At 46.0% G+C, this 57,671-nt stretch carries 50 protein-coding genes and 2 pseudogenes (1 of these 52 only partly in view); 44 read left to right on the forward strand and 8 right to left on the reverse strand.

Features of this window, described 5'->3' with window-relative positions:
• Together FHS17_RS07115 and FHS17_RS07120 are read left to right on the forward strand one after the other, a co-directional pair.
• Positions 1 to 315, forward strand: partial view of an ankyrin repeat domain-containing protein gene (locus FHS17_RS07115; RefSeq protein WP_167277326.1) — the final stretch only. The gene continues 987 nt to the left of window position 1, outside the view; 315 of the gene's 1,302 nt are visible here — the last part of the coding sequence; the start codon falls outside the window, past its left edge; it ends in the stop codon at positions 313 to 315.
• Between the two features lie 279 nt (positions 316 to 594).
• Positions 595 to 1,179: pseudogene (locus FHS17_RS07120) on the forward strand (LysE family translocator).
• 189 nt (positions 1,180 to 1,368) lie between these two features.
• Here the strand turns inward: FHS17_RS07120 and FHS17_RS07125 are convergent.
• Positions 1,369 to 2,172: a class I SAM-dependent methyltransferase gene (locus FHS17_RS07125; RefSeq protein WP_167277328.1), complete on the reverse strand. Its 804-nt coding sequence runs from the start codon at positions 2,170 to 2,172 to the stop codon at positions 1,369 to 1,371.
• A gap of 399 nt (positions 2,173 to 2,571) precedes the next feature.
• Between FHS17_RS07125 and FHS17_RS07130 the strand changes: the two genes are divergently transcribed.
• From FHS17_RS07130 to FHS17_RS07145, 4 genes are all read left to right on the forward strand, one after another.
• Positions 2,572 to 3,162 carry a DUF1349 domain-containing protein gene (locus FHS17_RS07130; RefSeq protein WP_167277330.1) on the forward strand — a complete coding sequence of 197 codons (591 nt, stop codon included), beginning with the start codon at positions 2,572 to 2,574 and terminating at the stop codon, positions 3,160 to 3,162.
• Between the two features lie 914 nt (positions 3,163 to 4,076).
• The gene (locus FHS17_RS07135; RefSeq protein ID WP_167277332.1) at positions 4,077 to 4,502 is read left to right on the forward strand and encodes a hypothetical protein; all 426 of its coding nucleotides are present in this window, start codon (positions 4,077 to 4,079) and stop codon (positions 4,500 to 4,502) included.
• 229 nt (positions 4,503 to 4,731) lie between these two features.
• Positions 4,732 to 5,160 (forward strand): hypothetical protein, encoded by a 429-nt coding sequence (locus tag FHS17_RS07140; RefSeq protein WP_167277334.1) that lies wholly within the window; start codon positions 4,732 to 4,734, stop codon positions 5,158 to 5,160.
• 421 nt (positions 5,161 to 5,581) lie between these two features.
• Positions 5,582 to 5,791 (forward strand): hypothetical protein, encoded by a 210-nt coding sequence (locus tag FHS17_RS07145; RefSeq protein ID WP_167277336.1) that lies wholly within the window; start codon positions 5,582 to 5,584, stop codon positions 5,789 to 5,791.
• A 337-nt stretch (positions 5,792 to 6,128) separates the two neighbouring features.
• On the opposite strand, the gene FHS17_RS07150 is transcribed toward FHS17_RS07145, so the two are convergent.
• Positions 6,129 to 6,284: a hypothetical protein gene (locus FHS17_RS07150; protein ID WP_015844449.1), complete on the reverse strand. Its 156-nt coding sequence runs from the start codon at positions 6,282 to 6,284 to the stop codon at positions 6,129 to 6,131.
• Positions 6,285 to 6,715: 431 nt separating this feature from the next.
• On the opposite strand from FHS17_RS07150, the gene FHS17_RS07155 reads away from it, so the two are divergent.
• On the forward strand, positions 6,716 to 7,567 hold the full coding sequence (locus tag FHS17_RS07155; RefSeq protein WP_167277338.1) for a hypothetical protein: 852 nt from the start codon (positions 6,716 to 6,718) through the stop codon (positions 7,565 to 7,567).
• Between the two features lie 342 nt (positions 7,568 to 7,909).
• Positions 7,910 to 8,257, forward strand: coding sequence for a DUF4181 domain-containing protein (locus FHS17_RS07160; RefSeq protein WP_167277340.1), 348 nt, complete (start codon positions 7,910 to 7,912; stop codon positions 8,255 to 8,257).
• 211 nt (positions 8,258 to 8,468) lie between these two features.
• Here the strand turns inward: FHS17_RS07160 and FHS17_RS07165 are convergent, their stop codons facing one another.
• Complete coding sequence (locus FHS17_RS07165) at positions 8,469 to 9,299, reverse strand: helix-turn-helix transcriptional regulator (protein ID WP_167277342.1); 831 nt, start codon at positions 9,297 to 9,299, stop codon at positions 8,469 to 8,471.
• A 139-nt stretch (positions 9,300 to 9,438) separates the two neighbouring features.
• Here FHS17_RS07165 and FHS17_RS07170 point away from each other — a divergent pair, with 139 nt between their 5' ends.
• The 10 genes from FHS17_RS07170 (at position 9,439) to FHS17_RS07215 (ending at position 29,860) form a co-directional block, all read left to right on the forward strand.
• Positions 9,439 to 10,797 carry an MFS transporter gene (locus FHS17_RS07170; RefSeq protein ID WP_243865231.1) on the forward strand — a complete coding sequence of 453 codons (1,359 nt, stop codon included), beginning with the start codon at positions 9,439 to 9,441 and terminating at the stop codon, positions 10,795 to 10,797.
• Between the two features lie 138 nt (positions 10,798 to 10,935).
• On the forward strand, positions 10,936 to 17,544 hold the full coding sequence (locus FHS17_RS07175; protein WP_167277344.1) for an S-layer homology domain-containing protein: 6,609 nt from the start codon (positions 10,936 to 10,938) through the stop codon (positions 17,542 to 17,544).
• A gap of 640 nt (positions 17,545 to 18,184) precedes the next feature.
• The gene (locus FHS17_RS07180; protein WP_167278175.1) at positions 18,185 to 19,117 is read left to right on the forward strand and encodes a carbohydrate ABC transporter permease; all 933 of its coding nucleotides are present in this window, start codon (positions 18,185 to 18,187) and stop codon (positions 19,115 to 19,117) included.
• 21 nt (positions 19,118 to 19,138) lie between these two features.
• Positions 19,139 to 19,981: a carbohydrate ABC transporter permease gene (locus FHS17_RS07185; RefSeq protein ID WP_167277345.1), complete on the forward strand. Its 843-nt coding sequence runs from the start codon at positions 19,139 to 19,141 to the stop codon at positions 19,979 to 19,981.
• 129 nt (positions 19,982 to 20,110) lie between these two features.
• Positions 20,111 to 21,532 carry an ABC transporter substrate-binding protein gene (locus FHS17_RS07190; RefSeq protein WP_167277347.1) on the forward strand — a complete coding sequence of 474 codons (1,422 nt, stop codon included), beginning with the start codon at positions 20,111 to 20,113 and terminating at the stop codon, positions 21,530 to 21,532.
• Between the two features lie 72 nt (positions 21,533 to 21,604).
• Positions 21,605 to 23,419 carry a sensor histidine kinase gene (locus tag FHS17_RS07195; RefSeq protein ID WP_167277349.1) on the forward strand — a complete coding sequence of 605 codons (1,815 nt, stop codon included), beginning with the start codon at positions 21,605 to 21,607 and terminating at the stop codon, positions 23,417 to 23,419.
• Positions 23,412 to 25,013, forward strand: coding sequence for a response regulator transcription factor (locus FHS17_RS07200; protein WP_167277351.1), 1,602 nt, complete (start codon positions 23,412 to 23,414; stop codon positions 25,011 to 25,013). Before FHS17_RS07195 ends, FHS17_RS07200 begins: the two co-directional genes overlap by 8 nt.
• An 11-nt stretch (positions 25,014 to 25,024) precedes the next feature.
• Positions 25,025 to 26,854, forward strand: a complete 1,830-nt coding sequence (locus FHS17_RS07205; protein WP_167277353.1) for a hypothetical protein — start codon at positions 25,025 to 25,027, stop codon at positions 26,852 to 26,854.
• 13 nt (positions 26,855 to 26,867) lie between these two features.
• Positions 26,868 to 28,025 carry a glycoside hydrolase family protein gene (locus FHS17_RS07210; RefSeq protein WP_167277355.1) on the forward strand — a complete coding sequence of 386 codons (1,158 nt, stop codon included), beginning with the start codon at positions 26,868 to 26,870 and terminating at the stop codon, positions 28,023 to 28,025.
• Positions 28,016 to 29,860, forward strand: coding sequence for a DUF2264 domain-containing protein (locus FHS17_RS07215; RefSeq protein ID WP_167277357.1), 1,845 nt, complete (start codon positions 28,016 to 28,018; stop codon positions 29,858 to 29,860). The genes FHS17_RS07210 and FHS17_RS07215 overlap by 10 nt, the downstream gene beginning before the upstream one ends.
• Before the next feature lie 228 nt (positions 29,861 to 30,088).
• Here the strand turns inward: FHS17_RS07215 and FHS17_RS07220 are convergent, their stop codons facing one another.
• A complete protein-coding gene (locus FHS17_RS07220) occupies positions 30,089 to 30,295 on the reverse strand; it encodes a DUF1657 domain-containing protein (RefSeq protein ID WP_167277359.1) in 207 nt (68 codons plus the stop codon).
• A 185-nt stretch (positions 30,296 to 30,480) separates the two neighbouring features.
• Here FHS17_RS07220 and FHS17_RS07225 point away from each other — a divergent pair, with 185 nt between their 5' ends.
• From FHS17_RS07225 to spoVAE (FHS17_RS07255), 7 genes are all read left to right on the forward strand, one after another.
• Positions 30,481 to 31,341: a YetF domain-containing protein gene (locus FHS17_RS07225; protein WP_167277361.1), complete on the forward strand. Its 861-nt coding sequence runs from the start codon at positions 30,481 to 30,483 to the stop codon at positions 31,339 to 31,341.
• Positions 31,342 to 31,357: 16 nt separating this feature from the next.
• Positions 31,358 to 31,843 (forward strand): stage V sporulation protein AC, encoded by a 486-nt coding sequence (gene spoVAC / locus FHS17_RS07230; protein WP_167277363.1) that lies wholly within the window; start codon positions 31,358 to 31,360, stop codon positions 31,841 to 31,843.
• Positions 31,843 to 32,862 carry a stage V sporulation protein AD gene (gene spoVAD, locus FHS17_RS07235; RefSeq protein ID WP_167277365.1) on the forward strand — a complete coding sequence of 340 codons (1,020 nt, stop codon included), beginning with the start codon at positions 31,843 to 31,845 and terminating at the stop codon, positions 32,860 to 32,862. The genes spoVAC (FHS17_RS07230) and spoVAD (FHS17_RS07235) overlap by 1 nt, the downstream gene beginning before the upstream one ends.
• A complete protein-coding gene (gene spoVAE, locus FHS17_RS07240) occupies positions 32,859 to 33,209 on the forward strand; it encodes a stage V sporulation protein AE (protein WP_167277367.1) in 351 nt (116 codons plus the stop codon). Before spoVAD (FHS17_RS07235) ends, spoVAE (FHS17_RS07240) begins: the two co-directional genes overlap by 4 nt.
• Before the next feature lie 266 nt (positions 33,210 to 33,475).
• The gene (spoVAC, locus tag FHS17_RS07245; protein ID WP_167277369.1) at positions 33,476 to 33,970 is read left to right on the forward strand and encodes a stage V sporulation protein AC; all 495 of its coding nucleotides are present in this window, start codon (positions 33,476 to 33,478) and stop codon (positions 33,968 to 33,970) included.
• A 1-nt stretch (position 33,971) separates the two neighbouring features.
• Entirely contained in the window at positions 33,972 to 34,985 is a 1,014-nt protein-coding gene (gene spoVAD, locus FHS17_RS07250) for a stage V sporulation protein AD (RefSeq protein WP_167277371.1), read from the forward strand.
• A 5-nt stretch (positions 34,986 to 34,990) separates the two neighbouring features.
• Complete coding sequence (gene spoVAE, locus FHS17_RS07255; RefSeq protein ID WP_167277373.1) at positions 34,991 to 35,341, forward strand: stage V sporulation protein AE; 351 nt, start codon at positions 34,991 to 34,993, stop codon at positions 35,339 to 35,341.
• Positions 35,342 to 35,409: 68 nt separating this feature from the next.
• Here the strand turns inward: spoVAE (FHS17_RS07255) and mprF are convergent, their stop codons facing one another.
• A complete protein-coding gene (mprF, locus tag FHS17_RS07260) occupies positions 35,410 to 38,037 on the reverse strand; it encodes a bifunctional lysylphosphatidylglycerol flippase/synthetase MprF (protein ID WP_167277375.1) in 2,628 nt (875 codons plus the stop codon).
• A 233-nt stretch (positions 38,038 to 38,270) separates the two neighbouring features.
• Here mprF and FHS17_RS07265 point away from each other — a divergent pair, with 233 nt between their 5' ends.
• From FHS17_RS07265 to FHS17_RS07320, 12 genes are all read left to right on the forward strand, one after another.
• Entirely contained in the window at positions 38,271 to 39,227 is a 957-nt protein-coding gene (locus FHS17_RS07265; RefSeq protein ID WP_167277377.1) for an AAA family ATPase, read from the forward strand.
• Positions 39,228 to 39,231: 4 nt separating this feature from the next.
• Positions 39,232 to 40,470: a DUF58 domain-containing protein gene (locus FHS17_RS07270; protein ID WP_167277379.1), complete on the forward strand. Its 1,239-nt coding sequence runs from the start codon at positions 39,232 to 39,234 to the stop codon at positions 40,468 to 40,470.
• Entirely contained in the window at positions 40,467 to 42,728 is a 2,262-nt protein-coding gene (locus FHS17_RS07275; RefSeq protein ID WP_167277381.1) for a transglutaminase TgpA family protein, read from the forward strand. Before FHS17_RS07270 ends, FHS17_RS07275 begins: the two co-directional genes overlap by 4 nt.
• Before the next feature lie 132 nt (positions 42,729 to 42,860).
• Positions 42,861 to 43,385 carry a YqeG family HAD IIIA-type phosphatase gene (locus FHS17_RS07280; RefSeq protein ID WP_167277383.1) on the forward strand — a complete coding sequence of 175 codons (525 nt, stop codon included), beginning with the start codon at positions 42,861 to 42,863 and terminating at the stop codon, positions 43,383 to 43,385.
• A complete protein-coding gene (gene yqeH, locus FHS17_RS07285; protein WP_167277385.1) occupies positions 43,382 to 44,506 on the forward strand; it encodes a ribosome biogenesis GTPase YqeH in 1,125 nt (374 codons plus the stop codon). The genes FHS17_RS07280 and yqeH overlap by 4 nt, the downstream gene beginning before the upstream one ends.
• Before the next feature lie 18 nt (positions 44,507 to 44,524).
• Positions 44,525 to 45,409, forward strand: coding sequence for a shikimate dehydrogenase (gene aroE / locus FHS17_RS07290; protein WP_167277387.1), 885 nt, complete (start codon positions 44,525 to 44,527; stop codon positions 45,407 to 45,409).
• Between the two features lie 52 nt (positions 45,410 to 45,461).
• On the forward strand, positions 45,462 to 45,770 hold the full coding sequence (yhbY, locus tag FHS17_RS07295; RefSeq protein WP_167277389.1) for a ribosome assembly RNA-binding protein YhbY: 309 nt from the start codon (positions 45,462 to 45,464) through the stop codon (positions 45,768 to 45,770).
• 33 nt (positions 45,771 to 45,803) lie between these two features.
• Positions 45,804 to 46,394: a nicotinate-nucleotide adenylyltransferase gene (gene nadD, locus FHS17_RS07300; protein WP_167277392.1), complete on the forward strand. Its 591-nt coding sequence runs from the start codon at positions 45,804 to 45,806 to the stop codon at positions 46,392 to 46,394.
• The gene (gene yqeK / locus FHS17_RS07305) at positions 46,384 to 46,947 is read left to right on the forward strand and encodes a bis(5'-nucleosyl)-tetraphosphatase (symmetrical) YqeK (RefSeq protein ID WP_167277394.1); all 564 of its coding nucleotides are present in this window, start codon (positions 46,384 to 46,386) and stop codon (positions 46,945 to 46,947) included. The genes nadD and yqeK overlap by 11 nt, the downstream gene beginning before the upstream one ends.
• Positions 46,948 to 46,958: 11 nt before the next feature.
• Complete coding sequence (gene rsfS / locus FHS17_RS07310) at positions 46,959 to 47,306, forward strand: ribosome silencing factor (RefSeq protein WP_167277396.1); 348 nt, start codon at positions 46,959 to 46,961, stop codon at positions 47,304 to 47,306.
• On the forward strand, positions 47,303 to 48,241 hold the full coding sequence (locus tag FHS17_RS07315) for a CvfB family protein (RefSeq protein WP_167277398.1): 939 nt from the start codon (positions 47,303 to 47,305) through the stop codon (positions 48,239 to 48,241). Before rsfS ends, FHS17_RS07315 begins: the two co-directional genes overlap by 4 nt.
• Before the next feature lie 3 nt (positions 48,242 to 48,244).
• A complete protein-coding gene (locus FHS17_RS07320) occupies positions 48,245 to 49,006 on the forward strand; it encodes a class I SAM-dependent DNA methyltransferase (RefSeq protein ID WP_167277400.1) in 762 nt (253 codons plus the stop codon).
• A gap of 69 nt (positions 49,007 to 49,075) precedes the next feature.
• On the opposite strand, the gene FHS17_RS07325 is transcribed toward FHS17_RS07320, so the two are convergent.
• Positions 49,076 to 49,696, reverse strand: a complete 621-nt coding sequence (locus FHS17_RS07325) for a thymidine kinase (protein WP_167277402.1) — start codon at positions 49,694 to 49,696, stop codon at positions 49,076 to 49,078.
• A gap of 149 nt (positions 49,697 to 49,845) precedes the next feature.
• Positions 49,846 to 50,067, reverse strand: a complete 222-nt coding sequence (locus FHS17_RS07330) for a hypothetical protein (protein ID WP_167277404.1) — start codon at positions 50,065 to 50,067, stop codon at positions 49,846 to 49,848.
• 349 nt (positions 50,068 to 50,416) lie between these two features.
• Between FHS17_RS07330 and nrdI the strand changes: the two genes are divergently transcribed.
• The 7 genes and pseudogenes from nrdI (at position 50,417) to FHS17_RS07365 (ending at position 57,000) form a co-directional block, all read left to right on the forward strand.
• Positions 50,417 to 50,830 (forward strand): class Ib ribonucleoside-diphosphate reductase assembly flavoprotein NrdI, encoded by a 414-nt coding sequence (nrdI, locus tag FHS17_RS07335; RefSeq protein WP_167277405.1) that lies wholly within the window; start codon positions 50,417 to 50,419, stop codon positions 50,828 to 50,830.
• Complete coding sequence (gene nrdE / locus FHS17_RS07340; RefSeq protein WP_167277407.1) at positions 50,763 to 52,847, forward strand: class 1b ribonucleoside-diphosphate reductase subunit alpha; 2,085 nt, start codon at positions 50,763 to 50,765, stop codon at positions 52,845 to 52,847. The genes nrdI and nrdE overlap by 68 nt, the downstream gene beginning before the upstream one ends.
• Positions 52,848 to 52,918: 71 nt before the next feature.
• On the forward strand, positions 52,919 to 53,875 hold the full coding sequence (gene nrdF, locus FHS17_RS07345; RefSeq protein WP_167277409.1) for a class 1b ribonucleoside-diphosphate reductase subunit beta: 957 nt from the start codon (positions 52,919 to 52,921) through the stop codon (positions 53,873 to 53,875).
• A 366-nt stretch (positions 53,876 to 54,241) separates the two neighbouring features.
• The gene (locus FHS17_RS07350; RefSeq protein WP_167277411.1) at positions 54,242 to 54,697 is read left to right on the forward strand and encodes a GyrI-like domain-containing protein; all 456 of its coding nucleotides are present in this window, start codon (positions 54,242 to 54,244) and stop codon (positions 54,695 to 54,697) included.
• A gap of 125 nt (positions 54,698 to 54,822) precedes the next feature.
• On the forward strand, positions 54,823 to 55,620 hold the full coding sequence (locus FHS17_RS07355) for a PhzF family phenazine biosynthesis protein (RefSeq protein WP_167277413.1): 798 nt from the start codon (positions 54,823 to 54,825) through the stop codon (positions 55,618 to 55,620).
• 30 nt (positions 55,621 to 55,650) lie between these two features.
• Positions 55,651 to 56,335, forward strand: a pseudogene (locus FHS17_RS31205) (YjjG family noncanonical pyrimidine nucleotidase).
• Complete coding sequence (locus FHS17_RS07365; protein ID WP_167277414.1) at positions 56,332 to 57,000, forward strand: HAD family hydrolase; 669 nt, start codon at positions 56,332 to 56,334, stop codon at positions 56,998 to 57,000. Before FHS17_RS31205 ends, FHS17_RS07365 begins: the two are co-directional and overlap by 4 nt.
• Positions 57,001 to 57,331: 331 nt before the next feature.
• On the opposite strand, the gene FHS17_RS07370 is transcribed toward FHS17_RS07365, so the two are convergent.
• Complete coding sequence (locus tag FHS17_RS07370; RefSeq protein WP_167277416.1) at positions 57,332 to 57,610, reverse strand: DUF2277 domain-containing protein; 279 nt, start codon at positions 57,608 to 57,610, stop codon at positions 57,332 to 57,334.
• Positions 57,611 to 57,671: the final 61 nt, after the last annotated feature.

Consider the following 57,671-nt stretch of genomic DNA (forward strand, 5'->3'; position numbering starts at 1 on the left):
CTCGAAGTTGGTTTTCATGTCGATGCTCGCCGAAAAGAACATTCTGCGACCGCCCTTCATCATGCCGCGGGACAAGGTAATGTTAAGATCGTCCAGCTGCTCATAGACCATGGTGCCTCACTGGATGTCCTAAATGAATTCGGGGGGACTCCATTGAACAGTTGTATCTGGGGATCGCTTCATATTCTAAATCCTGACGGGAATTATGCCGAGGTAGCGGAAAGCCTCGTTCAAGCAGGGGCTAAACTTCCAACTCAAGCTGCAGGTAGCGAGCATGTGAAACAGGTTCTTTGTCGGCATGGAGCATCGTATTAAAACAAAGTAGTAAATATAGAATTGAAAAACAACCTTGGCTCGGCGGTTCGCCGGACTAAGGTTGTTTTGATTTATTGAAGATATAGAGGGTTGTACAGCATGCTCTGCATAATTTGAAGCTCCGTTACGAGCATCACTGTATCTTGTGCGTACAGATTGTGGTATACATTAATATTTTATCATGATAATATACTTTAGATTTAAATAGCTTCTATTGGGGGTGGAACGACTTTGCTTAATTTAGGAACATTAATTGCTTTTGGAATTGTATCGCTTGGAATGGTTTGTTCTCCCGGACCCAATATGATCTATCTGATCTCGCGTTCGATTTCTCAAGGGCGTAAGGCGGGCATTATATCTTTAATGGGAGTTGTGCTTGGCTTTGTTGTATATCTTACTGCCTCTATGCTTGGTCTGATAACAATATTCAATACCGTACCGGTTATTTATACAGCGATGAAGTGGGCTGGTGCTGCATATTTGCTTTGGCTCGCATGGAAGTCTCTCAAGTCTGGTTCTGCCTCTATACTGACACCAGTCGCTCTCCCCCCGATTGAAAAGCCACGCAAATTGTTCATGATGGGTTTTATAACCAATTTGCTTAATCCAAAGATCGCCGTTTTGTATATCTCGCTTTTACCATAGTTTCAGAATCCTGATAAAGGCTCTTTGCTGGCACAAAGTGTGATTTTGGGGCTGACACAAATTTTAATCAGCTTTACGGTGAATCTCCTTATTGTTCTTACTGCAAGTCAGATTTCCAGTTGGTTAGGTAAACGTCCGACATGGCTTAAGGCACAGCGTTGGATCATGTCTGGCGTATTGACAGGACTGGCTGTTAAGCTGGCTGTCCAACGTAGGTAAATGAAATGATTTACGTTAACGAAAAACGACAGTTCAATATGCAACAACAAAGGCAGCGATCAATTAAATCAGCCTGCCTTTTCTTATCTAAGGGGTTAGTTTCTGTTATCAAGGTCTTGGATCAAGGTCCTTTCATTCAGACGATTTTTATTGGGTAAGGGGCTGATTACATAGTTACATATTAAAACATTAACGCTTCGTGGCTTTGATGGAGAATAGCAGTGGCAAATGGTTGTTTTCTTTCAAGTGCCATTTTCCTTGATCGTCCTGAACCATGAAGCCCGGAAACATATTGTATACGGTGTACGGAAATTCATGCAAAAAATCTAATGTCAGTCCAGCACCGACAAGCGCGCTTATGATTTCGCCAAGCGTATGTTGCCATTGATAGGTGACGGGATGTTCCATCTTATCTTCATCACCGGTATACGTTGTAGCGGAATCGTAGATCCGAACTTCGTTATCGAAATAGGGATAACTGAATTTCAGATGGTTGTCTACTGCTTCATAAATAAAGGTAATAGGATGAAGTTCGGCCATATAAAATATGCCTCCCTGCTTTAAGGATGAGCTGATCAACTCTGCCCATCGTGTCAAATCAGGAAGCCAGCAAAGAACGCCATACGACGTATATACGATGTCGAACAGCTCTCCCTGAAGCAATTCCTTGGCGTCATAAATGTCCGAGCGTAGGAAACGTGCGTCAAGCCCCAGTTTTTCGTTCAACGATTGGGCTAAAGCAATCGCTTCCTCCGAAATATCTACTCCTGTCACATGAGCACCTGCTCTCGCCCAGGAAAGTGAATCTTTTCCAAAATGGCATTGCAAATGAAGCATCGTGCGCCCGGCTACATCGCCGAGCTCAGCCTGATCCAGTTCGGACAGAGAACTCTTCCCAGCCAAAAAAGCATCGATATTATAAAATTTTGACTTAGCATGAACTGCGGTTCGATCGTTCCAATTCAATCGGTTCATGTCGCGATAATTGGTCAATGTTATACCTTCTTTCCAATTGATATTTCGCCAACTGCAAACCATAGTCACTTCAACTTAATGTGGGCACAAGGGACAGTCTGTATTACGAAAATAATACTTCTTGCTCTTAAACAATTAAAGAGACTTTATTACTTAATGTGTTTTTTCCTGTTTATAGAAAATGGTAAGTCTGTTAAGCTCTAACGAGGAATGGTCGTTGAATAGCCAAACTGAATGAAGCTGCCGGTATACGATCGGAAGCTTCATATTTTTTAACAGGATATTGGACATTCGGAAGAGTTCGCAATACAGGTTATTTATGGTAAAATAAGTAATAATTGAAGACATGCTTACCATGCTTGATGGCATTGTTGAAAGAGCAATTAGCAAATGAAATTATTTCAAGGAGGTAGAACAATGGATTTTAGATGGATTAATGAAAGCGCAATTACTGAAACAGATGGTAGAATAGAAATATATGCTACAGAGAAAAGTGACTTTTTCTGTAACCACGGAGCAGATTCAGAAGAAGGAATTACACCGAAAACACTGTGTAATGCACCTTTTTACTATACCCAAGTATCCGGGGATTTCGTTATGCGAGTGAAAGTATCGCATGATTTTAAAGATACTTACGATTCTGCTTCTATCATGGTAATGAAGGATATGACCAATTGGGCAAAGGCCTGTTTTGAACTAACTGATTTTGATACTCATGCAGTAGTTAGTGTTGTTACGAAGGAAGAATCAGATGATGCAAACGGCTGCAATATTGATAATAATACGGTATGGCTCCAAATGTGCAGAAGTGGAGAATCATTTGCTTTCCACTATTCTACGGATGGAGAAAACTTTTATATGATGAGATATTTCACCTTACCTGTGGATGAGAATACTGTCAAAGTGGGGTTATTGGCACAGGCACCGCTAGGAAACGGCGGCAATAGAATTTATGAAAATCTGATTATAGAAAGAAAAACAGTCAAGAATATTCGTATGGGTAAATAATGATATCCTGTCGTACTGAGCTTGCATAAGAGAGATAAGTATAGTAGAAGATTTTAATCAGCTATTCGAGAAATCATCCTTATTAAGTAATCTATTTAAAAAAACATACTAAGAATGTTCAGACTGTCGAGAATGTCTCGGCAGTCTTTGTTTTTGTCCAGTTTGTTTACCAGGTGGGCTTTTTAATTGAACTATCGAAGAACGATAGTAGGTTAGTCCCAATTAAAGGAAAATGAATATTAATAACGAATAGTACTGTAAATCAATAGAAGGTGCTTATTAAGTGTGGGAAAATTCCTATGTGACTGTGGCAATCTACTCTTATCTGTGCATAGAAACTAAAATGTTAAACTGAAAAATAAAGATGTTAGACTGAGGACTAGGAAAACAAAATTATACACTGAGAAATTAAAGTATTAGACTGTTCATGCGCCATAACTAACGCTAATCTAACGGTACACATTAAATCAGCAGGGAAGTGATTTTGTTGAAATCTGTAATTATAAAAGGATTGAAGAGATCCTGTTGCAGAAGGTGGATTCAGAAACAGTGGCCGCAGTGATGAAATATCTTAGTGCAAAGACAAGGGCTGAGGACGTGCTTCCCTCTAAGGAATTTAAAGATGCTAACTATAAAATTATTGTTTCGTCAAGAATGATAGATGCCAATATAAACATTTTTGTTTTTAAGAATTAATTCTATAAGAGCTGTTCCTCAACGAAACGACGAAATCTCCATTTTTTGAAATCGAATTTGTTTAAATATAGGCCTCATCTAACGGAGAACATTAGCTCTATAAAGACACTACGGCAGCTCACACATGATGAGCTGCCGTTTTCTCAACTGAGGGTAGGTTAACGCAACTTCTGTTATTCATTAAGCGTCTTACTATGAAGAAAAGGGGTGGATAAAATTTGCAGCGCACTTTATATCTATTTGTATTAGTTATTATGATTACGTCCGTTACAATTATTGCGGGCTGCCAAGGAGAAAGCAATAAGGATACTTTTCCTGAAGTCGGACAAAGATTGTCTGAAAGTATAAAACAAATTGATAAACAACCTGGTATAGTTTTGACTGGGTTCGCTGCCGACCCCAAAGAGAAATTATATAAAGTTGGAATTGAATATAACCAGAGTCAAATAAGCAGTGAACAATTGAAACAAATTGTTACTGATTATCTCAGCTATGCTGCTTCAAACTCGTCGACTTCTAACAATTGGGAAGATATGCTTAAACCATATCAATTGCGCATTGAAAAGTTAGGCGATGCTAAAAAAACACCAGTGATAGCTGAAAAAGACATCGGCTCAACAGAGATAAATTGGCTATTTGAATAAAATAGCGCCGCAAGTGGATTAAACTACCATGAAAATTCATTGAAGTAACATTAAAAAAGAAAAGAAGGGCGCCGCACTTTAGTTTTTTTAAAGGTGAGCACCTGTCATACACCTAGATCTACATACATTTCTTTGCGGGTTAGTAAGTAATAAGCGATTCTTAGTATGGCATGAGCGACTACAATGGCTGCACGTTTGTAGTATATTTGAAAGGAAATGGAGGGGATTTATGAAATTTATAAGATTAGGTTTAAGTCTTTTGTTATTAGTCACTTTTATTACCTCTATTTCGGGATGTACAGGTGATAAACAAAATAAATCAGAAGTTATTTTCTATGCGGAAGATGAGAATTGGATCGCTCAATATAAAACAAATTCTTCTCAAACAGCGAAAGAAAAAGTGGTATTTAACTTTTTTTACAAAGGCAGTTTTTCTGAACTAATAGCAACCAAAGAAATTGTATTCTCATATGGTACGAGAAAGGGGAACATTCCGAAAACAATACATTATGATGAAATAGATAAAGCTCAGTTTTTAATTGAGTTTGATGGTGATTTTATACAAGATATTGTCGGAAATCATGAGGAAAAAATCCTGGTTATTATTAAATGGAATAATAAAAGTGAGACGTTACAATTAACACAATATAATAATTAATTATTCAACTAACTGGGAACTTTAGTTGAATCAATAAAGCTGCAGCAGATCGTAGGATCAGCTGCAGCTTTATTTGAAGTAAAGGGCAGGATAATTCCAATATATGTTAGTGTGTTATTGCTATCTATATATCAAAAATGATGAGGGAGGGAAATTATTGAAAGGTTTGTTGCTGACTTTTTATTGTTTGTTTAATTGTAGTCTACATATTAGCTAGTCTTAGTAATGTAGGTATATTAATTGGATGCGCTATAATATTAGCTTTCATAGTGAGGATTTATGCAATTTTGCTTAAATTGAGTAAAGAAAAATAGAATTAGTGTTATCTCCGGGCGTTTGTACTCTCTGTACACGGTAATACACGGTAACTCCATTCAACAAGATGGCGACTAGAATTGATGAGAATAAGAAGGTGGATATTATGGATAAGAGTTCAATATTAACAACATTATTTGCTTGTTGGATTATTGCTTTGTTTGTTGAAATTCTTATGTTTAATAATACAATTCATGAGGTGCATACACCTGATGACACTTTATTTGATATCGTTCTTATTGCGATCACATTAATCGTAGGTGCTGTGAGTATTATTGTTGCTGCATTTGTAGCACAGAAAAAATCATTAAGCTAGCTGGGAACAATAGCTTAAGTAAAAAACACACCACCGTTAACTTTGAATCCGGTATTTTCTCATTTAGGCAGGGTAGCTTTAGAAACTCTCCCGTATATTATATGTCCTGCATCCAGTAGTAAATGTGAAGTAACAGGAGCAGGCGGCTGAAGGCATGAAAAAGGGTTGGGTAACAGTAACACCAACCCTTTTGTATCGCTTCTTTGTCTTGAGAAAAATATCGCAGGGATAATATTGGAAAGAGCAAGCTAAAAAGACCTCCGACAAAGAGGTCTTTTGTTTTATATTTAGAGAAATATCGTTAGTCAACTGTCATGGAGGCAGAAGCTTGTAACGATTAGTAGTACCCTTTACCTGTGCCTACACCACCAACTTGTGGGCCGTAACCGCCGCCCCAGCCGCCAACAAAGCCACATCCGCAGACGATAATCACCAGCAAGATGAACAGTACAAGAATTCCGCCAACTTGATTTCCATGGCCAAACCCTGACATAATTCACAACACCTCCTCACGTCTGGAGTATTCTTTATAATATGTATGGGGAAGTATGATGCTTGGGTATTTGCCTCAAAGGTATTTATCTAATTCCCATTTACCTCTCCGTTATGAAGGTCATGGAAGGTTGAATGTCCGGGGGAATGCAACCCTATGCCCCTGAGGAGTAAACTAACTGGAAACAATAGTTTGAAAACAGGGAGCAGTTTGCCGCTGGCATCTGCTCCTTTCTTTATTATAAAAGGACTGTTAAGTGCAACATATGGAATTTTACAGCGTATAAACAACGATTCCATATTAAGGAGGGATTTATAATTAATGTTGGTTTCCAGCGTAGGGCTGCTTTTCATGTTTTTTGCTGTCACTATTGCTGGAAGTATCTTATAGCATGGACAAATCCTTAGAAGTAAACAGAACAAGGGGGCTTTATGAGAAGAATTTACGTTATGGTTATATGTCTAACTGTTACATTTCTATCTGGTTTAGTGGGTTGCGGTAATTCTGCAAAGGAAGATTCAATTAATAAGACTTTGGGGTTAACTATCGAAGAAAAACTGAACAGTATAACTAAACCAAAGGATTTTAAGGTATCACTATCCTCTAATCCATATGAATATATTCAGGGAGCAGATAGTAACAAGGATTACAACTTCATTGTTTCACAAGGTGAACCTGCTTTAAAATATATGCTCAGTAAATTTGCTAATAGTGACAATGATGGATTGAAGGAATATATTATGGCACTCGCCTGTTCTGAAATTCTAAAAGAGAATCCAGCCTCTAAAAACTGGGCTTCTGGTAGGGAATGGTATAGACAATGGCAGGAAAACAAGACAGCAGGGCTAAATACAGAAGTGTTCATGAATAACTCGGTTGGTCAAGACAAAGATGCTGAAATAACTATGGAAAATGCAATTCCAACACGTTTGGCTCCAGGAGCTATCTTAAAGTATGATGATCATACAAAGCCAGCCATTACATATGATATCAAAGCTATAATAACATCACCTGATGCTGAACCAGTACCATACGCTTCAGACGATAAACAGGAGAAACCTACACCATCAGAAACTACCAAAGAAGATGATGAAGATAGAGCCAAAGAAGATGCATTTTTTGATTCTGTTAAAGAAGAAGCTAAGAGCTTACCCGTATTTAATCTAGGTTATGACCTTCCAGACCCAGAGCCAGGGCTAGTGGTGATATATGGATCTGATGGATACATAAACAGATACTATAATGAAAATGATTATAAAGAAAATAGCTCTTCTTCAGAATAAAACTGCGGATAAATTGTTAGTAGAGGTTTAAAAGTTTTTATAATGGTTAGACTATAAGAATAACTATCGATTGTGTTTAACTGATATTCATGACTAAACTGTGTAAGTCGGACCGTCTGAAGGTGCTGACAAAAGGATATACATTAGATCAACGATAAATTAACCGCCAGGGCATTGTGCCCTGGCGGTTTTTCTTATTTAGCGGATCCTCTCCAAGAGATCCGCCACCATTAAAGTAAAAGGCGGTTTAACGCAACATATCCGTTATTATGACGTATAGGATATGATTGGAAAATAGGGAGTGAGCCATTACCGGCAAACATAAATGTAAGGGGGGAGTTCATGCCATTTGCATTTTCATTATTATTGATACTATTAGTTTTAATAAACATAATTTTAAGAAAATATATCCTTGCAGAGGGATCAGAAAAGATCTCAGATACTAACGGAAAGAACGTGAATAGATGGGTAAAAGGATTGCTTGTACTCATTGCTATCTGTATTTATTTCTTTGTTTTGGATACAACGGATTACAGCACAATTAAATGGTTTTGGTTAATATTTTTTTCAGTTGCCATTGGATTTCAGGCGTTTATGGAATGGAAGTATTTGAAAGACTCAAAAGAATATATTATTTCACTTATTATATTAGCCGTCGGATTAATATATATTTGTCTTTTTATATTCTAACTGACAATATCACTTAAAATAAGTAGATTCTAATCCCTCTTAGTTTTTTCTAATTGGCATAACGCGCTTGAATTGTCTACCATAGGTATATAACCTTTTCTTCTGCTCCTCTAAAGCTGCCGGGTAACCGCTCTTGAGGAGCTTTTTTTGTATATGCACCCGTGTCGGACGACGACTAACCTAATCATTCAACTATCGGTGAACGTTTGACTTACTCCAGCAGAAGCTGTTCCATCCTGGAAGCCGTTTGTGCATCAGCCGGCATATTAACCGTGACGGTATAGTGGGGAGCATCTGATACCAGAAAAGTAAGCTGGTTAAAAATTAGCAGCCCGGCTGTTGGATGGTAGTTAATCTTCATCCCTTCGGGTCCGTTCAGCACATCGTGCTGAGGCCACCATTCCCTAAATTCATCACTAGCCAGATTAAGCTCACTGATCATATCCATCCACCAAGGATCTCCGGGGAATTTACCGTAACCCGCACGGAATTGAGCAAGGCGGTGGCGGGCATGCTTTTCCCAATTCTGTTGAAGTACTTCACGGACGTACGGCGACATGAAGGTACGCCATACCGAATTGAGCTCTCGATCCGACATTTCTTCATATTTGCCATAGACACAGCTAGCGGCTTTGTTCCAGGCAATGATATCTAATCGATCATTCGTTATAAAAGCAGGACTTGTTCCTTGCCCATTAAGGAAGCTCTGCAAATCATCGCTGATTACATTCTCTTCCTGATTTAACTCTGCCGGCAGCTGCTGGAGTGCCAGCAAGTACAGATGCTTCCGTTCAGTAGCATCCAATTGGAGAGCATGCCCGATGTTATCCAGCACCTGTGACGATACTTGTATATTACGACCTTGCTCCAGCCACGTATACCAGTCGACGCTGACGCCTGACAGCTGTGCGACTTCTCCTCGTCTAAGGCCAGGTGTCCGGCGGCGTCCGCTGCTTGGCAATCCAGCCTGTTCGGGAGAAAGGCGTGCCCTTCGCGTCCGCAGAAACTGCGCAAGCTCACTTAATCTTACGGAATCATCCATGATCTGGTACCTTCCTCTCCTTGTCTAATTCCTATCGTAGGAGAACGACTCCTAGGATAAACCCTCATCTTAATCTTGTATAGGGATCATTATACACTTTAAGAGAATTCGACAGGAATAGAATGAGAGGGGAATTACATTGAATAAACAAAGCTTCTCCAGCCGCAGCTTGTTGCTGCTGGGATTATCGCTTGGCTATTTTATGGTGCTGCTTGATATGACGGTTGTTAGTGTCGCACTTCCAGCCATCCATGCAGATCTAGGTGGAGGAATATCCGATCTTCAATGGGTCGTTAATGCCTATACGATTGTGTTTGCTGGATTACTGTTATCGATGGGCGTATTTGCTGACAAGCTGGGAGCAAAACGTTTATATATTTGGGGGCTGGTCCTGTTCCTTATAGCCTCGGCTGCATCGGCAGTTGTCTCATCGATCAGCTTATTAATCGTGCTGCGCGCCGTCCTTGGAATAGGAGGAGCAGCTTTACTGCCAGCCTCCCTGACACTTATGGTTCATATGTATCCCGAACCTGCTGAACGTGCCAAAGCGCTGGGGATATGGACCGCGATTACCGGTGTGGCTATGGCAGCCGGGCCGGTAATCGGTGGAGTATTGGCTGATTCAACAGGATGGCGAAGTATATTCCTTCTTCAAGTACCTGTTGCTGTGCTTAGCCTGCTGCTGACAGGTTTGCTTGTCAGAGAAACCCCTCGGTCGCAGCAGAAAAGCTTTGATATAGGGGGACAGGTGACCGCTATAGGGGCCATCGCCGCCTTATCTTTTAGTCTGATGGAAGGACAAAGATATGGCTGGCAGTCTTTTCAGATAGTAGGATCGTTTGTTCTAGCATTGCTCTGTATCTTCTTGTTTGTCTATATTGAGGCAAAAGGAAAAGCACCACTTTTTCCGCTGCAGCTATTCAGAAACAGAACCGTATCGGCAGGCCTGCTTGGCGGATTGTCTATTAACTTAGGGTTGTCAGGGATTTTATTTGTCTTTCCTTTGTTTTTTCAGCAAGTTCAAGGTCTGTCAGCTCATTCAGCTGGGCTTTCACTTCTTCCGCTTATGCTTCCGCTAGCCTTTAATCCGATACTGACCGGACGACTCGTCGGCAGGGTAGGCGCACGTATTCCAATGACAGCTGGGTTCTGTCTCGGAGCGGCCGGGTCATTACTGCAAGTATGGACGAATGAGAATACGAGTTATGTTTGGACGTTTATTGGATTGTTATTAATCGGTTTTGGGGTTTCTTTAACGATTCCTTCGCTTATGTCAGCAGTTATGTCCTCTGTTCTAAAAGAACAATCCGGCGCTGTTTCCGGTGCCTTGAATTCCAGCCGCCAGCTCGGATCGGTATTAGGGGTCGCGCTCATTGGCTCCATTCTCAGCGGCAGCCAATCATTTATGACTGGCATGCATGCCGCTTTTATTCTAATCACAATCATTTTATTTATAGGCATATTTCTCTCTAGTTCCATGCCCGGCAGGAAGAATTGATCCAGCAATCTTTTTGTATGTATGTAAGGAACTTAATATAACACCTAATATTCCCAATAATACACCTCGTCCTGTACCCCCTCACACTCTAAGATGAGAGATGCAACTATCCTTGAACAAGACCGAGGGGGAGTACGGATGGCACGAAGTAAGGTAATGCTGTCTGCTTTGATGGCGCTGCTGCTGTTATTTACAGCGTTTCCGGTATATGCAGCAGATGATGAAGCGGGTACGGTTAGCAGCGAATCGGACAGCTATGTAAGGATTAAGAACAAATGGAAGAGCAATTATTTGTATGAAGGCTCTGATGGCGTAGTACGCTACGGATTTACTGCAATAGACAACGAGAATTCACATTGGCAAATAGAAGAGAGCAATGGCATAACTAGAATTAAAAACCGTGCAACCGGCCATTACATCGCAATGGAGGACACGAATCAGCGCCGTGATCCTTTGCTCAGTCGCAGCATTACGGAGAGCACGACGGATGATCAGTGGATAATAGCCGACTCGAGCCGGGCTGGTTATGTCATCATTAAGAATGCCATCGATCCTTCAGCGAATCTGGTCATCCACCAAGAGGATCAGCTCGGATTTGCAGAGGTAAGCGGAGATATTAATATTACTTTCGAAAGCCCGCAATGGGCACTTGAGCCGGTAGATCCTGCGGGTATTCCTGTTCGTATCGTCAACCAATACAAGGCAGGGCAATATCTGTATGAAGATCAGGAAGGCTTCGTCAAATTTGGCGTTGCCGGCGGGATTACCGATCAGACTACTCATTGGTATATCGAGACGGTGGTAAAGAAGGAAGACGGATCATCTGTCATCCGTTTGAAAAACCGTGCAACCGGCCATTACATCACCCAAGGTGCAGAAGGCTGGATGCAGCTTAAGGCAACAGCTCAGAATGGGACAAAAAGCGAATGGACGATGGGGCCAGCGGCTAGTGCGGGCTTCCTAACTTTTACAAGCGTATTTGCAGCTGAAGGTGAAACACCTCTCAACTATGTGTTAAATACCCAGTTCCCGGATGATACCAATGTGCGGGCCAATGACTGGGCGCAGCCTTCTTGGGGAAGTGCCCAGTGGCGTATTGATAGGGCAACGGATGTTCAGCCAATTCGAATTGCAAGTTATTCCGATGACCCTGCGGGAGTTGCGTACTTATATGAAGACAACGGTGTTGTAAAATATGGGGCGCTCGACAATTCAAATGCAGGCGTGTATCAGTGGATTTTAGAAGATTATGATGGTAAGACGCTAATCCGCAATCTGGGAACCGGTCATTATATTCATAACGGTGTTTCAGAGCCAACCGATCCATTAACGGCCGATGCGGCTTCCACGATTGACACTTCCTATCAATGGACCATCGCATCTTCGAATATTTATGATGATTACAAGACGATTAAGAATGGCAGCGGAACGAATGTTTATCTGCATAACGCAGGTGCAATCGGAGCTGCACAAGCAGGAACCATTGATCCTGATACAAACCCGGCACAATGGCTTTTCGCCGACCCATCAGTATCGACAGATGGTTCCCCGCAGTTTGTACGCATTATGAATGAATGGCAGTCTATGTATTTATATGAAGATATGCAGGGCAATTTGAAATACGGCAATATAAGAACCGATGATGAGCGGGATCAATGGGTGGTTGAACGCTTCCAAGGCCGCAAACGGATTAAAAACCGTGAAACGAATCATTATATAAATCTGCAAAATGTAACGGACGGCCATATTAAAGTAACTGACGTCGAGGACGATTGGCGAAGTGCAGTATGGGTAATTGAGGATATGGGCGGCGGCTCCCGGCTGATTCATAGCGTACTTGATGCGAATGATGAGGAAGGTGCCCAAAAGTATATAAACTTGCAAAACCTGACCAAATACGCTGAATACGGCATTATTAATCCGAACTGGGGAAGTCCGCGCTGGCGTTTTGTTAATGTTCCTGCAGAAGCGCCAAGCAACATCCGGATCAAGAGCAAGCTGACAGGCGGTTACTTGTATGAAGTAACAGATGCAAGCTCGGAAGATCTAGGTAAGGTTAAGTTTGAAGACCTTGCGGAATCGGATACCTCGTCCGTCTGGTTCCCTGAAGATACGGGGGATGGTGTAGGGTCTGTCCGACTGAAAAACCTTTCAACCGGCCATTATTTATCTATGGAAGGGGTAGGTGGTGCAGTAGAGCAGGATGCACCTGATTTCAAGCTGGCATCTGAACAAATCTATCCGCAATGGGGCAGCGCCAAATGGTATTTGCAAGATAGTGCAAGTACGGGCTATATCAACATCAAGAGCGCTTGGGCTGGCCACTATGTCTATGAGCCAAGCGGTGATGTTGCAGGTTATGCACTCGTAAGCAAGCTTGTCGCGGGCAATGATGAAGGACAATTCGCGGTGGAAGAAGTTGAAGTACCTGAAGCGCCTCTGCCAGCTGTTCCAGTCCGAATCAAAAATGCGGCAACCGGCCAATTCCTATATGAGAACCATGGAGGAGTCGTGCTGTATGGCAATGTGGATTTAGAGAACGGATATTCACATTGGCTGCTTAGCGGTGACAACGGATCTTATCGCATTACGAACCGTGTAACGGGACATTACATCGCCGTAGATGACAACTATCGGTATATTATTAGCGGAGAAGCGGGAGCAGTTACCCCAAGAGCAGACTGGTCTATTGAGTCGCAAGGCTCAAGCTATCTGATCCGCAGCTTATATGGAAGCTTTGACGATGAATATATCAATGTGCAAAATGGTGCTGGTTACGCGGAACGCGGCTTATTCCCATCCTCTTTCGGAACATTGCAATGGAGCTTTGAGAACGCACCAGAGAGCTTCACAACTCCCGTGATGGGCGAAGAGCGTAACGAAGTGACGAGCACACCAATATTCGATGACACAAACAATATCATGTTTACATTAGACGGCAAGTCACTTGCAGAATCTAGTGGTGCTGCGATTGTTACGGCAAGCTCTGGTACGGGTAATCCAAGTGCCGAATGGCTGCTGCAGGATTACAATGGGCGCAAGCTAATTAAGAACCGGGCAACAGGGAAGCTTTTATCGCTCGATCTTTCACTCGTAGACAGCAGTGCATTAACGGATACTGAGCAGTGGGTCGTGGAAGAACATCTTGGACGCTTCGTGATTACGAATGCGGCTGAGAAGACCGGAGCGCTCTATCTGGAAGACGATCAGCTTCAATATGGTGAAGAAGGCCTTACATCATCTGCTGCATGGAATTTGATTCCGGTCAGCGGCAAGGTGATCTATGAAGCAGAGAATGCTTTCCATAGTCAAAGTATGACGACAGCTTCTTTATCCAATGGTTATACAGGCACTGGCTATTTGGAAGGAATGACGAAGGAAGCTGATCTCATTCGTTTTGTTGTTAATGCGAAGGACGCAGGCTCTTATGAGGCTTCGATACGCTATCTTACAGGCCAGTCTGGCAAGCTTAAGCTGACTGTAAACGGCAGTCCAATGGATTCAATTACAGTCCAAGCAGCTGCAAGCTGGAGAAATGCAGCTGTAACGCTTGACCTCCGGTCAGGCATTAATACCGTAACGGTACAGAAGGATTCGGCGGTAAGCGGAAGTCTTTCCATCGACTCTTTCACGGTAGATAATGATGTTAACCTTGACTATCGCGGTGCGACAGTACCATATGTTACTTATGAAGCTGAGCATGCTACCACGAATGGTTCATTCATAGGGCCTTCGAGAGTGTATCGCGAGATGGCATCCGAGGCTTCCGGCAGACAGGCGGTTGAACTGGATGAGACAGGCGATTATGTTGAGTTTACTTTAGCGGAAGCGGCAAACTCCATTGTGTTACGTTACGCCATCCTTGACAGCGCCGATGGCAGCGGACTGCAAGAAACCTTAGGCTTGTATATCAATGGTGAGTTCAAACAGAAATTACACTTAACTTCCAAATATGCATGGGAATACGGCAGCTACCCTTGGTCGAATGATCCAACGCAAGGCAGTGCGCACCGCTTCTTTGATGAAATTCATGCGCTGATTGGCGATGTTCCTGCTGGTGCGACAATCAGGCTGGAGAAGGATGCAGACAGCTCGGCTGATTATTATGTCATCGATCTGGCCGACATGGAGCAGGTTGCAGGTTCGTTTGTGATGCCAGACGGTTTCCTCTCGGTGGCGGACTATGGCGCGGCGGCTAATGATGGTGAGGACGATACAGCTGCTTTTAATGCCGCAATGACAGCAGCAAAGGCATCTGGCAAAGGTGTCTGGTTCCCAGCAGGAACGTTCGAGCTTCGTGACAGCTTGCTGCATGTAACTGATGTGACAATCCGTGGTGCTGGCATGTGGTATACAACTCTGCTTGGTGCACGGTTTATCGGAGATGGCGGCAACATTCAAGTATTTGATCTTCTTGTCGATGGCGATTTGAACATCCGGGATGACGAAGCAAGCACACATGGCTTTGAAGGTGAGTTTGGTCCAGGCTCCGTTATTCAAAATGTATGGATCGAGCATTCCAAGACAGGCCTCTGGCTGACGCGCCTCAAAGGCAGTACAGGATTTACCGACAGCCTTCATATGATTGGCCTGCGGATGCGTAATTTGATGGCGGATGGCATTAACTTCTGTGTAGGAACGAGCAACAGTATGCTGGAGCAAAGCGATATCCGTTACCCAGGTGATGACGGTATTGCCATGTGGTCTGCAGAAGGTGTAGCCAGCGTCAACAATACGGCTCGCTTTAATACGGTATCTCTTCCTTGGCTGGCGGATAACATGGTTATTTTCGGCGGCAAGGACAACAAGATGACGGATAATATTGCAAAAGACACGATTACAAATGGTGCAGGCTTAGCGGTATCGACTCGGTTTAATCCGGTTCCGTTCAGCGGTACAACTGTGGTGGAACGTAATACGCTGATCCGCACTGGCAGCTTTGATTCCGGTTATGGAATCAATCTAGGTGCGATCTGGGTATTTGCTAGCGAAAAAGATTTGAACGGTACGGTCAACATCCGCAATAATACAGCCATTGACAGCACATATGCCGGATTGATTGTTCATGGCGAGTTCCAAGTAAATGGTGTAACGATCGAGAATACCGTGATTGACGGAGCGGGAACAAATGGTGTGGATGTCACGCCAAATGTAAAAGGCTCAGTCGCAATTGATAATGTGATTGTCCGTGGAGAACGGATTTCCGTAGTTAATGATACGAATCCGAATTTTGCCTTCCAGGAGCTGAACGAAGGATTTGCTAATCTTCAACCATTCCAGTTCAGCTTAGGTGAACTGAGCAGGGGACCATTCGTTCATGAGAAAGGCGATGCTGAGAATGTACATGTATATAACCGCAACGGTGAAGAGGTTACGAATGATGCGGTGATTACAGTAGACAACACAAATATCGCTAATCTGGAAAGCGGTGTATTAAAAGCAGTCCGTCCAGGTAATGTGAAAATAACGGTTGTCTACAATGGCAAGACTCGAGTATTTACCCTGCAAATTAATGGGAAGGAAGACGGCAGCACAGGGACGAATCCAGGTTCGAGCAGCTCAGGCACTGAAGGATCGAAGGCAGTTGCTGCTTCAGCGAAGCCGGAAGATAACGACAAGGCTTTAAAGGATGAAGTGAAATCTGGCCAGCATGTCATTACATTTGATGTCAGTGGGGCTGCAGTCTCCGGAAAAGCGGCATTTACTGTAAAAACGCTGTTGGAGCTAGCTGCATCTAATCCGGATTTGACTGTGTTGATTCAGAATCAACAGGCAAGCTATACGTTCCCGCTAAAACTGCTAGCACATGTTCTTCAAGCGAACGGCATATCGGATACGGCGAACGCGGTTTGGACTTTCTCTATTCAATCGCCGGCTGTTGATCTTACATCGAAGCTGAACAATGATGCAGTCCTCCAAGGCATCAAGCCTGTTGGCAACGCAATTGATTTTAGCATATCGGTTCAATACGGCAGCCAGACGATTGTCATTACAAACTCCGGCGGTTCGTACATCGAGCGGACAATAACGGTTGATGGAGCTCAAGATACCGGAAAATTAACTGTACTCGTGTATGATCCGGTCACAGGAACATTCAGCTCCGTACCTGCCGTCATTTCGGTGAGGGATGGCAAAACCGTAATTACGATTAAAAGTATGGGCAACAGCATCTACACAGCTGCCGAGATCACTCGCACTTTCTCGGATACAGCCATCCACTGGGCAAAAGCAGATATTGCACTGCTTGCAGGTAAGGGAATCCTTAATGGTACATCTGCTGGTAAGTTCGAGCCGGAACGCGCCGTAACACGTGCGGAATTTGCCGCCATGCTGGTTCGTGCGCTTGGTATTCGTGAAATGGGTGAACCACGTACCTTCAAAGATATCACAAGTGGCAGTTGGTATGCGGATGCTGTAAAACTTGCTTCTGGTGCAGGTATCATTAACGGCTACGGCGACGGTTCCTTCCGGCCAAATAATCAAGTAACCCGTGAAGAGATGGCCATCATGTCCGTGAAAGCTCTTGAACTTGCAACAGGCAACAAGCTGGTTGCAGCGGCTCTGAGCTATAAGGATTCGGGCAGTATCTCAAATTGGGCATCAGATGCCGTTGGCAAAGCAACAGGCGCAGGTATATTAAAAGGCAAACCAGACGGCTCCTTTGCACCTTCAGGCAGTGTAACTCGTGCCGAAGCAGCAACCCTATTAAAAAGGCTTCTTGTTTCCTCTGAATTGATCAGCGAGTAAACGCCAAACAAAAGAGGTTGTCCCAAGCTATTGGGGCAGCCTCTTTTTCATAACCTAGCCTTTGTAAACAAAACTCTTAACGAACCCTCATCACGCTATTCGCTCGAAATAAATGGTTTTAAAAATGTAACGAATCCTCCTATCACTATTCCTCGCTCAAGTGCTCTATTTCCCTTCTAACTAACCAAATAGCGTTACCAGGATTCGTTAGAATCCCGGTAACGCTATTTTTTGAAGAGTAAGCATCTGACGATTCGTTAGACGAATTATTCTTTCTGTTAACTGAAGGCACTCACTCCATATATGGAGTGCCTATTTTTTAAAAAAAGATAGGTTAAATGCAAACGGAGCATTTTGAATGTTTCTGTAGAAGCAAGGATTATGCTTACGAAGTAGCTTTCTTTCAGAAAGCTTTTAAGCGTTCGCTTTTGTGAGGGGATTCCAATCCTATTGGAATAGTTCAAGGAATCCCCGAGCAATGGCGATCGGAAGAACATTTGAATGCGCAGTTTGCCATTTAGCCTATTCAAAGTAGTCAATTCTAACAAGAAAAAAGTAAAAATAACGGCATAGGTGGTCGGGTTTGATTTTTTATAATAAACACAACCACTACTATTCTAAGAAATTCGAGGTGCTTAATATGGAGACTTCACCACAAGTAATGGGAAAGCTGGAGAAGCCGAAAAAAGTACGCTCGCTGCAAAGCGGAGAAACTCTTGCCGGTTTGCTGTTCGTGAGCCCGATGCTCATAGGCGTATTTGTTCTCGTCCTGCTCCCCATCATAGCAACAATTGTACTTAGCTTTGCGGATTGGAATTTCGTTCAAGGCTGGAAAGGGATTGACTGGGTTGGCTTTGGCAACTTCAAAAAGCTATTCCAAGACGATCAATTCTTGCGCTCCGTACGCAATAACTTTGCCTTCCTGCTGGCTGTACCGGTGTATATGTTAATCTCCATGGTGCTCGCCGTTCTTATCGACCGCCATGTCTATTTGAAAAGCTACTTCAAGGTTGCTTACTTCATGCCTTATATTTCGAGTATCGTTGCTGTTGCTGTCGTATGGCAAGTCTTGTTCCAACCATCCTATGGACCAATTAACCAGGTGCTGCACACCTTAGGCTTCAGCAACCCGCCGAAATGGATTGCCGATCCTCATTTCGCACTCATTTCCATCATGATGATCGTGGTTTGGACTTCCATCGGCTTCAATATGATTATCTACACGGCTGGGCTGCAGTCGATTCCAAAAGATCTGTATGAAGCGGCTGATATTGACGGTGCAAACGGCTGGGTCAAATTTGCAAGAATTACATTCCCGCTGCTGTCGCCAACATCGTTCTTCCTTCTTGTAACCGGTGTCATCGCAACCTTTAAAGTGTTTGATATTATTGCCGTTATGACGCAAGGTGGCCCGATTGGCTCTACCTCGCTGATGGTCTGGTATTTGTACGATACAGCATTCGTTAATCTTAAAGTAGGTTACGCCTCGTCTATTGCAGTCATGCTGTTCGTGTTCGTTCTTCTTATTACATTTGGACAATGGATTGCACAGAAGAAATGGGTTAATTATTAATCGCGGAAGGAGCGGTACTTCATGCCAACAACAAACACAGGCTTCAACTGGCGCAAAGGCGTTATTACAGTCATTATGTTCGCTATAAGCATCATTTTCCTGATGCCATTTATATGGATGCTGATTACCTCTTTTAAATTGGAAAAGGATGTATTCGTTTATCCCATTGAGTGGATTCCGAAACATTGGCATGCCATAGAGAACTATAAGGAAGTATGGGTGGGAGATTATCCCTTCTGGAAATACTATCTTAATTCGATTAAAGTAGGCGTTACGACTACGTTTATCTCGGCTCTGCTTTCATCGTTTGCTGCTTACGGCTTCTCCAAGATTAAGTTTAAAGGAAGCAACTTCTTGTTTCTGATTGTACTCGCGACGTACATGGTGCCAAGCCAAGCAATTCTGATCCCGCAATTTATTTTGTACCGTCAGATCGGCTTGTTCGACAGCTTGTGGGGTCTTATTCTTCTTAGCAGCTTCAGCGTATTGGGGACCTTTATGCTTCGCCAATTCTTTATGGGCGTCCATCAGGAATTTATTGAGTCAGCTAAAATTGATGGGGCGAACCATTTCCGGACTTTCTGGAGTATTGGCCTTCCGCTTGTGAAGCCTGCCGTTGCAACCTATGCGATTTTGCGCTTTATCTGGACATGGAATGACTATCAGAACCCGCTTATTTTCCTCCGAAGCGACAATCTGTTTACGATTCCACTGGCCATGCAAAAGTTCACTTCGCTCAGCGGCGAATTCTACTCACTAATTATGGCGGCTGCGGTATCTGCGATCCTGCCGCTCCTGATTGTATTCATCATTGGTCAGAAGAGTGTTATCGAAGGTATTGCACTTGGTGGAGTGAAAGGGTAATGAAAGCGTTAGCAGAAAGTCGAATTTGTTGCATTTTAGGTAAAGATAGTTTCATCCTTACCTGACATCTGCTCACTATAATGAAAACTATCAACATCCTATTTAGCATTTCAGAGAGGGGCAAAAGAAATGAAAAAGAGATGGGTTTCAGGATTGGCGATCAGTTTAATGCTTACAGGAGTACTTGCAGGATGCGGAAATTCTAACAATGACACAAACAACAAGAATGCCAATGCATCGGCTAATGCGAATGCTACGGCAAGTGCAGACGCTGGATTGAACAACACAGCAAGCGGAGATCCAGTAAAACTGCGCTTGTACACTTACGGCACTGAGCAAGCTTATAACTGGAAAGCAACACTTGATGCTTACCATGAGAAAAATCCGAATATAACGGTAGAGCTTGTACAGCTGAGTGAAAAAGGCGATACACAGGAAGCGATGAAAAAGCTCGACCTCGGAGTTGCATCCGGTGAGCAAATTGACGTCCTGATGTTCAGTGATGCTGCCGGCTATGCTCAGCGTGTAGCACTTGGCATGGCTGCTCCACTTGATGACTTCCTAGCTAAAGACGGCTATAAGGTGGAAGAGGATTATAAAGTAGATACGCATTTGAATGGCAAAGTATATGCGCTGCCAGGCAAATTCAACCCTTGGTATGTTCTTCTGAACAAGGACAATCTGGACGAAGCAGGACTTGCGGTTCCGACGGATTGGACCTGGGATGAGTACGCAGACTACGCGAAAAAGCTGACAAAAGGTGAAGGCGCGACCAAACGTTATGGCACTTACTTCCATGGCCCGCAAAATGGCGGCTGGATGGAATACTTGAAGCTGATGATGGAGAACCAGCCAACAGGTTCGGAGTTCCTGAAAGCAGACGGCACATCTAACTTGGATGATCCTAACTTCAAGAAAACACTTGAGCTTCGTGTGAAAATGGAAAAAGAGGACAAATCCTCCGTTCCGTACTCAGATATGATCTCGCAAAAGCTGGCTTACCGTAACCAATTCTTTAACCAATCCGCAAGCATGTTGACAATTGGTTCTTGGATGAACACGGAAATTGGCGGTACAGATACACTTCCGCTGACCTTCCATGTAGCAGTTGCTCCATTCCCGAAAAACGCGGCTGGTGACCAATCCGGCATCACACCTGTAACAACAGACTATGTAGCTGTATCGGAAAGCTCCAAAAACAAAGATGAAGCTTATAAATTCGTTCGCTGGTACACAACCGAAGGTCAAGTTGTTCAAGGCAAAAACATTCCAGCATGGAATGGCGTAAGCAACGACCAAGTGGCTGGTATTATCGATACAATCCTAAGCGGTACTAAAAATCCTGAGCTTGTTGACAAACAAAGCTTGGTAAATACACTTGTTAATTCGAAAGCAACTGAAATTATCGCACCAGCATCTTATCAAGCAGAAGTGTACAAAGCAATCAACGAAGAGTATGAAAAACTGATTCTTGGCAACCAGGATATCGACACAACCGTTGCGAACTCCAAGAAACGCGTTGACGAAATTATTGCAGCCAACAAAAAATAATAATCAGGTATAATAAGTTTCAAAGGGGACGGGTATGACGTCCCCCTTTTCTATCTAAGGGGGACACCATGGATGTACCGCATCAGATCCTACTTTCATTCCGTACGAGGGAAGCTTTCATTAGTCGCTGTGCTTTGTATTCTAATACCAGCCGTATTAACGATGCTCATTTATAACTCCCTAACGAGAGAGGCTGTTGAACAGCAAGCGAAAGAAAATGCAACCGATTCCATGCAGCTGGTCAATGGGTCCGTAAAAAACCTGTTCCAAGGGATGCTGAATACGGCCAATTACTTTCAAGCAAATACGGATATGAAATCAAGCTTTATTAAAATGATAAATACGGATCAAATTGATCCCTACGATAAATTTATGGCCACGAACCGGATTATGCAGCAGCTTGAGACACTGACTTATATCGGGGAAAAGAGCTATATCACGATTATATTGACCAATGGTGAAACGTTTACGAACTATTCCAAGGATGAAATGGATCCGCTGCGCTTTCAGAAGGAGCCTTGGTTCGAGAATTTGAAGCAGTTAACTGGGCTGCAATCCTACTGGGTGAACACAGCACCAACGATGTTTCCATATGACAAGATCAGCAGTCCTTATCAAATTTCGGTGGCCAGGACGTTGAGGTTCGACAGTACCCGGATTTACGGATACGTCATTGTGACGATGATGGAAAACAAGTTCAGCCGCATCTTGGGCAGCTTGACTGGCAGTCAGGAAGTGCTTCTGGTGGATGGGGATGGACGGATCTTGTCTTCACCACGTCAGGAGCAGATTAACCAGACGTTCCAATACAGCAGGCAGATGCTGGAAAGTGACCCTCAGGCAGCATCATCCATTATTAAAGATGAGAATAAGAAGATCCTGCTGACTACCGCTGATCTTTCGTTTATTGACTGGCATCTTGTGGCGACGGAACCCTACCAGGATGCAATTGTAAATATCAGCTCGATTTTTAACCGGGTATTTTTATTCCAGGTTATTTCTTTTATTATCTTTCTCGTACTGCTGCTGGTGTTGATGAGACAACTGACGAAACCGCTAATCCGTCTAGGTAAAGTTGCCTCAAGTGTACAGCGGGGTAATCTGGAAGTCCGCTCGAGTATTCGTGGAGCTGATGAGATCGGAAGATTAGGTTTTCTGTTCGACCAAATGCTTGACCGGATCAAAGAGATGCTTGCCGAGGTTTCGTTGACTCAAGCGCGGAAGCGTAAGGCAGAGCTTGCGATGCTGCAAGCTCAGATCAATCCGCATTTTCTGTTTAATGTACTCAATTCCATCCGTATGAAGGTCATGCGCGGTGGTGATCAGGACAGTGCGAAGATGATTGCTTCCTTATCTAAGCTGCTGCGAATGACGATCAGCAGGGATGAGGATGCGATTATGCTGCATGAAGAGATTGAGCTGCTGACGCATTATGTGGAGTTAATGAACCTCAGGCAGAAGGAAGAGGCGCGGCTGGTTGTGGATGTTGAAGTGACATCCTTTGATATCAAGGTACCGCGGTTTATTTTACAGCCGCTGGTTGAGAATGCGCTTATCCATGGCCTTAATCAAAGTGCAGGAAAGATCCGCATTACGGCAGTCAGAAATGATCATTTTCTGGAGCTGGCCGTAGAGGATGACGGGAATGGCATTGATCCAGATGCGCTGCACAGTCTGAGAGAACGTCTGTCGACAGCAGCCATAGAGCCTGGCCAAGAGACAGGGCGTGCGAAAACACCTGGCATGTCCGGAATTGGCGTGGCGAATGTAGCAGAGCGAATGCGGATTATGTTCGGCGATGCCTTTCATATAACCGTGGATAGTGGGAATGGAACCCGCATTATTATGCATATCCCAATTCGAGAGGAGGGTCGTCCTCATGTATAAAGTGATGCTCGTAGATGATGATTATCCGGTCATCGAGCTGTTGTCGGAAGTGGTAGATTGGGAAAAGCTTGGCCTCGTCTTGTGCGGAAAGCATGAGAACGGGCTTGCTGCGTGGGAACATATGCAGGAGGAAATGCCGGATATATTGGTGACAGATATCGGGATGCCGAAGATGGATGGTCTGGCACTAGTAACCAAAGTGAAGCAGTTGAACCCTAAAGTTCGAATCGTCATCTTATCCTGTCATAGTGAATTCCAATATGCTCAGCAGGCGATGCGGCTTGATGTACAGGATTATTTGCTGAAGGATCAGCTTGATCCGGAGGATTTAGTAGGGCTGCTGCAGAAGTTTAAGGATGGCTTTGACGGCGAGAGCCAAAGGCTGAATGAACAAAACCAAATGCAGCGAATGGTCAGTGAGACGCAGGAACTGCGGAAAGAAAAGCTGTTCCGGGAGTTCGTTCAGCAGCCATTAATCTCTCCGGAGCAATGGCAGCGTGACTTTGCTTCTTACGGCTTATTCCAAAGCGGAGAGCTATGTCTTCCAGTAGCCGGCTTTATTGAAAGCTACAATGTCATTAAGAACCGGTTTGATTCGGATCAAACCTTGCATTTTGCCATTAGCAATGTCATGGAGGAACTGCTCACAAATCTTCCACTTCGGGTTGTGCATATCGGCTACAGCAGCAGGCAATCGTTATTGTTGTTTGCGTTTAAGCCAGGACTAAAGCAAAATGTGTTCGATCAAGTACAGACTAGTCTTCAAACGATCCAAAGAACGCTTGGTCAAGTGCTTAAGGTGAAAATGGCTTTTCTGATCGGAACGAGCTGTGACAGTCCGCAGCTGCTGAAGATGGCGTTATGCAATCTATTGAAGGCTGATGAACAGCGGTTCTATTTATCCCAAGCGGAAATCACCAAATGGCAGAAGGACTTGGAGCAGGCATCGGGTCTCCTTGCTAAGTACGATCAGGCTGGGGCTGAAATTCGTGAAGCACTGATGGCGAAAGATGGAGAGAAAATCAATTCCTTGGCGGGCAAATGGGAAGCGCATATTCGCGGAGAACGGTATTCTTCTGAAGAAGTCAGAGACTGGGTGCTTAAGCTGCTCATTGATATGCGGTTGAAGCTTCATGCTATGCTGTTTGCTTCGCCGGCTTTAACAGCCGAAAAGCTGCATAAGGAGATCGTTAATTTTGACTCGTTATGGGGCTTGTTCCAATGGTTTAATACGCAGTTGTTATCCTACATTGCAGCTAGAGAAGATGCATTGCCCGTAAGCAAACGGCGTGAGGTATCTGAAGCATACAAATATGTGTCGATGAATCTGGGCAAAAGGATTACACTGGAGGAAGTAGCTGCTCATTTGCATATGAATCCCAGCTATTTCAGCCGTTTCTTCAAGAAGGAGACGGGCCTTACCTTTATTGAATATGTAACGGATCAGAAGATTGATCGGGCCAAAGAGCTGCTCGACCAGACGAATTATTATGTAAGCGAGATTTGTGAAATGCTTGGCTACGATAATCAGAGCTATTTCATTAAGACATTCAAAGCGCAGACAGGCTTAACACCAACCGAATATCGCGGTTAGTAGGAGGGAATATGCGAATCATCTATGAATGGGAACAAGAAAAATTAGCACAATGGCTCGCTGATCAGCCTGAAGTGGAGGATAAAATCTATTCTCTCACCGGGAACCGGATCAATTGGCAGGAAATGAAAGAGTCCTCACTTTATGCAGGCATGATTAAGGAGATAAGAGAGGAAGGAGAACGCCTGCTTGAGCGTTCTATCCCAGTTCTGACTGAAGAGATTTACAAGTTGTTTGAGACTAATGGTAACCGGCTTATTTATGAAGGACTTTATTTCGAACGGCGCCGTCGTCTTACTTCATTTGTCTTTCTACATTGTCTTTTTCCTGATGAGGACCGGTATCGTCAGGCTTTAATAGAGATCATAGAGGCGATTCTCGAAGAGAAAACCTGGTGTCTGCCTGCACATATGAGAGGACAGCAGATTAATCGCCATATTGATTTATTTGCTTCGGAGACTGGCTTTGCACTTGCTGAAATGATAACGATTACTGGGCAGTCCTTGCCTACGGCACTTCGTGAAGCAATGATGGAGCAAGTGGAGCGGAGATTGTTTACCCCTTATCTGGATGATCAATTCCCATCTTATCATTGGGAGAGTGCAGACCATAACTGGGCGGCCGTTTGTGCAGGCTCGATTGGATCGGCAGCTTTGCTGCTGGAACGTGATCCTGTTCGGAAATCCGCCATTATTCATCGGGCAATCGGAACAATGAACCATTATTTATCCGGCTTTGGTGATGATGGTGCTTGTGCGGAAGGTCCGGGTTATTGGAATTACGGTTTTGGTTACTTTGTTTATTTTGCTGATCTGCTGAAGCGCGCGTCGAATGGGAACGCTGATTTATTCGTCTCAGAGCTGGTACAGACGATCGCTAGGTTCCAGCAAAAGGCTTACCTGGTGAAAAATCGTCCGGCCAACTTCTCAGACGCTTCCTCTCATGTAAGCGTAAACATCGGATTGTCCGATTATCTTGCTGCTCAGATCGAGGGAGTCGAGTATGCGCCGTTATCGATTAGAGCGGGCTTTACGGATGACCACTGCAGTCGTTTTGCACATGCGTTACGCAATCTGGTTTGGTTCCGTCCCGACGCTCCAAGGAATACAGATTGGGCAAGCGGAAGCTGGTACTTGCCTGATGCCCAGTGGTTCATTTCGCGAAGCACAGGGAAGAGGGGCAGCTTTGGCTTTGCAGCCAAAGGGGGCCACAATAATGAGCCACATAATCATATCGACGTAGGTCATTTTATCTTGCTTGCGGATGATGACCCGGCGTTTGCCGTTGATCTTGGCAGCGGCGAATATACAGCACAATACTTTGGCGATGGCCGCTATGAATATGATTGCACAGGAGCGCAGGGGCATTCTTTGCCGATTATCAAAGGTCGTTATCAGGAGGTAGGCGCGAAGAGCGCAGCTAAAGTGTTGCAGCTTGAGCAAGGGGAAACCGAAGATCGGTTTACACTTGAGCTTGCAGCTTGTTACCCGGATAGCGGACTTGATTCCTATACCAGACAATTTGTGTGGAATAAAACCGACCTTCCAGAGCTCGTGTTAACGGATACAATCCGGTTTGAGCAGCAAGGTGGTGCCATTACAGAAGTAATCGTTAGCAAATGCGCACCAGTTGTCCTTCACGATGGGCAAATTCAACTGAAGGGCAATCGACATACGGTTCTTTTGAATTTTGAACCTCTTCATCTGGATGTCTCAATTGTTGAGCGCGCTTATTCGAATCATTCTGGCCAGGAAGAAAGCTATTATCGGATTTACCTCATTTCCAAAGATGAGGTATCCCTTGAAAAGACGTTTAAACTTACATTCAAATTTCAAGAATAGGTGGAATCAGAGGATGAATACAATTTCTGCGAATCGCATTGAAACGGCTCCATGGGTGAATGAAGCTTGGGAACAAACCATTAATAAAGTAAAATGGACAAGTGCACGTATTGGTGCCGAGTTCCCGCATGCAAGTCAAGGTGGTACTTATGTACTTGAAGCTCCACACTGGTGGACAGCTGGTTTTTGGCCGGGACTTCTTTGGCTCCTTCATGAAGGGGAAGGCAGTGCGGATACAACATTCCGTCCTATTGCAGAAGAATGTGAAGTTAGACTGGATGAAGTGCTCGACGGCTATGATCGATTGGATCATGACATCGGTTTTATGTGGACGTTAACGAGCGTGATTAACTATAAGCTATACGGAAGTGAATTATCCCGAAGAAGAGCGCTGAAAGCCGCTAACTATTTGATGGGCCGCTTTAATTTGAAGGGCAATTTTATCCGCGCATGGAATCCTTGGAGTGAAGGGGAAGACAACAGCGGCTGGGCTATTATTGATTGTGCAATGAACGTACCATTGCTGCACTGGGCTACTCGTGAAACAGGGGATCTAAGATACAGCCATGTTGCGGAAGCGCATATGGGAACGGTTCTAAATCACTTCATTCGTAAGGACGGATCGGTCCGCCATATTGTGCGGTTTGACCCGCAGTCCGGCGAAGTAGCCGAATATATCGGTGGTCAAGGTTTTGGACCCGAGTCCGCTTGGTCCCGTGGAACGGCATGGGCGGTATACGGTCTTGCGCTTGCTGCCAAGCATACAGGAAGACAAGAATATATCGATGCGGCGAAGCATGTTTCTCACTTCTTCCTGTCGCAGCTACCGGAAGACAGCGTACCAGTATGGGATTTCCGAGCACCGGAGGAAACCAAAGTACTTCGTGATTCATCAGCAGGAGCTTGTGCAGCCTGCGGGCTGCTGCTGCTCTCCGAGCTTGTGCCTGATTCGGAAGCTTTCAGCTACCGGAATGCAGGGGAACGTATTCTGAAGTCTCTGTACCAGAACTATGGTGCCTTTGATCAGGATGAAGAAGAAGGACTTATTTTACATGGTACAAGCCATTATCCGGAACGTAAAAACATGGATGTACCACTTATTTATGGCGACTACTTCTTCGTGGAAGGTCTTGCGCGGCTAAGAGGGGGCGCGACGATTCCATGGGAATAAAGCCAATTGCAGCTAATCCTCTGCAAAGTAAAAGGGATCTGGAGCAGGTATTCCGTGAGCTGGCGGAGCCGCTTCTTCCTTTTTACTCTGCTGGTGGAGCACGCTTGGAGCTGGACGGTTCAGGTGCGGGCCAAACAGTCGACGTTGCCGGCATGGAAGGCTTCTCCCGTATTATATGGGGCTTGGCTCCTCTTGCTGCAGGCGGCGGCACGATTGATGAAGACTTGCTGCAAGTTGTACTTAAAGGAATAACGAACGGAACAAATCCCGAGCATGAAGAGTATTGGGGAGAGGTGTCCGATTATGACCAGCGACTGGTTGAGATGGCATCACTCGGATTAGCGTTAGCGATCGCACCTAATCGTCTTTGGGAACCGCTCAGCCAAGTAACAAAGCAGCATTTCTATAACTGGTTAAATCAAATCAATGAACGCAAGGTTCATGACTGCAACTGGCTATTTTTCCATGTACTCGTTAACGTTGGCTTCTATAAGCTGGGACTTCCGTATGCAAAGGATCAACTCGGAGCGAATCTTGATCGGCTTGAACAGTTCTATCTGGAAGAAGGCTGGTACGAAGACGGTACTTCGGGCCACTGTGATTATTATGTACCACTTGCGTTCCATTATTGCGGATTAATCTATTCCGCCCTTATGAAGGAAGAAGATCCAAAACGGGCGGAGCGTTTCGAGGAACGAGCCATATTGTTCGCTCAGCAATTTGTACATTGGTTCTCGGAGGATGGCCGCGCGATTCCATATGGCAGAAGCTTAACTTATCGGTTTGCGCAGGGCGCTTTATGGGGGGCTTTTGCTTTCGCAGACGTTCAGCCATTTGAGCCAGGTGCGATTAAAGGTCTGTATCTGCGCCATTTGCGCTGGTGGTTCCAGCAGCCGATTATTGCTTCAAACGGAGTGTTAACAGTTGGCTACGGCTACCCGAATCTCATTATGGCGGAAAACTATAATGCTCCGGGTTCGGTCTATTGGGGACTGAAAGCCTTCTTGCCGCTGGCATTGCCAGATAACCATTGGTTCTGGCAGGTTGAGGAGCTGCCGCTTCCTGAACTTCCGGCTGTATCGGTTCAGCAGGCTCCTCATTTAGTCATCTGTCGAGATAGTGAGCGAGATCATATTGCCGCCTTTAATACCGGCCATTTAACTTCTAATGAGCATACCCATACGTCTGCAAAATATGAGAAGTTCGTTTACTCAGCTTCCTTTGGCTTCAACGTACCGCGGGCGGAATGGGGGTTATCGCAAGGAGCCTTTGACTCCATGCTCGCCTTAAGTGAAGGCGATAATCTTTACCGGGTCCGTAGACGGAATGAACAAACATCCATCGACGGTGATCTGCTTACTTCGGTATGGAAGCCTTGGCGGGATGTTACAATCACGACCTATTTGATTGCAGGTTTACCATGGCATTTACGAATTCATCGAATCGAGACGGCTAGGGAGCTGGATGCGGCAGAAGGTGGTTTTGCCTTGCCGCTGAATCCTTCACTTGTCGTATCGCAGCACAGTGTAAGTGTATCGGGCATGACCGGATTTGGCAGCAGCGGGATAACAGGCATCTACGGATATGAACGGGCTGAGCTTATTTATGCCCAATCCAACACAAACCTGATGTTCCCAAGGACTACGATTCCAACGCTGCGTGCGAAGCTCGAGCCAGGTAGCCATGTATTAATATCTGCTGTTTACGGGGAGCCAGGCAAGGATGACGCGGTTCAATCTGATGATTGGAAGAAGCTGTTCCAAGTTACTATCAAGGATGATCAAGTAAGAGCTGTCAGTCCTTTAGGTAAATTCATAACGTTACCCTTTAAATAAGAACCGCCTTCGCCCAAGCTGCATATCCTAATGGCAGAAGCCTACTGGGGGAATGCCAATGAAAAGCATTGCAGCGCCAATTGGACGCGGGCCGTCTATTACGACCATTGTACTTGTGCTTTATGTGCTTCTTGTCGTTCTGCTGTTTTTTTGTTTCATCTGATAATAGAGTCAAATACAAAAAAAAAAGTCGGTATCGATCATTAAATCGGTACCGACTTTTTTGTGTTAGAAGCCTAAGTACTGAGGCTCTTCACTTTCAAGCTCTTTAACTCGGCCTGCTACTTGATCAACAATGGATTGCGTTTGCTGTGCAGCTTGCTCGAACATTTGCTTGGCCGATTTATTTTCAGTCGACAGAGCAAATTGCTCCAGGCTAGCTTGCGCGCTCTTCAAAGAGGCTACGCATGTTTTTACATCGGATGCTACGGTCATGTGAAACACCTCCTTATGAATGGGCAACAGAACTAATATGGCAGGCTTTTACACTTCACATTCATGGGAAAAACCTCCATGACCCTGAACCATTTTCCTTCTGTGGAAAATGGTTATTCGTGTTGCCATCGGCTTTTTGACAAATAATTTAACCGTAGAAATAAGCGGACAGGGGGACTCGAATTGTGCAGGATTGGTTAGAGATAACTCTTCGCACTTTGCTCTCGATATTTGTTTTATTCTTGATGACGAAAATCGTGGGGAAGCGGCAAATATCCCAGCTTTCATTCTTTGAGTACATTACCGGTATTTCAATCGGCAACCTTGCTGCATACGTATCGCTTGATCTTGAGGCCACCTGGTATTTGGGGCTGATTTCTCTTGGCGTATGGGTTGCTGTCTCCGTTGGGATCGAGTTCTTGCAATTAAAGAGCAAGAAAGCCCGCGACTTGATTGACAGCAAGGCAACCGTTCTGATTAAAGGTGGTAAAGTACTTGAGGATAACTTGAAGAAAGAACGGTTAACGACCGACGAGCTGCTGGAGCAGCTGCGTAAAAAAAGTGCTTTCCGTGTGGCGGATGTTGAATTTGCCATCATGGAACCAAGCGGGGACATTAGTGTGTTACTCACTAGAGAAAATCAGCCGATTACACCTGCTCATCTAGGCATAAAAGTGGCTCCAGAGCACGAACCTCAGGCTGTTATTATGGATGGAAAAATCTTGGATGAACCGCTGTCCACAGTTGGTCTGAACCGCAGATGGCTGACGACTGAGCTCGAAAAAATCGGCGTGTCCTTGGACAATGTGTTTATCGGACAAGTTGATGCGTACCGTCAACTATACGTCGATTTGTATGATGATCATATTAAAGTACCCCAGCCTCAGCTTAAAGCAGAGCTGTATGCTTTACTGAAGAAGATTGAAGCGGATTTGGAGCTGTTTGGTCTATCGACGAAGAACAAGGATGCGAAGCATATGTATGAGCGATGTGCACAAGAGATGCAAACCGTCATTATCAAGATGAAGCCGTTATTGCATCACTAAATAAGGAGGCAAGCTAATGTCGAGCAATGATAAGAAATTTACACCGGTGCAGCAGGAGTACCAAACACTTGCCAAAAAGCATGAGCCCAAACGCCCCGTTCTTATAAACTGTCTCAAAGCTTTTTTGGTTGGGGGTTTGATTTGCATTATAGGCCAAGCGATTCAGGAAATGTTCGTGCATTGGGCTGGTTTTGATGAGAAAAAAGCCAGCAATCCGACTGTAGCGGTTCTGATTTTTCTATCCGTCGTCCTTACCAGCTTAGGAGTTTACGATAAAATCGCACAATGGGCGGGAGCAGGTTCGGCTGTTCCGGTAACCGGCTTTGCGAATACGATGTCTTCTGCAGCTATTGAGCATCGAAGTGAAGGACTAGTGCTTGGAGTAGGCGGGAAAATGTTCAAAATCGCTGGTCCAGTTATTGTATTTGGCGTAGTTGCTGCATTTGTTGTTGGTATTGTTCATCTTATCCTGAATCCGCATGAGCTTGGAGGAGGGTCTTAATGCTGAAAGGCCATCAAAGCTGGATTTTTGAAAATAATCCCGTTATCGCTGGGACTGCCGCTATCGTGGGCCCATTTGAAGGACAAGGTCCACTTGCGCATGATTTCGATATCGTGCACGGCGATCTCAGGCTTGGTCAGGACAGCTGGGAGAAGGCCGAACGGACATTATTAGAGGAAGCCGCAAATCTGGCGATCGAAAAGGCCGGCATTACGAAGGAATCGATCAATTTTCTAATCGGCGGCGATTTGATGAATCAGATTATCAGTTCCACCTTTGCAGCAAGGACACTCCAAATTCCTTACATTGGTGTGTTTGGCGCCTGCTCGACATCGATGGAAAGCCTCGCGCTTGCCGCTAACCTTGTGAACTCAGGCTCCGCCAAATATGTCATGTCCAGTGCCTGCAGCCATAACGCAACTGCGGAGAAGCAGTTCCGTTATCCGACAGAATACGGTTCGCAAAAACCGCCAACCGCTCAATATTCAGTGACCGGAGCGGGAGTGAGTGTATTGACCCAGCATGGTGAAGGCCCTTACGTAACCTCCGCCACAATGGGCCGAGTAGTCGACATGGGCATTACGGATCCATTTAACATGGGGGCCGCTATGGCTCCTGCAGCTGTTGATACCATTCAGGCACATTTCCGGGATTTGCAAATTGAACCTGGTTATTATGATCTTATCGTAACGGGGGATTTATCCAAGGTTGGTTATGCGATCGCCAATGAATTGTTCGACAAACATAAGTTTCCGATTCATCAGACGGTATATAAGGATTGCGGCATGATGATGTACGACTATGAGAAGCAGACCGTGCAAGCAGGAGGGAGCGGCTGCGGCTGTTCGGCAACTGTAACTTACGGTCATCTGTTGCGCCGAATGCGCGAGAAGGAATTAAACCGTATTCTTGTGGTCGCAACGGGAGCATTGTTGTCTCCTATTTCCTATCAGCAAGGGGAGACCATTCCGTGTATCGCACATGCGGTTTCCATCGAGAACGAGGTGAGAAAGCTATGATTTTTTTATGGGCTTTTCTAGTTGGTGGAGGGATATGTGTATTTGGGCAAATCTGCTTTGATGTGTTTAAGCTGACGCCTGCTCACACCATGACACTGCTTGTTGTACTTGGTGCCATCGGGGACGGTGTAGGAATATACGATCCCTTAATCAAATTTGCCGGGGCGGGTGCTTCCGTTCCTATCACAAGCTTTGGTAATGCTCTGGTCCATGGCGCCTTGGAGGAGATCCAGAAGACGGGCTGGATCGGCGTTATTACAGGGATCTTTAAAGTCACTAGTGCCGGTATTTCGTCTGCGATTATTTTCTCCTTCCTTGCTTCGTTGTTTGTTAAGCCAAAGGGGTAATGTTTTTTTCTAAATAGTTTCTTATAAAAGCGACCGTGCGGGTTATAATCCGCACGGTCGTTTTTATTTTCTCAACAAACGGAGCATTTCGAATGATTTTGGAGAAGCACCCTCTTGTTCAAAGGAATCCCCGAGCAATGGCGATCGGAAGAACATTCGAAATGATCCGTTTGCTCCCACTTGGTTCTTTTCACCGCTGATACATATCCTTTCTTCCATTGACAAATAATGTACTTAATATGGTGTACATAAAGGAGTGTAACGTCATGGCAGTAAAAAGCGCAGGCGGCGGTAAATACCGCAAAATGTCGATGTCGCCAAAGGAGTATCAAGCCTTTGCCAAAACACGCGAGCCGTCGCGTTCCATATTCGGCAATTGTATTCGTGCATTTATTGTAGGTGGTGCCATCTGTGTATTGGGGCAGGCCATTCAGCAGCTCTTTATTCATTTGGCTGGTATGAAGCCTGAGGATGCCAGCAATCCAACAGTTGCCGTGCTTATTATCATTTCCGTTATTTTAACGAGCATGGGGGTCTATGATAAAATCGCCCAGTTTGCGGGGGCAGGCTCAGCCGTTCCGGTTACTGGCTTCGCCAATTCCATGTGTTCTGCTGCACTGGAGCACCGGAGTGAAGGTCTTGTGCTTGGCGTAGGGGGCAATATGTTCAAGTTGGCTGGTTCTGTTGTAGTGTTTGGTACTGTAGCCGCCTTCTTCGTTGGTATCGCTCATCTTATATTTGGTACAGGCGGTGCACATTAGAATGCTGATGGGTAAACAAACATGGAAATTTGAGAATCGCCCGGTCCTTATTGGGGCGGCAACGGTTGTTGGCCCCGATGAAGGCGACGGACCACTCGCCGCAGACTTTGATCTGGTCCACCCAGAGCTCGATATGCAGCAGAAAAGCTGGGAAAAAGCAGAGCGTTTGCTGATGGAGCAGGCATCGGAGTTTGCATTGAATAATGCCGGCATTGAAAAAGAACAGCTGCAGTTTTATGTCGGCGGCGATCTGATGAATCAAATCATCAGCAACAGCTTTGCCGCGAGAACACTTGGGGTACCCAATATTGGTGTGTTTGGCGCATGTTCAACCTCAATGGAATCGCTTGCGCTTGCTTCGCTAATGGTTAACTCGGGAGCCAGCCAATATGTGCTTGCAGGAACATGCAGCCATAACTGTACAGCAGAGAAGCAGTTCCGTTATCCAACAGAATACGGCGCGCAGAAGCCACCAACAGCACAATATACAGTGACCGGAGCGGGAGCGGTTGTCGTTGCGGCAACCGGCGAAGGTCCTGTTGTGGAATATGCAACAATCGGCAAAGTGATTGATCTGGGTATCAAGGATCCATTTAATATGGGAGCCGCTATGGCACCTGCTGCAGTAGATACGATTCAGGCTCATTTTAATGACACCGGACGTACACCAAAGGATTATGACTTAATCGTAACTGGAGATCTGGCCAGTGTGGGTCATCCACTTGCGAAGGAGCTTCTGCTCAGGGACGGCGTACCGATGGATGATACGACGTTCAAAGACTGCGGGCTGATGGTCTACGATGTCGACCGGCAGAAAGTACAGGCCGGGGGGAGTGGCTGCGGCTGCTCTGCCGTTGTGACTTATGGCCATCTGCTTAAGAAGGTTGCAAAAGGTGAATTAAAGCGCATCTTAGTTGTGGCAACCGGGGCATTGCTGTCGCCCCTTTCCTTCCAGCAGGGTGAGAGCATTCCATGTATCGCACATGCCGTTGCGATCAGCGGCGGAAAGGAGTAACGAGTATGCAATTTCTATGGGCTTTTATCATAGGCGGCGCCATCTGTGTGGTGGGGCAGCTGTTGTTCGATGTAGTGAAGCTGACACCAGCGCATACAATGGCAACCCTTGTTGTTGTTGGCGCGATTGTCGACGGGGTTGGCTGGTACGAACCGCTGGTTGATTTTGCTGGTGCGGGTGCAACCGTACCAATTACGAGCTTTGGCAATGCACTTGTTCATGGTGCGCTGACCGAGCTGGAGAACTCAGGTTGGATTGGCGTTATCTCCGGTATCTTCAAGGTCACAAGTGCCGGGATTTCCGCGGCGATTATATTCTCCTTCCTGGCGGCGCTCGTTGTGCGCCCTAAGGGCTAGACTCACGAAAAAGCAGGATTACCTTCATAAAGGGTAACCCTGCTTTTTCGCTTATTACTAGGTTCATCTTAATCACTTCTGCCGCGTGAGATCATTCTTGTCACCTGAATAATCAGCTTCAGGAAAAGACTGTTCTGTGGGAAAGCCAGATAACGTGGCTCCCATTCTGGATCGAATTTATCTTTGAATCGGCGTATGCCCTGGAATCCGTAGAAATGACTTCCTTTTAAGAATACCCATCTTGCAAGCTGTTCTCCGCGATAGGCATACATGGACTCTCCTACGCTGGCGAGTGGAGCCATACCAAGATTGAAGACTTGATAGCCTTCCCCTTTAGCCCACTGCAGTAAATGAACAAACAGCACATCCATCACTCCGCTGAGACCATCCCGATGACGCATCAAGTCAATAGATATGGATTTACCGTTATCATATACCGGCATCATGCTGGCAAACGCAGCAATCCGATTCTCGCTATCCCGCAATACGGCAACAGGAGCAAGCTCAAGATATGATTCTTGAAAAGTGCCAAGCGAGAATCCTTTTTCTTTACTATCACCCAGCCATTCATCAGATACAGCTTTCAGTTCAGACCACAGCATAGGAGTGAAAGGCGGCTTGATAATTTCGAAAGTAAAGCCATTTCTCTCATAACGATTGCATGCCGCACGCAAATCCGCTTTACGCCGGCCAGATAATTGGAATTGATCCAGCTGGACGATGGCTTCTTCTCCAAGCTTGAAAAAACGATAGCCGAATTCATGATATAAAGGCAATTGTTCTGCTTTCACCTGATAAAAGACTGCTGTTGCTGCGTATCGGTCTGCGTAATCGCGGAATTGGCGAACAAGCAGTCGAACGGACACAGGATCACCAATCGGATCGCCAAGTGCAACTAAAGTTTTTCCAATACGTCCATATACGAGTACGGCTTTATGATCAGGTGTCCACATAAAGCTCTTATCACCCATGTACATCAAATGCGTCAAGAAATTGCCGGGGTGACGTTCAAGAAGCTGCTGCAGCTTCTCCCAATCCTGCGGACCGGGAGCTGGAGCAGGAGGAAGACTTGGGACAAATAGTCTTCTTACCGATAACAAGATCCAGCTGACAGCCAGTGCGAGTACAGCTTCCCGCAGCAGCTCGTCATCCTTTAGCGAATAACGGGCATACCATTTGGCATGGGCTAATACTCCAGGAGGAATTTCATTTGTAGACAGCCCTACGGATAAGTACAACACAATGACAAGCAACGATATTCCAGCCCAAGCGAACGTTTTTCGTACAGTGAAGATGGACTCTTTTCGATTAAATCTGTCTTTGGACAGCCATAAAAGCAGGCAGACGAACAGAAGGAAGATCGCCTCTTCAAATTCGAAGCCTTTCAGAATTAAGGCCAGCGTACCGCCGACCAGCAGAATCAAGGCCAAATAGTAAGCTCGTTTCACACGGAAACGGATACTTTCTGAGACCATGATCATTAACAAACCAATCAGAACGGTAAGCTGATGTGAGCCTTTCATCGTAAAGGGAGTGACGAATTGCTCAAGCATATGCATACGATGCCAGCTGCCTGGGGTTGCAGCGGAGAATAGCAGCAGTACACCGCTAATAAATACAAGTGCAGCGAGAGCCCAGGTACTAATATCACTTAGGACGGCTGTTTGGCTTGGCCAATTCCATATGGTATGCCAGCGTTTGATTGCGGGTTTTAATACCTGCTGCTGGGTTTGTGCCCATTTTTCCTTGCTAGGAATCCATTCCGTTGTAGCGAAGGCAAGTCCTAGTGCCCAAGGAAGGAAGCAGTAAAAAATCCGGTAAAGCACAATAACGGCGAGTCCTTGGTCCGGAGACAAGCCAAGATGTTGGAAGGCAAGCAGCACAATGGCGTCAAAGGAGCCTAATCCGCTTGGTACAAAGCTTGCCACCCCGGCTACAGCTGCGATGACATAGATGCTCATCGATTCACGTAGTCCGATAGGCAGACCCATCAGGTGTACAATTAGCCAAAAAGATAGTCCTGCCATCATCCATTCAAGGAGGGAGGCAGCAATCATCTTAAATACCGGAGTTTTGGCGATAGTTGTCTCTTCTTGCTGCACCGTTAGCCCTAGTACATTTCCCAGCTTGGGGAGTCTGCCAAGGGATGCGAACAACACGACATACAGGCCTACCAGGATTATAGCTATAAACAGCCAAGGATGATGAGCCAGCAGGCTGTGATCATTCCACACTCCTGCAAGCAGCAGAAGGGATAGAATAGACAGTCCTGTTAAGCCGGCTAACGATTGGTATACCAGAGACCGCAGCCAGTGCGGACCTTGCAAGCCCCATTTGCGGTAAAGCATCAAGCGCAGCCCCGCACCGGTTAAACCAGCGAATCCGATGGCGTTATTAAATGAATTAGCGATCCAGCTTATTTTGAATAAGGCTGTGTTAGGCAGCTTAGCGCGGTTCCATCTCATTAATATCACATCATAAGCTGACATGACCGCTACCGACAGAAAACAGAGAATACCAAGCTCGAGGTGATCTATCCAATGCAGATGCTTCAGCAAATGGAGAGCGGCGGCTGGGTGGATCTCATTAATAAAGCCGCTGGTTTGCGTGTACAGAAAGAGAAGGATCACAACGGGGAACAGGAATTTAAATACATTTTTGAACCGGTTTGTAAAGCTGGTTAGTTGAGTGAGCAACGATTGCACCTTCTTATGCGTATATAGGGATAAGAGTGAAGATATTGCCAATATATCATATGAAATTATCAATTCCCACTTTTCACAAATACGCCTTCTTTGGATGTTGGATTATGTGGAATCCTCCAATTTTTTTTGGCAGTTCGTTCATTTGTGCTACCCAAAGGTACTGCTGTAAAATAGTACTAAATCCCCTTATTTTATACTCTTACTACTCTGCAGGAGGTATGTCTATGGAAACTCGTCTCGCCGATATGCAATTATGTTCTTCAATCCTTAGCAGCTTAAATGAATGTATCTTGGGAAAAGAAAATGAGATTGAACGACTAATGATAGCCGTCATCGGCGGCGGACATGTTCTGCTTGAAGATGTACCGGGCACAGGTAAAACTCAATTAGTAAAAGCGTTAGCTAAAACAATAGGCGGACAATTCCGCCGTATTCAATGTAATCCTGACTTGCTCCCAACGGATATAACAGGCGTCTCGATCTATCATCCTAAGCAGGAACAGTTTATTTTCCGTTCAGGACCCGTCATGACCAATGTACTGCTTGCCGATGAGATCAACCGGGCAACGACCAAGACACAAGCTGCCTTACTCGAAGCTATGGAGGAAGGGCATGTTACTGTCGACGGTGATACGTACATGCTTCCGAGTCCGTTTATTCTGCTGGCCACACAGAACCCGATTGACTTCGAGGGGACCTATTCCTTACCGGAAGCTCAGCTTGACCGGTTTATGATGAAGCTTTCGCTTGGTTATCCGAATGAAGCAGATGAACAGCGGATGGTGCTGTCAAGAGAAGGTGTTCATCCATCAGATCGAATGGAGCAATTATCCACTATCGAAGATATTGAACGGATTCAAGAGCAGGTGCTTGCTGTTCATATGGATGATGCGGTCGGCAATTATTTAATTCAGCTTGTCCGGTCAACCCGTACACATCCGCAAGTTGTCCTTGGCGCAAGTCCTCGTGCGGCCATTGCTTTGTCCCGAGCGGCGAAAGCCAGCGCCTACCTGCAGCAGCGGACATTTGTTACGCCCGATGATGTTAAAAATCTTGCACCGTATGTGTTATCCCACAGAATGCTGCTCAATACAGATGCGCGTATGAATGGGCTCAGGGCCGAGGACATCGTCGCCCAGCTGCTGGATACGGCCAAAGTTCCGGTTAGACTGGAGCGCTGATCCGATGAGCACGGTCGCGAAGACACGTAAACGATGGAGGCTTATCGCGTTCATTTATGGCGCTGCTTTATTTTATTTGCTTTTTCAAGGCGGCAAGACTGCCTTAATGTTGTTTATGATTTTGAATGTGCTGCTGATTTATCTTGCATTAGGCCGCTGGAGTGGGATTAGTCATGTATCTGGCAACCGGACCTATCGCCAGACAGGAGCGTCTTCTCATATCGAACAATCTTTAACGGCAGGCAGTACGCTTGATGTCCAGCTGTCGGTGAAAGTTCCTGGTGTATACCCGATTCCCTATGTACTGATTCGAGACAGGCTGCTCCGGCATAACGGACAGCGGCTGCATTTCGAGGCTTCCTTTGTTCCTAATTTCAAACGAGCCGGCGAGGTCTCGTACCAAACGCCGCCGCTGCAGCGCGGGGAATACCGCTTTGAAACAACAGAATGTATTTCTCATGATATATTCGGGCTGTTCGAACATTCCGGCAGCTTCGGCTCGGAAACGGTATTCAGCGTTCTGCCTCAGATTATTCCACTGCGTCAATGGCACAGTGTCCAAAGCGGCTTCCGCGGACCTTATTCCCATGCCGTGGCGCCTCGCGCGGCGAAAGAAACGACACAAATCAATGGTGTTCGTGAATATTTGTACGGCGATAGGTTATCACGAATTCACTGGAATGCAACGGCTAAGACAGGAGATTGGAAGTCAAAAGCATTCGAGAGAGAATCTCTTCCTCGTACCCTTCTTATTCTCGATCGTTATGCTGCTGATTATCCAGAACCTGCTGCAGAGAGGTTCGAGCTTGCTGTCTCTGCTGCAGCCTCTCTTATTGACAGCGGATCGAAGGGAGATACGGCAATTGGCCTCATGTCTTCCGGCAAGAAGCTGACGATCATGCCGCCAAAGGCTGGTGTGGAGCAGCGTGGCACACTGCTGAAGCATTTGACTTTTGTTGATGCTGACGCGGAGCAAGGTCTGTACAAAACTTTACTTGCAGCTGATTCACGGCTTGAGCCAGGTTCCTTCGCGATAATTATAAGTGGTACTTCCGGGAAAGAAGCGATCCGCGCAATGGAATGGCTTTCCCGCAAAGGGTTGACGCCATGCCTTATGCATATTGGCGGAGTGAAGCGTCTTGAAGAGCAGTCAAGGCTGATGATTCGCAGCAAAGGCTGGACTTTATTTGAACTCAAGCAGCTTCAGGAACTGCCCGCTGTTCTGGAAGGAGGCCGAGCATGAGCGTCTTTCCGCGGTTGTTTACGTTTTGTCGATATGTAATGGTTAAGCTGACTCCAAATTGGTACTTGAAGCTGTCGCAATTGTTTATTGCACTTATGATTATGAATACCCTGCAAATATTTGAAGGCTTCTGGTGGGAGGAGACCTTTACTGTCGCTACCTCTACGCTGCTGCTTGCCGTCGTCGTAGATTGGCTGCTGCCGCAGCGCATGAGAGTTATGCGCATTATCGTTCAATCTCTGCTTGCCTTGCTTGCCACCATACGTTTTGCTGAGCTTAAAAAAGTAACACTTGTACAGGAGCAAGACCAGTCGAGCTGGACATTCTTCTTCGAGCGGTTATGGGGTTACGCTGAGCAGCTTCATCCTTTTATATGGATTAGCGGGGCCTTATTACTGCTCTATATTTTGTTTGTACAATGGGTGACGACAAGACCTCGGTTATTTGGTTTTATAAGCGTAAATATCCTTGTCTTGACGATTGCGGATTCCTTTACTCCGATCTGGTTATGGGACGAGGTTGCTTTAATTGTATTTTTGAGCCTGATCTGGCTGGTAGCCAATCATTTGTACAGGCTTGAGCGCAATCATCCAAGCAGCTGGAGAGAATTAATTGAGTATCCGCTGCAGCTGCTGCTGCCGATTGTTGTTGTGCTGTCTGTCCTGATGACTGCAGGAATATTGATGCCGGGAATTTCGCCAATCATCCAGGATCCATACACGATGTGGAAGGAGTCCAAGGGTGAGACGGTTAACGTGTTCCTCGGTGATAAAAGTGTTGCATCCCCCGTTGATGTGAGCAGCAGCGAGTCAAGCTCCGGTTATGGAAGGGACGACTCCTCGCTAGGCGGAGGCTTTGATTTCGACTATTCACCGGTGATGAACATCACGACTTCGCATCGCAGTTATTGGCGCGGGGAGACAAAGACGGTATATTCCGGAGCAGGCTGGTCGATTGATGACTCGGACCTTGATAACATCTCGACAGTCGGGAAAGACAAAGAGCTGCCTATCATGCAAAGCCGTGAATTAGCGGAGACGTTGAAGGTGGAACAGCAGGTTAGAATGGTCCGCAATGATATTTATCCTGTATTATTTTCTGCATATCCCGTTACATCGGTTCATTGGATAGATGATCCGGATGCATCAACTTTGCCGAAGAGCTTGCAATGGGCGGTTGATGAACAAGAGCTTATATGGTCTGACCGTCCACTCAAAAGATTCCCGCAAAGCTATTCGGTTACTTCTGAAGTGACAGTATTAAATGAAGAAGGACTACGCAAGACGGAGGCGGCGTTTGCGGATGCAGCAGAAAATAAGAAATATTTGCAGCTGCCATCTGATTTGCCTGGCCGTGTGAGGGCGCTTGCCGAGACCGTTACAGCGGAAGCAGTAGACGATTATGATAAAGCTAAGCTGATCGAGACGTATCTTCGGACGAACTTCCAGTATACGAATAGGCCGGATAAGTCGAAGCTGAGCGATGACAGTACGGATTTCGTTGACCAATTCCTGTTTGAGCTGAAGGAAGGCTATTGCGATTACTTCTCGACAGCGATGGCAGTCTTGTCACGCTCGGTTGGCCTGCCGGCACGCTGGGTGAAGGGCTTCTCCCCAGGGGTTCTCCCAGCATCTGATTATTTACCTTCAGCAGGTGGAATCCCAAGTGAGGCAGAGCTGAATCCAGATGGTGCAGGAACTTATACTGTTCGTAACTCTGATGCGCATTCCTGGGTCGAAATTTACTTTGATGGTTATGGCTGGATTCCATTTGAACCAACGGCTGGATTCACATTCCCGTACTCTATGCCTGAGGTTAAGGAGGAAGCATTGCCAACTCCAACACTGGATGTGAGTACGGATACTACGCCAGAGGAAGTGCCTGCCAGCAAGGATATTAATTGGTCGGCAATACTGTGGAGCACCGTTTCAGTCCTTTTTGTTCTTGTGATTGGATATGTCATGTTCCGTTTCACACGGATACGTTTATGGCGCCGTCCTTATTCTGGTAATGACAGGATTGTATGGGAGACAGAGAAGCTTCTTCGTCTCTGCAGACGTAAAGGTTATGAACGGCAGGAGCATGAGACGCTCCGAGAGGCGATTCAGCGATGGTCGCCAAGTCATAAGAGGTTGCAAAGCCTGCTCCGTGAGGTGCTTGATGAATTTGAACGCGCGAAGTACAGCACCGTACAAGCGACAAGTGTGGATACCGATCGATTTATTCTAAAAATTAAAGCGGTTAAAGAGGAATTATAATTGTACATGATAAAGGTAAGAAATACCGCTCGCCTAATGGGAGCGGTATTTCTTTGCAACAAAATCCGAATATATGGTATAGTTTCGTAAGATAGCAGGAGAAGAGCGATAGAGCAGGGGGACTTTGGCAGAATGTTCGAGAGATTATTGCCGCATTTACGCGTAAATTCGGTGTATGAGATCCAGCTGGACGAGCTTTATAAGAAGGGTGTCCGCGGGATCATTACCGATCTAGATAATACGCTCGTAGGAGCACGTGAGCCGCTTGCAACGCCTCAGCTTACGAAATGGCTGGATGAAGTTCGAGACTTTGGCTTTAAAGTTGTGATTGTGTCGAATAATAATAAGACGAGAGTGTCGAAGTTCGCAGATCCGCTGGGCATTCCGTTTATTCATGCCGCACGCAAGCCGGCTAATAAATCGTTCAACAAAGCGCTTAGCGTATTAGGTCTGCCTGTGGAACAGACGGTTGTCTTAGGCGACCAGATGCTCACGGATGTGCTGGGAGGCAATCGTATGGGATTGTATACGATTCTGGTTACGCCTATAGCTCCTGCTGACGAAGGAATAATGACCCGGGTGAACAGGAGAATTGAGCGGTTTGTTCTTTCCCGTTTGCGTAAAAAAGGGACTTGGTATGAGGGGGAGACAAAGTGAGAGAAGAGCAGCAAAGTCAGTCGCATGCATGCGCAGGCTGCGGAGTGCAGCTCCAAACGGAGCGCCCGGAAGAATCGGGTTATTTGCCTGAATCGGCGATGGACCGGGAACCGGTCATCTGCCAAAGATGTTTCCGGATTCGTAATTATAATGAAGCTTCATCGATAACGGTCGATCAGGATGATTTCTTACGCCTGCTTGGCAGCATTGGGTCGACGGACAGTCTGGTTGTCCATATCGTCGACTTATTTGATTTTGAGGGCAGTTTAATTTCCGGCCTGCAGCGCTTTGTAGGCAATAATCCGATTGTGCTTGTGGTGAATAAAGTCGATCTGCTGCCGCGGTCGATGAATTTGAACCGTCTTCGCAATTGGGTGCAGCAGCAAGCTAAAGCAGAAGGGCTGCGGACCGTGGATATCGTCCTTTGCAGCGCTAAACGTAACATTGGCTTCGAGCATGTGATTGAAGCGTTAGAGCGCCATCGTAAGGGCCGGGATGTGTATGTCGTTGGCGCAACGAATGTCGGCAAATCCACGTTGATTAACCGTCTTATTCGTGACTACAGCGATATGGAGCGCGAGCTGACAACTTCCCGCTATCCGGGAACAACGCTTGATGCAGTCCATATTCCGCTGGATGACGGCAAAGCCATTATCGATACACCGGGAATTGTGTATTCGACACGTATGACGGAAATTGTACCACGCGGCTTCCTGCAGTCTCTGCTGCCGGACAAACCGATTAAGCCGCTTGTCTACCAACTAAATGATCAGCAATCGTTGTTCATCGGCAGCCTTGTGCGGTTCGACTTTGTTGAGGGCGAGCGTCAATCGTTTACCTTCTATATCTCGAATGCGCTGAATGTACATCGGACGAAGCTGGAACGGGCAGAAGAGCTGTATAAGGATCATCGCGGCGAGCTGCTTGGTGCACCATCTCGTGAAGAGCTTGATGAAATGCCGCCATGGACTCGTCATTCCATTCGTGTTCCACGCGGCGCGAAGAAGGATATTTTCTTGTCTGGTCTCGGCTGGATTCAAGTAAATGGTACTTCAGGTGCGATCGTTGACGTCTATGCGCCAAAAGGCATCAAGGTAGTGCTTCGCGATTCGCTTATATAGGAGAGGGGAACGGGAACATTGACGGGATCCGCGCTTGACACTGGAATTCCGGGCAACCGGATTGACAGCCATACCGTGCTGTATGGCGTTATTGGCGACCCTATTCGTCATTCGAAGTCGCCGATTATGATGAATCGCGCTTTTCGCGAGACAGGGATTAACGGAGCCTATATGGCCTTTCATATTACACCGGATAAGCTTGGGGAATTTGTAGCGGGCATTCGGGCAATGGGAATAAGAGGAGTTAATGTGACGATTCCTCATAAGCTGGATATTATGAATTATATGGACGAGATTGACGCTGGCGCCAGGACAATCGGCGCGGTCAATACGATCGTGAATGATAATGGTCGTTTAATCGGCTATAACACAGATGGTATTGGATATGTTCGTTCCTTGAAGGAAGAAGCGGAACCAAATTTGGCAGGTAAACGGATTGTTGTTATCGGAGCTGGCGGCGCATCACGCGGAATTGTGTATGCGCTGGCCGGTGAACAGCCTGAGAGCATCACCATTGCCAACCGTTCGGTAGAACGGGCAGAGGAGCTTTCACAATCCTTCCGAACCCTGGCAGATATCCGCGCTACTGCGATGGATGAACTTCAGGTAGCTTGTCAGGAAGCGGATATTGTCATCAATACAACATCGGTAGGTATGCATCCTCATATGGATGCAAGCCCGATTGACGGATCATGGCTGAAGGCGGGCGCTGTCGCAAGCGATCTGATTTATAATCCGCTCCGTACAAAGTTTCTGCTGGATGCAGAGCAGCGTGGCTGCCGTGTACATGGCGGACTTGGCATGTTTATTTACCAAGGGGCGTATGCTTTCGAGTATTGGACAGGACAATCTGCACCAGTAGCAGCTATGCGTGAAACGGTATTACAATCCCTTGCCTTATAATAGGTAATAAGAATAATGACAACCCTATAGAGATGAAAGAAGGAAACAACAAATGTTAACTGGCAAACAAAAACGACACCTCAGATCGCTCGCTCATCATTTAACGCCGGTCTTCCAAGTAGGTAAAGGCGGCACGAACGAACAGCTGGTTCGTCATATTGAAGAAGCGATTGAAGTTCGTGAATTAATGAAGATATCTGTTCTGAACAATTGCGTGGAAGATCCAAAAGAGATCGGAGCAGAAGTAGCGGAAGCTGCAGGAGCTGAACTGGTACAGGTTATCGGTAAAACGATTGTTCTCTACAAGCGAGCAACAGATGAGAAGAACCGTAAGATCGAGCTGCCAAAGGCTGCGAAATAACAGCCCCTTTATAGGAAGAGAAAGGTAGCGCGAATGAGAAGAATCGGTATTATGGGTGGAACATTCGACCCTATTCATATCGGCCACCTGATTGCGGCTGAAGCTGCACGTGATAGCCTCGGGCTCGACGAAGTTTGGTTTATCCCCACCTATCATCCTCCGCTTAAAGACAATCAGCCAGGCGTAAGCAGCGAATTAAGGCTTCAGATGGTACAAGAGGCATTGGGAGGCAATCCGTGCTTCAAGGCACTTGATATTGAGCTGCAGCGCGGAGGAATGAGCTATTCGATCGAGACAGTCCTTGAGCTGAAGAAGCGGCATCCTGATGCCGCCTTTTCCTACATTATTGGTTCGGATCGGATCAATGATCTTCCGAAGTGGCATCGCATCGAAGAGCTGGCTGAGCTTATTACTTTCATTGGGCTAGAGCGGGAAGGAATACCGGTACAGCTGAATCAGCTTCCGGATAATCTCCGCCAGCGTGTAACGATGGCTGCGATGCCGGCAATCGGGATATCGTCGACCGATATCCGCAGCAGAGTACAGTCGGGACGTTCGATCGAATATTTGGTACCGGACACCGTTCATCAGTTTATAAAGAGGAGAGGGCTTTATGAATCGTGAACAAATGATTGAGTCGGTCAGATCGCAAATGCCGGAGAAGCGCTGGAAGCACGTGGAAGGTGTTATGGCGACCTCCATTATTCTTGCAGAGCGGTTCGGGGAAGACCCGGTTAAAGCGGAGCTTGCAGCCATTTTGCATGATGTGGCGAAATTTTGGCCAATTGCCAAGATGGAACAGATTATACAGGAACGGCAGCTTGACCAAGGTCTGCTTACGCATGATAAAGCACTTTGGCATGCAGAAGTTGGCTATTGGGTAGCTGAGCATGAATATGGAGTCAAGGATCAGGATGTCCTTGATGCGATTCGTTATCACACGTCAGGCCGGGTCGGAATGACGAAGCTGGACAAAGTGGTATGTCTGGCGGATTATATAGAGCCTGGACGAGAATTCCCGGGTGTAGAGCGAATTCGTGAACTAAGCGAGACTAACCTCGAACAGGCGTTGATAGCAGGTTTTGATTCCACGATCTCCTTTCTTGTGGAAAAAGGGAACCGTATTTATCCACTTACTGTTGAGGCCCGTAATGATTTAATTGAAGAGAAAAACTAGGAGGCTGAGCTATGACCGTACATTCAGATGAACTATTGCAAATAACGGTTGCAGCTGCGGATGATAAAAAAGCGCAGCGCATCGTGGCATTAAACTTGAAAGAGATTTCACTTGTGGCAGATTATTTTGTCATCTGTCATGGTAATTCAGATACACAGGTACAAGCGATTACAACGGAGATCCGCAAACAAGCGGAGAGTCGCGGCGTACGTGTACGCGGCATTGAGGGGATGGATTCGGCGCGTTGGGTACTGATTGACCTTGGCGATGTCATCGTTCACGTCTTCCATCGTGATGAGCGTGATTATTATAATATTGAGCGTTTGTGGTCCGACGCGAAGGTAGTGGAGTTCGCATGAGTTTGGTAGCCGGTACAATTCTAACATTAAGGGTGGCACGTGAAGTGTCGCCCTACGGTTATTTTTTGACCGATGAAGAGTCGGAGGTACTGCTGCACTACACCGAGCTTGTCGGCAAAAAACCAAAAATCAATGATCCCGTTGAAGTATTTATCTTCTTTGATTCCGAGGACCGGATTGCCGCAACGATGAAACGTCCTGCGCTTCTCCTTGGTGAGATGGCACGACTTAAAGTTGCAGATGTTCATCCGCGCCTCGGCTGCTTCTTGGAGTTTGGTCTGGGACGCCAGCTGCTATTGCCAATCTCTGAGCTGCCTGAAAAGTTTGAATTCCGTCCGCTGCCCGGCGATGAAGTTCATGTTGTACTTGGCCATGATAAAGCCGGAAGATTGCTTGCAAGAACAGCCGGCGAGGATGAGCTGGGACCATTAGTATTCGAAGCTCCACAAGCATGGCGTAACCAATGGGTAGAAGGCTGGGTAACCAAGTCACTCCAGATGGGCTCATTCGTGCTAGTTGATGGAGGGGTTGTAGGATTTGGTGTATATGGTCTTATTCCAGCACCAGAACGTGTACGTCCGCTTCGCTTAGGTGAGCGTGTATCTGCACGTGTTACATTCATTCGAGAGGATGGCCGTGTCAATCTGTCGATGGCTAAGCTGAAGCAGGAAGGACGGCTTGAGGATGCTGACCGCATTCTCGCATTCTTGAAGGAGCGTCCAGGCGGCGGTATGCCTTATTCCGATGAATCGCCGGCAGATACAGTTAAGCAGCGGTTTGGAATCAGTAAATCAGCCTTTAAACGCGCGCTAGGCAAGCTGATGCGTGAAGGCTTGATTACGCAAAAGGGAAGCTGGACCTATCTGGCGGACTCGGCCGAAGCGGATTCTGCAGATTCCGAGGCAGGCACTCCGGCGCATCGTACGGAGGAATAGCAAATGGATGCATACGGTCAATTCGCATCAGTCTATGACAAGCTGATGCAGGACATGCCTTATGAAGAGTGGCTGCAGTTTGCCCATGACAGCTGGGAGCGCTATGGTATGCCAAAGACCGTGGCGGATCTTGGCTGTGGAACAGGCAGTATAGCCATTCCACTCGCTCTATCCGGACTAGAAGTTTATGGTATCGATCTGTCGGCAGATATGCTGACTGTTGCCCGCAGCAAATGGGACGAGTCTTCTTCCCAGGTAGGACGTGCGCGTGGCACGGCGACGTGGCTGGAGCAGGATATGAGAGACTGGACGCTGGCGGAGCCCGTGGATACTGTCATCTCCTTCTGTGACTGCGTCAATTACCTGACCGAGGAAGAGGATGTTGAAGCTGCTTTTCAGGCGGCATACGACAATTTACGTGAGGGTGGACTTTTTTTATTTGATGTTCATGCTCCTAAAGTGTTCCTTCGTTATTCGGAGGAGCAGCCTTTTGTGCTTGACGAAGATGAGGTCGCCTATATATGGACCTGCGAGCTGGACGAGTCCCGCACTCAGATCGAGCATCATTTGACGATCTTTGCGGAGGAAAGAAGCGGCAGGTTCGAGCGTTTTGAGGAAATGCACGCGCAGCGTGCGTACGACCGAAGCTGGATGGAAGCTGCTTTGAAGAAAGCAGGTTTCCGCACGGTGGATTGTTACGCGGACTTCGAGCTTGAGCCAGCGGGCAATGATTCAGAACGTTTATTCTTTGCAGCGGTGAAATGATATTAAAGTAAACAGGGTTGTCTTCCTTCACATCAAGTGAGGGAGACAACCCTGTTGTTGTTTTCGAATTTAAGGCGCCGTAATCGTATCTGTACGCTCGTCAGATTCCTTGTGGGGAGGAACGAAGCAACGACGGCAGCGAGGCTCGTAGCTCTCCGTATCGCCGACCAAAAACACGGGCCCAAGTTTTGCCGGCTGTCCATTCACAATTCGCTGTGTGAAAGTGGCTTCGGCATCACCACATACCGCGCAGAAGGACGTTAATTTGACAATTTCGTCGGCAATGGCGAGCAAACCGCCGATATATCCGAACTCTTTGCCTCTGTAATCCATATTCAGGCCATCCACAATAATGTGTTTGCCTTGATAGGCTAGTTCTTCTACTAGAGCGATAATAGGTTTGCCGAAAAAGGATGCTTCATCAAACGCGACGACATCGGCGTCCTTGGTCTCACGCAGAATCTGTTCGATGGAAGCAGGGGGAAGTTCCCTTGGCACGTTGGTTGCCGGGAGGCGGTATCCGATCCGGCTGACGATCTCCTCCGTGCTGAAGCGATTATCTTCAGCCGGCTTATAGGCCTGAACCTGCTTACGTCCGTACTTCATTAGCTTCTGACAGCGTCTAATGAGCTCCCCTGATTTCTCCGAAAACATGGGCCCGATAATGACCGTAATGAAACCTCTATCCATGACTTATCCCTTACCTTTACTGATTGGTTGTATCATTTTAGCAGAATAAGTCGTAAAAGCAATAGGGGTATTCGACATGTTTTTTCGGAAATCGACACTAGATATAGAATTTGCTATTCATCTTTTCAGTCCAAATTCCGATCTAAATATTATTCTCTTAATGCGTCCTTTAATCTGCTGTTCATGCTGTCTGACGAAGAGGTTCCACGAGCGGCAGCTAGTCTCAAACGTTTCAACTCCTGCTTTAACCGGTCATTCTCCTGCGTTAAACTATCTATGTAAGGCAGCAGAGCGGGTACCTGGTAGCCCGCATCCTGGAACAGTTGAAGCACGGCTTCACGCATCTGTTCCGGCGTTAATTGCTTGTCCATTTAAACCTCCATATTAGCAATAAAATGTCACTATCCCATCATATCCGCATCTGTTAAAATAGTCGAGTGCCGAAAAAGGGCGAATAAATAATTTCTCCATATTTTTCATTGACGAGGCCTATATCTTGATGTAGAATCAAATTTACCAACTACATATTGAGTTATGTAGTCAGATTTCAACGAAATTGTCAACTAGCGCATTTGACATCTTTGCTGTCAGAAGCGCTTTTATATTGCTGAATTTCGGCAAAAATGCTGAAATTTACAAAGTAAGAATTGCTTCGCAATTCTTTAAGTTTATGCTTACGAAGTAAGAATTGCTTCGCAATTCTTTGAAGGAGAGAGAGACATGCTGGTAGTCTATGAATCAAGAACAGGCAATGTGAAACGCTTTATTAATAAATTGAATATGAGAGCGGTGCCCATTGGTGAGCTTGATTTGGTGGACGAGCCTTACGTTCTGGTCACGTATACGACTGGATTTGGTCAAGTACCGGAACGTGTCATGTCCTTCTTAAACCGGAATGGTGAGAACCTTCGCGGGGTATCCGCAAGTGGGAATCGTAACTGGGGAGACGGGTTTGCGAAGAGTGCGGATACGATCTCGAGCCTGTTCGACGTGCCTGTAATATCGAAGTTTGAATTATCCGGTACCAATCAAGATATGGAATACTTTGTCGAAAGGGTGCGAAATATTGAAACATATCGAACTGAACAACGAATTGATGCAACGCGGAGCGGACGGCTTCTATCAATTGGATAAAGATAAAGAGGCGGTTGTCGCTTTTATGGAGGAAGTAGACGCAAAGAGCGTTAAATTCGCTTCCCTTCGTGAAAAGCTGGACCACCTTATAGAGAACGATTATTACGACAATGTATATGAGAAGTATACATATGAGCAGATTGAAGCGGTGTTCCTGCTTACAGAGAGCAGCGGCTTCCAATTCGAGTCATATATGGCAATCTCGAAATTCTACAAAGACTATGCCATGAAGACTAACGATAAATCGAAATACTTGGAGCAATACCATGACCGTGTAGCGATTGTTGCGTTAAGCCTTGGCGAAGGCGATGCTGATAAAGCCCTTCGTATTGCCGAAGCAATGATCGAGCAGCGCTTGCAGCCGGCTACTCCAACGTTCCTGAACGCTGGCAAGAGCCGCCGCGGCGAAATGGTTTCCTGTTTCCTGCTTGAAATGGACGATTCCCTGAACTCGATTAACTACGTGCTTGGTACTTGCATGCAGCTGTCGAAGATCGGCGGCGGTGTTGCAGTCAATCTGTCGAAGCTGCGTGGACGCGGCGAAGCGATTAAAGGTGTAGAGGGCGCTGCAAAAGGCGTTATGCCGGTACTGAAGCTGATGGAGGATGCCTTCTCCTATGCAGATCAAATGGGTCAGCGTAAAGGCTCAGGCGCAGGCTACTACAACATTTTCGGCTGGGACATTATTGAGTTCCTTGATTGTAAGAAAATTAATGCTGATGAGAAAACACGTATCAAAACGTTGTCGATCGGCCTGATTATTCCTAATAAATTCTATGAGCTGGCTGCTAAGAACGAAACTTTGCATGTATTTGGACCTCATTCCGTTCATAGAGCATACGGCAAACATCTGGACGACATGGATATGGACGTTATGTACGAAGAGCTGCTTGCTAACGAGCAAGTTGTGAAAAAAGCAGTAATGAACGCACGTGATATGATGACGAAGATTGCTTCGATTCAATTGGAATCCGGCTATCCTTACATTATGAACAAATCGAATGCTAACCGTGTCCATGCTTTGAAGGATATCGGTCAAATCAAGATGTCTAACCTCTGTACCGAAATTTTCCAAGTGCAAGAGACTTCGACAATCAATGATTACGGCATGGACGATGTAATTCGCCGCGACATCAGCTGTAACCTGGCTTCCCTGAACATTGTGAATGTCATGGAACGCAAGAAAATTAAAGAATCCGTTCACGTTGGTATCGAAGCATTGACGACTGTCAGCGACGTATCGGAAATCGACAACGCACCAGGCGTACGTAAAGCGAACGAAGAGCTGCATTCCGTCGGCCTTGGCGCGATGAACCTGAATGGCTTCTTCGCTAAAAATAAAATTGCTTATGAGAGCGACGAAGCAAAAGAATTCGCGAGCGCGTTCTTCATGATGATGAACTATTATTCGATTGAGAAAAGTATGGAAATTGCAAAAGAGCGCGGCAGAACGTTCAAAGACTTTGACCGCTCGGAATATGCAAAAGGCACTTATTTCACTCGTTATATCGAGACGGACTTCCGTCCAGCATCGGATAAAGTACTAGCTCTGTTTGAGGGCATGGACATTCCAACGCCACAAGATTGGGCAGCTTTGCAAGAAAAAGTACAGAAGTACGGCTTGTACCATGCTTACCGTTTGGCGATCGCGCCAACACAAAGCATCTCGTACATTCAAAATTCCACTTCGAGCGTTATGCCGATCGTAGAACATATCGAGACACGTACGTATGCGAACTCGACGACGTATTATCCAATGCCTTACCTGGCTCAGGAAAACTACTTCTACTATAAATCGGCTTATAATATCGATCAGTTCAAGCTTATTGACCTGATTTGGGAAATTCAGCAGCACGTAGACCAAGGCATCTCGACGGTTCTGCATGTAAACAGCAACGTTACAACTCGTGAACTGGCTCGTTTCTATATTTACGCAGCTCAGAAGGGTCTGAAATCGCTCTACTATACGAGAACGAAGCGTCTTTCCGTTGAGGAATGCACAAGCTGCGCCGTATAATTCGAACTAACGATAAGGCTGCCGGATGATCCGTGTCGGAAAGCAGCCTTCTACCAAAGGAGCAGGATTTGATGAAAGCAGTAAACTGGAACCGTCCAGATGACGATTTTACTCTTACATTCTGGCAGCAGAACGTTATGCAGTTCTGGACAGATGAAGAAATTCCACTCTCCGATGATAAAATGGACTGGATGGAAATGAGCGACATCGAGCGCAGCGTATACAAAAACGTGCTTGGCGGCTTGACGCTTCTCGATACAATTCAAGGCGGCATTGGCATGCCTAAAATTTTGGAGCATGTAGAAGGTCTGCAGCGCAAAGCAGTACTGGCGTTTATGTCGATGATGGAGCAAATCCATGCGAAGTCGTACTCCAGTATCTTTACGACACTGGCTTCGACAGAAGAGATCGATGCGATCTTCCAATGGGTAGAGACGAATGAGCACCTGCAGAAGAAAGCGAACCTTATCGCTTCCTGGTACGCTGGCATCGAGACTAATCAGCAGTTGTACAAAGCGATGGCAGCTTCGGTATTCCTCGAAAGCTACCTGTTCTACAGCGGCTTCTTCTATCCGCTATACTTGGCTGGCCAAGGCAAAATGACAAGCAGCGGCGAGATCATCGACTTGATCCTGCGCGACGAAAGTATCCATGGTCTATATGTAGGTGTACTTGCACAAGAGCTGTTTAATGAGTTCAGCCCTGAAGAGCAAGCGCAATTGAAAGAAGAGGTATATGCACTTCTGAACACATTGTATGAGAATGAAGTCTTGTACACAGACAGCCTGTACAGCCCGCTTGGTCTGGAGGAAGAAGTGAAGACTTACGTCCGTTACAATGCGAACAAAGCGCTTATGAACCTTGGCTTTGATCCTCATTTCCCTGAAGAGCCGGTTAACCCAATCGTCTTCAACGGAATCAGCACTCATACAAAGCAGCATGACTTCTTCTCGAAAAAAGGTAATGGTTATGTACGTACCGTTCACATTGAGCAATTACGTGACGAGGATTTCGTGTTTAATATGTAAATCGTTGTACAGTCGGCTCACTGAGCCGGCTGTTTTTTTGCATGAGAGCAACCGAAAAAAACAATTATAACACTATCCTAAAAATGGCAGCCATGTTACACTATTGGCGAATAAATGCTCATCCCAGCTTCAATTCTTTAAGTGATTGCTTTCGAAGTAAGTTTTGCTTTAAGTGGTCGCTTTCGAAGTAAGTTTTGCTTCAATTCTAAGGATTTATAAATTTCTTTATAAACTTGGCTTAGAATTCACCGGATTGAAACGCGCTCTGCCGCCTAAGGACGGCGAAGCCGTTCACGTTGGCAAAACTTTTTAGCCAATGCTTTCGAAGTAAGTTTTGCTTCGCAAAACTTTGTAGGAGGAATTCACTTGGACAACTGCTCCATTATTACGAAGCCTGCTATTCATTTGGCTGGAATTAGTTACTGTGGACCGTATTCTTCGTTTCCGGATGAAGCGATCCGGCTTCAGAGCGAATTTCAATCACGCAAACATGAATTAAACACCGTATCCAAATCACCCGTATTATACAGCCCATACTTTGGGAACGAAGTATTCGCATCATATTGGGCTTGTTATGAAGTTCATCATATGGAGGAGCTGCCACGCGGAATGGTGCAGTTCACCATCCCAGAGCATCGATATGCAATGGTTGCAACAACAAACAAACGGATCGGCGAAGCGTATGAGCAGTTATTCACCTGGATGAACGAACGAAAGCTGAACAAGCATGACAGCGCACTTGCCATTGAAGTTTTTTATATTGACGAACGGCATTTGGAAGAAGAGGAAGTGGAGCTTCTTATTCCTCTTCAGGATGAGTAATGATAAACAGGGAACCATGGGTTCAATGTCATTAAGTTTAAGCTAACTTAATGACATTGACCTTGGGGTTGTCCCTGTTTTTTTCTTTCGCTTATACTGTACAAGAGAGAAGGAGGACGGAAGCGATGAAGCCGATATATATCGTTGATGCATTTGCAAGCGAGCCATTCCGTGGAAATCCGGCTGCGGTCTGCCTTTGCGAACAACCGGAGGATGAACGGTGGATGCAGCAGGTGGCGGCAGAAATGAATTTGTCCGAGACAGCATTTCTGGTTCCGATTGATGACGGCTATGACCTGCGTTGGTTCACGCCGGAGACGGAGGTTGATCTTTGCGGGCATGCAACGCTTGCGTCCGCTTATGCGTTGTGGCATACTAAGCGGCTTCAGCCAGAGGAAACGGCCCGTTTTGTGACGAAGAGCGGAGTGCTCACGGTTGCTTACAATTCAAACGACGACTGGATGACGATGGATTTTCCGGAGGAAGCGCCTCAACCAGTACATGCGCCGGAGGCCTTAATTCAAGGGCTGGGGCTTATTCCGAGATATACGGGCAAAAACCGCATGGATTATGTCGTTGAGGTTGACAGCGAGCAGACGGTACGAAGTTTGAAGCCGGACCAGCAGCAGCTTATGGCGGCAGGAGGCAGAGGTGTCATTGTGACGTCAAAAGCGGCTGCAGGTTCGCCGTATGATTTTGTCTCCCGTGCGTTTTATCCGAGTGCAGGTATTATGGAGGACCCGGTAACCGGTTCGGCTCATTGTGCGCTGGCGCCTTATTGGGCAAGGAGACTCCGCAAACAGGAGTTGACGGGCTATCAGGCTTCAAAACGCGGCGGTATCGTCAAGGTAGCTGTGAGCGGCAGCCGAGTCCTGTTAACCGGCCAAGCGAAGATGATTATGCAAGGAACGTTAGAAGTTTAGATTATTAGAAGCAAGGAGAGTTTGTCTGCAATGAATTATGACGTGATTTTATTTGATGCGGATGATACACTGTTCGACTATAAGAAGGCTGAGGACTTTGCGCTCACCAGTGTATTTGAGGAGTTTGGGATACAATCACCCGATACCGATTTTGTAGCCCTTTATAGGACCATCAATCAGGAGCTATGGAATGACTTCGAGAAGGGCGCGATATCGCTTGCTGATCTCCGAGTAAGAGCGGTTCAGCCGACTGTTCACAGGTACGGGCTTAACTATTGGCGCTGATGAGTTCAGCAGTAGGTATTTGGGTTACCTTGGGTCTGGTGGCTACTTACTTGATGGTGCAGTGGAGTTGGTGGAAGAGCTGAAGGAGAAACTCCGGCTGGCCATTATTACGAACGGTATTCGTGAAGTGCAGCTGTCCCGGTTTGCTAAGGCGGATATGGCCAAATATTTCGAGCATATTATCGTATCCGAGGATACAGGATTTCAGAAGCCTCATCTTGGCATATTTGAATACACCTTTAATAAGCTAGGGGTCACAGATCCAAGCAGAGTACTGATCGTTGGGGATTCGTTAACCTCTGATATTCAGGGCGGATTGAACAGCGGTATCGACACCTGCTGGTACAATCCGAATAACAAGCCGAATCATACCCTCATTAAGCCAAAATTTGAAATTAAAACATTATCCGAGGTGCTAACGCTGTTATGACGCATTCCTATTCGCATATTTTATTTGATTTGGACGGGACACTAACCGATCCGAAGCTTGGTATTACAAGTGCTATCCAATACGCGCTTAGTAAATTTAGCATTGAAATTGATAATCTAGACGTTCTTGATCCTTTCATCGGACCACCACTTGCGGGCTCGTTCAAGGAGTTTTATGGGTTTACGGATGATCAGTGCTCTCAAGCAATTACGTATTACCGAGAATATTTCGCTAAAAGAGGTATGTACGAGAATGTGCGCTACGAGGGAATCAAGGAGTTGCTTGCTGCCTTAAAGGAACTAGGGGCTAACTTGTTTGTTGCTACCTCGAAGCCAACCTTTTTCGCTGAGAAAATTATCTCGCATTTCGAGATGAGTGAGTACTTTGATTTTATTGGCGGGAGCAATTTGGATAATACCCGCGTTGATAAAGGGGAAGTAATCGAGCATGTTATGCAAACCTGCGGTATCGCATCAGAAGATGCCATTATGATCGGTGACCGCAAGCATGATATTATCGGAGCTAAGCGGCATGGCATGGATTCCATTGGAGTGGGCTATGGGTATGGCAGCGAAGAAGAATTGAGGCTTGCGGAACCGACATATTTGGCGGGAACAGTTGAAGAGCTGGGCAAGCTGCTTGCTGGATTGGTAAAAAATAATTGATTATTCTTCAAGAACTTCAAGGCGATCGCTGGTCGGTCGCCTGAAGAATACTGGTTCTTATGGCCCCTTTGATTCCCACTGGAAGCAACGCTAAGCAAATCCCCATTAAACCGCTGCAGGTTAGTTTTCATTCTCTTTAACCTCCCCTTATACGAACACAACTTCCTTCCATACGACATTAGTCTGAGTCATGAGCCTCAAATATGATCAGCACTTTGGACACGGTGAATAGCCCTGCTGTCCCCTCCACACCGTCCGCTAACGAACGCGGCTCGAGCGAAGATCTGAAGCAAGGCTCGCTAAACTTAAAACCAATGCGCATTCATGTCTGTCAGTTTTCCGGGGGGCCGAACCGCTTGATGGAGCGAATACGAGCGCGTTCGATTTCTACCTTACGATTGCGCTGCGGGCTGTTTGTCACCAATGTGGACAACAGCTTCTCCGCGGCTGCGGCCACCTCTTGAATGGCCTGCTGAAAAGCGACTTCATTAGCCTTGGATGGTTGATTGAAGCCCGACAGCTTCCGGACGAACTGCAAGGAAGCCGCCTGAATTTCGTCCGCCGTTGCGGGTGGATCGAAGTTGAATAACGTTTTAATATTTCTGCACATGACCGATCACCGTCCTCGTTATCTTTTGTTTGCCAAGACAGGAAATTCTAGTCTCATGCCG

This window comes from Paenibacillus lupini, assembly GCF_011761355.1.
Classification (GTDB): Bacteria; Bacillota; Bacilli; order Paenibacillales; family Paenibacillaceae; genus Pristimantibacillus; species Pristimantibacillus lupini.

What these genes read in the sequence shown, in the direction of transcription:
- FHS17_RS07130 (WP_167277330.1), top strand. Translation starts at nt 2,572, where the DNA reads ATGGATTTTAGATGGATTAATGAAAGCGCAATTACTGAAACAGATGGT.
- FHS17_RS07140 (WP_167277334.1), top strand. Translation starts at nt 4,732, where the DNA reads ATGAAATTTATAAGATTAGGTTTAAGTCTTTTGTTATTAGTCACTTTT.
- FHS17_RS07145 (WP_167277336.1), top strand. Translation starts at nt 5,582, where the DNA reads ATGGATAAGAGTTCAATATTAACAACATTATTTGCTTGTTGGATTATT.
- FHS17_RS07150 (WP_015844449.1), bottom strand. Translation starts at nt 6,284, where the DNA reads ATGTCAGGGTTTGGCCATGGAAATCAAGTTGGCGGAATTCTTGTACTG.
- FHS17_RS07155 (WP_167277338.1), top strand. Translation starts at nt 6,716, where the DNA reads ATGAGAAGAATTTACGTTATGGTTATATGTCTAACTGTTACATTTCTA.
- FHS17_RS07160 (WP_167277340.1), top strand. Translation starts at nt 7,910, where the DNA reads ATGCCATTTGCATTTTCATTATTATTGATACTATTAGTTTTAATAAAC.
- FHS17_RS07165 (WP_167277342.1), bottom strand. Translation starts at nt 9,299, where the DNA reads ATGGATGATTCCGTAAGATTAAGTGAGCTTGCGCAGTTTCTGCGGACG.
- FHS17_RS07175 (WP_167277344.1), top strand. Translation starts at nt 10,936, where the DNA reads ATGGCACGAAGTAAGGTAATGCTGTCTGCTTTGATGGCGCTGCTGCTG.
- FHS17_RS07180 (WP_167278175.1), top strand. Translation starts at nt 18,185, where the DNA reads ATGGAGACTTCACCACAAGTAATGGGAAAGCTGGAGAAGCCGAAAAAA.
- FHS17_RS07185 (WP_167277345.1), top strand. Translation starts at nt 19,139, where the DNA reads ATGCCAACAACAAACACAGGCTTCAACTGGCGCAAAGGCGTTATTACA.
- FHS17_RS07190 (WP_167277347.1), top strand. Translation starts at nt 20,111, where the DNA reads ATGAAAAAGAGATGGGTTTCAGGATTGGCGATCAGTTTAATGCTTACA.
- FHS17_RS07195 (WP_167277349.1), top strand. Translation starts at nt 21,605, where the DNA reads ATGTACCGCATCAGATCCTACTTTCATTCCGTACGAGGGAAGCTTTCA.
- FHS17_RS07200 (WP_167277351.1), top strand. Translation starts at nt 23,412, where the DNA reads ATGTATAAAGTGATGCTCGTAGATGATGATTATCCGGTCATCGAGCTG.
- FHS17_RS07205 (WP_167277353.1), top strand. Translation starts at nt 25,025, where the DNA reads ATGCGAATCATCTATGAATGGGAACAAGAAAAATTAGCACAATGGCTC.
- FHS17_RS07210 (WP_167277355.1), top strand. Translation starts at nt 26,868, where the DNA reads ATGAATACAATTTCTGCGAATCGCATTGAAACGGCTCCATGGGTGAAT.
- FHS17_RS07215 (WP_167277357.1), top strand. Translation starts at nt 28,016, where the DNA reads ATGGGAATAAAGCCAATTGCAGCTAATCCTCTGCAAAGTAAAAGGGAT.
- FHS17_RS07220 (WP_167277359.1), bottom strand. Translation starts at nt 30,295, where the DNA reads ATGACCGTAGCATCCGATGTAAAAACATGCGTAGCCTCTTTGAAGAGC.
- spoVAC (WP_167277363.1), top strand. Translation starts at nt 31,358, where the DNA reads ATGTCGAGCAATGATAAGAAATTTACACCGGTGCAGCAGGAGTACCAA.
- spoVAD (WP_167277365.1), top strand. Translation starts at nt 31,843, where the DNA reads ATGCTGAAAGGCCATCAAAGCTGGATTTTTGAAAATAATCCCGTTATC.
- spoVAE (WP_167277367.1), top strand. Translation starts at nt 32,859, where the DNA reads ATGATTTTTTTATGGGCTTTTCTAGTTGGTGGAGGGATATGTGTATTT.
- spoVAC (WP_167277369.1), top strand. Translation starts at nt 33,476, where the DNA reads ATGGCAGTAAAAAGCGCAGGCGGCGGTAAATACCGCAAAATGTCGATG.
- spoVAD (WP_167277371.1), top strand. Translation starts at nt 33,972, where the DNA reads ATGCTGATGGGTAAACAAACATGGAAATTTGAGAATCGCCCGGTCCTT.
- spoVAE (WP_167277373.1), top strand. Translation starts at nt 34,991, where the DNA reads ATGCAATTTCTATGGGCTTTTATCATAGGCGGCGCCATCTGTGTGGTG.
- FHS17_RS07265 (WP_167277377.1), top strand. Translation starts at nt 38,271, where the DNA reads ATGGAAACTCGTCTCGCCGATATGCAATTATGTTCTTCAATCCTTAGC.
- FHS17_RS07270 (WP_167277379.1), top strand. Translation starts at nt 39,232, where the DNA reads ATGAGCACGGTCGCGAAGACACGTAAACGATGGAGGCTTATCGCGTTC.
- FHS17_RS07275 (WP_167277381.1), top strand. Translation starts at nt 40,467, where the DNA reads ATGAGCGTCTTTCCGCGGTTGTTTACGTTTTGTCGATATGTAATGGTT.
- FHS17_RS07280 (WP_167277383.1), top strand. Translation starts at nt 42,861, where the DNA reads ATGTTCGAGAGATTATTGCCGCATTTACGCGTAAATTCGGTGTATGAG.
- yhbY (WP_167277389.1), top strand. Translation starts at nt 45,462, where the DNA reads ATGTTAACTGGCAAACAAAAACGACACCTCAGATCGCTCGCTCATCAT.
- nadD (WP_167277392.1), top strand. Translation starts at nt 45,804, where the DNA reads ATGAGAAGAATCGGTATTATGGGTGGAACATTCGACCCTATTCATATC.
- yqeK (WP_167277394.1), top strand. Translation starts at nt 46,384, where the DNA reads ATGAATCGTGAACAAATGATTGAGTCGGTCAGATCGCAAATGCCGGAG.
- rsfS (WP_167277396.1), top strand. Translation starts at nt 46,959, where the DNA reads ATGACCGTACATTCAGATGAACTATTGCAAATAACGGTTGCAGCTGCG.
- FHS17_RS07315 (WP_167277398.1), top strand. Translation starts at nt 47,303, where the DNA reads ATGAGTTTGGTAGCCGGTACAATTCTAACATTAAGGGTGGCACGTGAA.
- FHS17_RS07320 (WP_167277400.1), top strand. Translation starts at nt 48,245, where the DNA reads ATGGATGCATACGGTCAATTCGCATCAGTCTATGACAAGCTGATGCAG.
- FHS17_RS07325 (WP_167277402.1), bottom strand. Translation starts at nt 49,696, where the DNA reads ATGGATAGAGGTTTCATTACGGTCATTATCGGGCCCATGTTTTCGGAG.
- FHS17_RS07330 (WP_167277404.1), bottom strand. Translation starts at nt 50,067, where the DNA reads ATGGACAAGCAATTAACGCCGGAACAGATGCGTGAAGCCGTGCTTCAA.
- nrdI (WP_167277405.1), top strand. Translation starts at nt 50,417, where the DNA reads ATGCTGGTAGTCTATGAATCAAGAACAGGCAATGTGAAACGCTTTATT.
- nrdF (WP_167277409.1), top strand. Translation starts at nt 52,919, where the DNA reads ATGAAAGCAGTAAACTGGAACCGTCCAGATGACGATTTTACTCTTACA.
- FHS17_RS07355 (WP_167277413.1), top strand. Translation starts at nt 54,823, where the DNA reads ATGAAGCCGATATATATCGTTGATGCATTTGCAAGCGAGCCATTCCGT.
- FHS17_RS07365 (WP_167277414.1), top strand. Translation starts at nt 56,332, where the DNA reads ATGACGCATTCCTATTCGCATATTTTATTTGATTTGGACGGGACACTA.
- FHS17_RS07370 (WP_167277416.1), bottom strand. Translation starts at nt 57,610, where the DNA reads ATGTGCAGAAATATTAAAACGTTATTCAACTTCGATCCACCCGCAACG.